We start from the raw sequence: 57,671 nt of genomic DNA, 5'->3' as shown, positions 1-57,671 counted from the left end.
AACTACAAAACTTAGCCGCCTCTCTCCTAGGTGGAAAAACGATCCTATTAATCACTCATGATCCACAAGAAGCATTAAGGCTTGGTCATCAAATTGTTGTGATGAACGGCACGCCTGCAACACTGCACCCTATAACTCCGCCTACCAATGCCGTACCTAGAGACATTGATGCTCAATTTGCCTCTATCCAACAGCAAATTTTAACGCTCTTGGAGGTAGACAATGACACTGCTCAATAAATTAACCGCGTCTTCTCAACATAAATCTGAGAAGACAAACTATGGTTCATCTGTTGTTAAATCACAGTCACTCAGTTCATTTACTCGCATGTTCGTTAGTACCTTAGTGATCTTGGCGATATGGAAAGCCATTGTTGTCTTATTCAATATGCCAAGCTTTATTCTTCCGTCACCGGAAGATGTCGCATCTAAGCTAATCAGTCGACATGACATCTTGCTAAAACACACGTGGGTTACCGCAAAAGAAATCCTGCTAGGTCTGCTACTCGGCCTCAGTATGGGACTGTTCTTTGCGCTGCAAATGCTGTTTTTTAAACCCATCAAACGCTGGCTTTTACCGATACTCATTGCCAGCCAAGCCATCCCAGTTTTTGCTCTCGCGCCGATATTAATGCTATGGCTAGGCTATGGCATCGCATCAAAAGTGGTGATGGCAGCACTCATTATTTTTTTCCCCGTCACCACCTGTTGTTACGACGGACTGCGCTCAACCCCAACTGGGTATCTTGACCTTTCACAAACCATGGGAGCCAGTCGCTGGCAACAACTGTGGCGAGTTCGCTTACCCGCGTCTCTACCGGTATTAGCTTCAGGCATTCGTGTCGCGGTAGTTATCGCGCCGATTGGCGCGGTCGCTGGTGAGTGGGTGGGCTCAAGTGAAGGGTTGGGTTACCTGATGCTACAAACCAATGCTCGAATGCTCATCGATGAAATGTTTGCAGCTCTGTTTATCTTAGCGGCCTTATCTGTGTCTTTGTATTTTATCACTGACACACTACTAAAACGCTTTATCCCTTGGGACAACAAACAATAACCTTGGGACAACAAACAATAATCAAAAGGAAGATTTATGATATCTACGTTTAAAAGAGGTTCAGCAGCCCTATTGGCTATGGCCATAGCTTTACCATCACAAGCCGCTGAAAAAGAACTGACTTTGATGCTCGACTGGTTCGTCAATCCGAACCACGGGCCAATTGTCATCGCCAATGAAAAAGGCTATTTCAAAGAACAAGGGCTGAAGGTCAACATCCAAGAGCCAGCAGACCCTAGCACACCCGCAAAACTTGTTGCTGCCAATAAAGTCGATATTGCCGTCTCTTACCAGACCAGCCTTACCATCGATGTTGCAGCAGGTTTACCATTAATCCGCAGTGCAACACTCATCGCTACCCCGTTAAATACCATGATGGTCATTGATAATGGCAAAATTAACACCCTTGCCGATCTAAAAGGGAAAAAGATCGGTATTGCGATTGCTGGCAATGAAGAAGCCACCATTGGCACTATGTTGCAATCACAAGGTGTTGACTTTAAAGACGTCAAAATCATTAATGTCGGCTGGGCGCTATCATCATCTCTCGCATCTGGACAGGTCGATGCTATCTGGGGTGGACTGCGTAACTTTGAAACCAATCAACTTGAACTTGAAGGATTTAAAGCCAAAGCCTTTTTCCCGGAAGAACATGGTGTACCAACATATGAAGAGTTAGTGTTTGTCGCCAATGCCAACCATTACGATAAAGCGACGCTGGCTAAGTTTAACCGCGCGATAGAGAAAGCCACGACCTACATTGTTAACCATCCACAAGACTCTTGGAATGAGTTTGTCGCCTATGCTCCAGACACGCTAGACAATGAGCTCAATAAACGAGCATGGCGCGATACACTGCCTAGATTTGCGCTGCGTCCATCTGCCATTGACATCAAGAAATACGACGCGTTTTCTGAGTTTATGTATCAACACAAGATTATCTCAACACAACCTAAAGCCGAGACTTTTGTTCCCGTGCTGTAACGAACCTTTTCAGAACGCCTCTAGACGTACGATCTGTCACGCGCGAGGCGTTTAATCGGCAAATATTACCTTCTCAGCTTTCACCTAACGCCTCAATAATTTTAGGAAAAACAATGAATCATCAAGATCTTATTCATGCATGCCAAGAAGAGTGGCAAGCGTATACGCAACATGACTTTGTTCAACAACTCGCTAACGGAACACTTCATCCAACCGCTTACTTACACTACCTAAAGCAAGATTTCTTATTCTTAAAACAGTATGCTCGAGCTTATGCTTTGGCGATTTACAAAGCGAAAACACTGGCGCAAATGCGCGAAGCAGTCCCAAGTGTACTGGCGTTACTCAACAGTGAAATTGCGCATCACGTCACCTATTGCAATCAATGGGGAATCAGCGAGTCTGATATGGAAGCCGAGCAAGAAGACTTTGGTACTGTGGCTTACACGCGCTATGTACTAGATGCTGGTATGACTGGTGAATTAGTGGATCTTTACGCGGCACTCGCGCCTTGCTCCATTGGCTACGCGGTGATCGGTGCTGAACGAATCAAACATGCTGAGACAGTATTAGAAGGCAATGCGTACCGCAGTTGGATCGAAATGTACGCCAGCGAAGAGTTTCAATCAGGGGTAACCACAGCCATTCAACGCTTAGATTCTCTACTCGAAGAAATCGACATCAATAGCCAACGAGCACAAGAATTAATACACGTATTTAAAACAGCTACTCGAATGGAAATTGCCTTTTGGCAGCAAGGGTTAGACGCCGTATAACCCATTAAATTGGCCTCTTATGAGGCCAACCTTTATCTCGCCCATCACAGCAAAATACAAACAAACCACATCATATAACCCACTTGGTGAAATTTTGTGCTAACTGTCACGGGTTAACATAAATTTTACAACTCCTATTAACAACGCGGTCACAATTCGTTAGGATGGCCTCGCTTGCTTTATAAAATTAAACACTCGCACTTAGATTTTCTCATGCTTTTCGTACAAGCAAGGACGATTGAGACAGTCTATTTCATAACAAGAATATTCAGCTCGTAACGCTAATTGCTTTACGTTATCGAATATTCACCCGAGCTTTACAGGGAAGAACTATGCAATCATTTGTTGATCTTTTGAACGGGATTATCTGGAGTCCCGCTCTTATTTATTTATGTCTTGGTGCAGGCCTGTTTTATTCAGTGCTTACCCGTTTCGTACAAATCCGTCATTTCTTTGAGATGTGGCGACTACTGCTGTCAGGAAAAAGTTCTGACAAGGGCATCTCATCATTCCAAGCACTGGCCGTTTCGCTGTCTGGGCGAGTCGGTACTGGTAATATTGCAGGTGTCGCAGCAGCCATCGGTTTTGGTGGACCTGGTGCCGTTTTTTGGATGTGGGTGGTGGCGTTCTTTGGAGCCGCGACGGCTTATATTGAATCGACGCTTGCTCAAATCTATAAAGAGGAAGATGAAGGCCAATTCCGTGGTGGACCAGCCTACTATATTGAAAAAGCAATGGGTCAAAAGTGGTACGCATGGATTTTTGCGATTGCGACTATTTTTGCCTGCGGCGTGTTGCTGCCGGGCGTTCAGTCTAACAGCATTGGTAATGCCGTTGAGACCGCATTTGGCACCGGCCCAATGATTGAAACGGCTATCGGTACCTTTAGCTTCGCCAAAATTTTCACCGGTACGGTTATTTCAATCATCTTAGGTTTCATTATCTTTGGTGGCGTGAAGCGTATAGCTAACTTCACTCAAATTGTTGTGCCGTTTATGGCACTGGCGTACATCATCATTGCCTTCGTCATCATTCTTCTGAACATTGGTGAAGTCCCAGGCATTGTAAGTATGATCATTGGAGATGCCTTCACGCCAATGGCTGGATTTGGTGCTGCCATTGGTTGGGGTGTAAAACGTGGTGTTTACTCTAACGAAGCAGGTCAAGGTACAGGACCGCACGCAGCGGCCGCGGCTAACGTCGATCACCCTGCTCAACAAGGCCTAGTACAAGCGTTCTCAATTTACATTGATACGTTACTCGTCTGTTCTGCGACGGCATTCATGATACTCATTACCGGTGCTTACAATGTGCACGGCGGCGGTGAAGAAGCTTTCCTTGTACAAAACCTAGCAGCAACCGTTGGAGCTAACGGCCCTGCATTTACTCAACTGGCGATTGAAAGCACCATGCCGGGCGTAGGTAAGTTGTTCATTGCATTTGCACTATTCTTCTTCGCCTTTACGACGATTTTGGCGTACTACTACATTGCCGAAACCAACATTGCCTACATTCGCCGTACTTTTAAAGTAAGTGGACTGATGTTTGTGTTAAAAATGGTGATCATGGCCTCGGTGTTCTACGGTACCGTTAAGGCTGCCAACCTTGCTTGGGCCATGGGTGATATTGGTGTTGGTCTTATGGCCTGGCTCAACATTGTCGGCATTGTGATCATTTTCTTTATGGGCAAACCTGCACTTCTAGCACTCAAAGATTATGAATCACAGCAGAAGAAGGGCGTTAAAGATTATACGTTCAACCCTGTAGCATTGGGCATTAAAGGTGCACATTATTGGGAAGGGAAGTATCAACGACGCACTGGTAAAGTCGCGACGTCAGACACTGACGCAGGCGATGAGGTGAACACTCAAACCCAGTCTTGAGTACTTAGCAATAATTTAGCTCTATGCTAAATCAGAGACAAGAAAAAGGGGGGAGCATTCGCTCCCCCCTTTTATCATCCATCGTTCCCGAAATGAATGAATTCGAATTTATGCTGCAATCTCTTGCGTTGGTACTTCTTGCCCAGATGCAGCCGGTTTTTTCTCACCAATTGGCATCACTGTGCGACCATACTCATTGTTAATGACTTGCGCCATAGCAAAGTAAATTGCGCTCGCGCCACAGAAGATTCCTTCAAATCCAGCAATGGTACCGATAAGCTCGCTACCCGTGAAATCACGAGCTGCTAGCAAGAAGAATAGAATGGTTAGAGACCCAAATACCACTTGCTTAGCCACTGGGTAGCACAAAGAACCAATGAACATGAAACCAGTAAAGATACCCCATAGCAATAGGTACCAACCCATAAAGCTCGCAGGGCTTGCTGGTAGGCCCATATACGGCATGACAATTAAACCAACCAGTGTTAACCAAAACAGACCGTAAGAGGTAAAGGCTGTCGTACCGAAAGTATCACCTCGCTTAAAGCACATCATACCCACAAGAACCTGGCTAAGACCGCCATAAAAAATACCCATAGCAAGAATCATTGAATCGATTGGAAAGAATCCAGCATTATGGATATTCAAAAGAATGGTAGTCATACCAAAACCCATTAGACCTAACGGTGCTGGGTTTGCGAGTTTATTCGACATGTCAAAGAGCCCTGTTTCAAATTTAGTGATAAAAGTTATAGGAAAATTTTAATCTATTTCTGTGATAAGCAGCAGATCTCTTATCTGCAATCTTAGATTGATAATTTGTGCTTATTATTTGGCACGTTATCATTTCAGTAAGTATTGTTGAGACTTGAATCGTGTAACGTCGGGTGGATAGTTTGCTTTTGCGCAATATGCCTAGGCTCCAAGATCACCAGACACAAAAAAACCGGCCTAGGCCGGTTTTTTTTAACATTGAATGATTATTCCCATTCAATGGTTGCAGGTGGTTTGCCCGAAATGTCGTAAACAACACGTGAAATGCCATTTACTTCGTTAATAATTCGGTTAGAGACCTTACCTAAGAAGTCGTATGGAAGATGAGCCCAATGCGCTGTCATGAAATCTATGGTTTCAACAGCACGTAAAGACACAACCCAATCGTACTTACGGCCATCGCCCATTACGCCAACAGAGCGTACCGGAAGGAATACAGTAAAGGCTTGAGATACTTTATTATACAGATCGGCAGCGTGCAGCTCTTCGATGAAGATAGCGTCAGCACGACGCAGCAAATCACAGTATTCTTTCTTAATTTCGCCAAGAACGCGAACACCTAGACCTGGACCTGGGAATGGGTGGCGATAAAGCATGTTGTATGGAAGGCCTAATTCAAGGCCGATCTTACGGACTTCATCTTTAAACAACTCACGTAATGGTTCAACCAGACCCATTTCCATGTCGTCTGGCAAACCGCCAACGTTATGGTGAGATTTAATGACGTGTGCTTTACCGGTTTTAGATGCTGCCGATTCGATAACATCAGGATAGATGGTACCTTGCGCCAACCATTTAGCATTCGATAGCTTCTTAGACTCTTCGTCGAAGATGTCAACGAATACGTGACCAATGATCTTACGCTTCGCTTCAGGATCGCTCTCGCCTTCTAAAGCGGCTAAAAAGCGCTGCTCAGCTTCAACATGAATAATGTTTAGTCCGAACTTATCGCCAAACATCTCCATCACTTGCTCAGCTTCGTTTAAACGAAGTAAACCGTTATCTACGAATACACATGTCAGCTTATCGCCAATCGCGCGGTGCGCTAGCATTGCCACTACAGATGAATCCACACCACCAGATAGCCCAAGGATAACTTCGTCATCGCCCACTTGCTCTTTAATTCGAGCAACCGCATCTTCAATGATAGATTCTGAAGTCCACAGTCCTTCACAACCACAAACGTTAAGAACAAAGTTCTCCAACATTTTTAGGCCATTTTTTGTGTGCGTGACTTCAGGGTGAAATTGAACACCGTAGTATTTTTTATCTTCGTTTGCCATTGCCGCGTAAGGGCAAGTCTCTGTTTGCGCGGTTTTCACAAAGTCAGATGGAATTTCAACAACTTTGTCACCGTGACTCATCCAAACATCTTGAGTCGTTTCAAGATCTTTGAACAATGCAGATTCGCCAGTTACTTGTACGGCTGCATAGCCAAATTCACGCTCATCAGAGCCCGCAACTTTACCACCAAGCTGCTCTGCCATGGTTTGCATGCCGTAGCAAATACCAAATACTGGCACACCTGAATCGAACACATATTGAGGCGCACGTGGTGAATTAGCTTCGGTCACACTTTCAGGGCCACCAGAAAGAATAATACCGTCTGGGTTGAATTCGCGGATGTCCGCTTCTTCGACATCCCAGCTCCAAAGTTCACAGTACACACCGATTTCACGAATGCGGCGAGCTACAAGTTGAGTATATTGAGAACCGAAATCTAGGATTAGAATTCGTTGGTCATGAATATTTTTCGTCATTTTAGGCAATCTTATAAGCTAAGTGTTGAAAACGGAGGCGAGTTTACTCGCCTCACATCTATGCTTCAAGGAAAAAAGCAAACGTTTACGTAAGAATTATTCTTACCAACGTTGAATTAACCTAAACGGTAGTTCGGTGCTTCTTTAGTAATCTGAACATCGTGAACATGCGATTCGTTCAAGCCTGCGCCAGAGATACGAACAAACTCCGCTTTAGTACGCATATCTTCAATCGTCGCAGAACCAGTAAGACCCATGCTTGAACGAAGACCACCCATTTGTTGGTGAACGATCTCTTTAAGACGACCTTTATAAGCAATACGACCTTCAATGCCTTCAGGAACGAGTTTGTCAGCGGCATTATCAGTTTGGAAGTAACGGTCAGAAGACCCTTGAGACATGGCGCCCAAAGAACCCATACCACGATAAGCCTTGTAAGAACGACCTTGGTAAAGAATGACCTCACCAGGTGCTTCTTCAGTACCAGCAAACATAGAACCAACCATCACACAAGATGCGCCAGCAACAATCGCTTTACAGATATCGCCAGAGAAACGAATACCGCCATCAGCAATGACTGGAATACCGTGTTCATTAGCCACTGATGCTGCATCAGCAATCGCGGTAACTTGTGGTACACCTACACCAGTAACAATACGAGTCGTACAGATTGAACCAGGGCCGATACCGACTTTAACTGCGCTCACACCTGCATCGATCAATGCTTGTGCACCTGCAGCTGTTGCCACGTTGCCGCCAATGATTTCTAGATCCGGGTAAAGAGCACGAGTGTCACGAATGCGTTGAAGTACACCTTCAGAGTGGCCATGTGAAGAATCAATAAGCAGCACGTCTACACCAGCCTCAACCAAGGCTTTAACACGCTCTTCATTACCAGCACCTGCACCAACGGCTGCGCCTACGCGTAAACGACCTTGTGCATCTTTACATGCGTTAGGCTTACGTTCTGCTTTATGGAAGTCTTTTGCGGTGATCATACCGGTTAGTTGGAACTCGTCGTTAACAACAAGTACTTTTTCAACACGTGCACGATGCATTTCTTCTTGAACGTCTTCACGTGATGCACCTTCTTTAATCGCGGCTAGACGCGATTTAGGTGTCATTACAGCTTCAACTTTCTTACTTAAATCAGTAACAAAACGAACATCACGACCAGTGATGATACCAACAAGTTCGTTGGTTTCTGTTACAACAGGGAAACCTGCAAAACCATGTTTCTCAGTCAGCGCTTTAACATCGGCAATGGTCGCTTCAGGACGAACCGTTACAGGGTTAGTGACGACGCCTGCTTCAAAGATTTTAACGAGACGAACTTGCTCGGCTTGTTGTTCGATAGACATGTTTTTATGAACAAAACCAATACCACCTTCTTGCGCTAGCGCAATCGCTAGGCGAGCTTCAGTCACTGTGTCCATAGACGCAGAGATCATCGGAATATTAAGATTGATATTCTTGGTCAACCGAGTGCGAAGATCGGCTGTATTCGGGAGAACGGTGGAGTGTGCTGGAACGAGTAGTACGTCATCGAACGTCAGCGCTTCTTTGGCAATTCTTAGCATTTGCAATATCTCACAACAGAGGAGTTTAAGGAATTAACCCACCCTTATCGTTTCGCATAATAAGGGGTTTGGGCTAGATATTGCGGTGGGATTATACGCTGCACGTAATCGCTTGGCTACTCATTTTTCTACTTTTTATTTGCATTATATACCTTGATATGTATTATGTTGTCGCTAATTTCCATACTCACGTCTTAGAGATTAGCTGTGTCCCTTTCTCCACGTTCCGTATCGAATTCCCCTGTGAAAAATCAGAACATTTTTACTGTTTCTCGCCTCAATGCAGAAGTTCGCTTATTGCTTGAAAATGAAATGGGGATTGTCTGGTTAGTTGGTGAAATTTCTAACTTTTCTTCTCCCGTTTCTGGCCACTGGTACCTCACTTTAAAAGATGCACGCGCGCAAGTTAAATGTGCCATGTTTAAAGGCAGTAATCGCCATGTCTCCTTTAAACCCATCAATGGTAACCAAGTATTAGTTAAAGCTCGTTTATCGCTATATGAACCACGTGGTGACTATCAGCTGATCATCGAGTCAATGCAGCCAGAAGGAGACGGACGGTTACAGCAAGAGTTTGAAAAGCTAAAAATGTCATTGGCTGCAGAAGGCCTTTTCACGCAGTCGTTGAAGCGCCCACTTCCCACGCACCCCAAACGTGTTGGAGTCATCACCTCTAAGACAGGTGCTGCGCTTTACGATATCTTAGACGTACTAAAACGCCGCGATCCAAGTTTGCCTGTCGTCATTTACCCAACAACGGTTCAAGGTGAACATGCCGCGATTGAAATCGCGCAAGCGATAGGGCGCGCAAATAGTAGAAATGAATGTGACGTGCTGATCGTCGGTCGTGGCGGCGGCTCTTTAGAAGATCTATGGTGCTTTAATCACGAAATCGTCGCTCGAACCATTGCGGCAAGTCAGATCCCGATCATTAGTGCGGTAGGCCATGAAATTGATGTCACCATCGCCGATTATGTCGCTGATGTGCGTGCACCGACTCCAAGCGCTGCAGCAGAGCTAGTCAGCAATGATACATCGCACAAAAAGCAATCGCTAACCACCAAAGTACAGCAACTGCATAATGTGTTTCGAGTGTACCTTGCAGAGCAAAAGCACCAATTACATCAATATATCCAAGCTTTAAATTCGCTGCACCCTAAACATCAGCTGCAACGACAAAATCAGCGACTCGACGAAGCAGAATATCGATTAACTGCCGCTATCCTCAAACGCTTATCACAAGAGGCGATGCGCCTAAAAGCAAAAGAGCATCGCTTGGCACTAAACTCCCCGGTAAAGAAACTCCGTGAACAGCAATTTTTATTGCAACAAAGTGAGCAACGTTTAAAGCAAGCTATGCAGCGTCAGCTCGTTCAACTACGCCATCAGTATACGGTCAGTGTAGAAAAACTCGATACGGTAAGTCCACTCGCGACATTGAGACGCGGCTATTCGATAACCCAAGACTCGACGGGCAACGTGATGACTTCAGCTTCGCAAGTAGAGGTGGGTCAGTCCATTACGACCAAACTCGATAAAGGCACGATTGAAGCAACCGTGACAGCCATCACTACGACTTAGTCGCCTAATGCAAGCCTACAGCTATTAAATCATAGACAGAGCCCAGTCATCATTCGATGACTGGGCTCTGTCTATCTATTGATCGGCTTATCAAAGCTCTTCAGACAATTCAAATTCAATCCGCACTCTTGATTTAGACTTTAACTCATTACAACTATGGCAAAAGTAGCTAGCAGAACCACACGCCTGCAGTTTTTCCAACTGAGCAGAACAATCGGGGCAAAATGCGACTTTTCGAAAATGCTGGCGACATGATGAACAATAATATTGCCCATCCCAAGTCAAAGTCGAATGACAACTTGGACACGGGTTTTCTTGACCTTCCATGTCATCTCCTCAATGAATCATTATGAGTAAAAATAAAAAACGTCGCGAAACCTCTTTCTTTGTTCGCGCAACGCCATCTTAATCGTTTTCATCTTCGCATTTATTGATCTTAATGTCCTATGCAAAGCTTCTCTTTGTCTCACATCATCACCTCTTAGCCACTATGCACCCCCCTCACTGTTTTGACGTCTTTTATCTTCCACACTACGCTAAGTAGGCGTGAAATAGATCGCTTCTCACTTAACACCCTAGCGACGTATTACGCGATCTTATCTTGATCCCACCCAAAAGCTATGTTGATCAGCGATCTGCTATAAAAAGAACATTTATATAACCACACACCGAAAGCATAAGTTACATATCCTGCATTTGGAATTAAGGCAGAACAAACAACCATGATAAAGAAGTTAGGAAACATATATCAGAGTTTAATAAAAAGATCATTTTCCAAATCAGTTGATTACATGGGTATGCATACGTATATACGTTGATTCTATCGTTTCAAGCTTAATCTGCGTTTCCGAAATTGAAGATGTGGATGTCACATGCGTTCCTCCACAAGGCATAATCACAAGCTCGTCCCTCTTATACCACTGCCAATATCGAGAACTGGTCAAATAAGGCCCCTCTAATTGCATCTGAATCGACGATGACTGAGATAACCATTGCTTTAACAGTGTATTAACTGCTACCTCTATCTCGACAATGTCCGAAAGCACATCTGCCGTATTTAAACCACGCTTCTTTAAGGTTTTACCCAAGCGATATAAATCCACGCATCTATCAGGAAAGACCTCACTTCGCTCTTGAGCGTAACTGTTAAAATCATAATGCCCTAAGCCATCTACTCGATCCGCAACTTTTCGCCAATACTTATCGGCTAATACGCTGTTTAGAGCTAAAGAAGCAATATGACCGGCAGTGTGCCCGCGACTCAAACTCGCTTGATAATCGGCATCAACTTCTAGCGTGACCGTTTGACCCTGTGTCAGCGCTAACCTTGAAGTAAGACGATGAACCACAACAAACACCCAACCTTCCGTATCACGCTTTACGGGTATCGCAGCACCGACATAAAGCATACTTGTCGCTAACTCTATTGCGCCGACTAAACAGTCACCCACATCTATACGCTTGCCATCGACGGTTATCCAACCACGATCTGCTGGATGGTCGGGCCATATGTGACTAACAGGATGAAACGGCGTACTTTCAACCACCACATCCGTATACTCTTGACTGTCTACCTGCATTTGAACGACGCTTTCAAGCTTAGTCATTTCATGGCAAAAAAAGGTTTTCGTTGCTGTTATCATATTTTAGCTTCCCTTAAACTAAAAAAACGCCCACTGATAATCAGCGGGCGTCTCTATTGTTTCTTACGCTTTATTTTTTAGTACGACCTTTCATCATGGTCATTAAGCGCTTATGTTTTCGCTCTTGCGACAACGTCATCTTGTTCGACTTACCTTCAAATGGGTTTTCGCTGTTTTGGAACTGAATCCTAATCGGCGTCCCCATAATCTCTAAAGCACGACGATAGTAATTCATCAAGAAGCGCTTGTAAGAGTCTGGTAGTTCCTTAACTTGGTTACCATGAACGATAACGATTGGTGGGTTATAGCCACCAGCATGCGCGTATTTAAGCTTAACACGTCGACCACGAACCATTGGGGGTTGGTGATCATCCGTTGCCATCTTCATAATACGAGTCAGTACAGAAGTACCCACACGTGTTGTCGCTGACTTATACGCCTCTTGTACCGATTCGAATAAGTGACCAACACCAGTACCATGCAATGCTGAAATAAAGTGAATACGAGCAAAATCAACGAAACCTAGACGACGGTCTAGCTCTTTTTTAACATGCTCTTTTACATCGTTATCCAAACCGTCCCATTTGTTAACCGCGATCACAATAGAACGACCCGCATTTAGAGCAAAACCTAATAAACTAAGATCTTGATCTGAGATATTTTCACGCGCATCAATAACCAGTAATACGACGTTGGCATCTTCTACGGCTTTAAGTGTTTTCACCACAGAGAATTTTTCAACGGTCTCATTGATACGACGACGACGACGAACACCTGCAGTATCAATCAATACATATTCACGCTCATCACGTTGCATTGGAATATAGATAGAGTCGCGAGTCGTGCCTGGCATATCGTAAACAACCACACGTTCTTCACCAAGAATACGGTTAGTCAACGTTGATTTACCAACATTAGGACGACCAATGATCGCTAACTTGATTGGCTGATCTTGCAGACGCTGAAACTCTTTCTCCGCTTCTTCTTCCGTATATTCCAGTTGCTCTTCTTCTGCATCTTCAAAATCAGTCAGATCTTCAATCTCACCATTTTCTTTTTCAAGTGCTTCAGCAAAAGGATTTAACGCACGGTCAATCAAAACGGATACACCACGACCGTGAGCCGCCGCGATTTGATACATGTCATCCACGCCAAGTTTCCAGAATTCAGCACTGGCAACATCAGCATCAATACCATCAACCTTGTTAACCACTAAGATTGCTGGTTTTTCAATTTTACGTAAATGCTGAGCGATTGCTTCATCTGATGGTGTTAGACCAGCGCGGCCATCCACCATAAACAGTACTACATCAGCCTCATCGATTGCGGCTAATGACTGCTCTGCCATTTTTGTTTCAACACCTTCTTCAGTGCCATCAATACCACCAGTATCGATCACAATGAATTCATGCTCACCTAGCTTCGCCTGACCGTACTTACGGTCTCGAGTCAGTCCAGGAAAATCTGCAACTAACGCATCACGAGTGCGAGTTAGCCTGTTAAACAGGGTCGACTTACCTACGTTTGGGCGTCCCACTAGGGCAACAACAGGTACCATAATAACCTCTATACTTATCTTGTTATGTGGTTATAGGTAAATACACGCTTTCCTATAACCACATCATTATCCATCAATCCGAGTACGAAAAGATCCTTTTGCTTCGCAGCAATAAAATGGCTCCTAACTGAGATCAGCAAGGAGCCTTATGTGAATTATATCACGATTTTTTATTTGATCGTCAGTTTCTTTATTTCACCGTCACGATTCACGATGATGTAACCACCAGGTACCATGGTTGGGCCCACAGACAAGCCACTTTCATTCGTCATCTGCTGAGAAACAAAATACCCCGTCTCTCTATCCAGCCAATGTAAGTAACCGAGGCTATCTCCAACAACCACAAAACCATCAACAATCACAGGCGCGGTCAACAAACGGTTTTCTAACTGTTTGTTTTCCCATAGTTCAGTACCACTTCGAGCATCGACGGCAACAATGTGATCGTTGTCGGTAATGAGATATAAATTACGACTATCCGTCGCCATATCCGTTGCTGAAGAATAGTTACGCTTCCAAATTGGATTACCTGAACGCAAGTCTATCGCTATCAATTGCCCATTAAAGCCAATTGTATATAACGTACCGCCAAGAATAACTGGCGACGCGTCCACATCGACAAGGCGATCAATTTCAGTCGCCCCTTTCGGTGTGCCCACGGGTTGCTGCCAAATCAACTGACCACGCTCAACAATCGCAGCCGCGAGACGTCCGTTTGCGGTTCCCCAGAACACACCACCAGAAATCGCCGCTGGCGCACTGTCGCCACGTAACGTTAAGTTTGGAACGTCTGTGCTAATAGCCCAACGCTCTTCACCCGAACTTTGCTCAAGAGCAACTAATAAGCCTTGGCTTGTGTGCACCATAATAAGGTTGGCATCGGCAACAGGTTTCGCGAGCACTTCGCCGTTGACCTCTGCACGCCATGCCACTTCACCAGTCTCGACATCCAGAGCGATAACTTCACCGTTTTCGCTACCGATATAAAGCTTTTGATAAGCCGTTGCAATGCCGCCAGACAGTCGAGCCGAGTCATCATCTTCGAGGTCAACTTGCCACAATGTGTTACCACTTTCAGGGTCGTACGCCTTTACAACACCATCTCGACTGGCAACAAACAATTTATCATAAGCATAGGCTGGCGACAGTTTGGAAAAGAATTGCCCTATTCCGCTACCAATACTTGATGACCATTCAGTTGCCGGTGAAAACTCACTATCAACAACTGGCAATGGTGCCATGATGACGGTATCTTCTTCACTGGAACAACCGGCCAGCACGCCCAGCACCGAAATAGAAAGTAGAACCTTCTTAACGAATCTATTCATCGGCTAGCCCTTACTTGGCAAGATCATCCAGCTTAATCTGCAGCGCTTGGCTGGCATCTTGCGCTTGTTGCGCTTCCGTATAAGCAGAGTATGCAGCATCACGCTCACCAGCGTTAATAGCAATATCACCACGAAGTTCAGCCACTCGTCCTGCCCATGCTTCATCGGTGATTTTGTCTAGCTCGGCTCTTGCGCCATCGACATTCTCTTGCTCAGCCATAATTCGTGCAATACGGTAAGTGACTAACGGAGAAACCGCCACATCTTTGGTATTCGCTTGTGCCCACTGAAGTTGCTCTAGCGCTTGATCGAGCTCACCCGCTTCAACTTGAGCTTTTGCCAGTTGCAGTGACGCTAATACTGAGTACTCTGTCGCCTTACTTGTATCAATAAAGCTTTGAACTTCAGCACTGGCTTCAGTACCTTGTGCGGCGATTGCTTCGACTACGCTTGTATACTGTTCAGACGCGGCTTCTTGAGCTTGAATCGCTGAATCTTGGTAAAAGCGCCAACCGAACAAGCCACCCAATCCAACAACAACACCTAATACAACGGCTTTGCCATTTTCTTGCCACCAATCTTTGATCGCTTCTACTTGTTGCTCTTCAGAATCGTAGAGTTCCACTTCCTGTCCTCTTAAAAATAATATCGTCGCTGTCTAATAAAGAGGTCGTTATTGAACCACCTCTAAGTCGTTACCAAGACAGGATTTAAATAATATCTGCTAATTTAGCGGTTAACTCATTTAGCGCAACAGTTTCCTGCGTGCCACCTTGCAAATCTTTGACCACGACCGTGTTCTCAGCGACTTCATTTTCGCCAAGCACAAGCGCGTAGACCGCACCCACTTTATCTGCACGCTTAAATTGCTTCTTAAAGTTACCACCACCAAAGTGATTCATTACTCGAATACCCGGAATCGCTTCACGTAACTGCTCGGCCAATTTAACGCCGGCAATCATGGTTCCTTCACCAGACGTCACCACATACGCATCAACGCTACGACGTACTTCTGTCAGTTCTAATGTTTCCATCATGAGCACAAGACGTTCTAGACCCATAGCAAAGCCCACCGCTGGCATCGCTTTACCACCAAGTTGCTCCACGAGACCATCGTAACGTCCGCCACCACAAACGGTGCCTTGAGCGCCTAAGCTTTCAGTGATCCATTCGAATACGGTACGATTATAGTAATCTAAGCCTCGAACCAAACGTTGGTTAACCGTATACGCAATACCAGCAGCATCTAATAGCTCACATAAGCCAGCAAAGTGCGCTTTAGACTCCTCGTCTAAGTAATCCGCCAGCTCCGGCGCATCAACCAAAATCGCTTGGACATCTTGATTCTTACTATCAAGTACGCGCAGTGGGTTAGTATGCATACGACGCTTGCTGTCTTCATCAAGCACGTCGATATGCTGCTCTAAGTGAGCAATCAACGCGGTACGATAGTTCGCACGCGCTTCAAGTGAACCGATAGAGTTAAGTTCTAAACGAACATGTTCATGGATACCCAGTTCGCGCCATAAACGCGCTGTCATCATGATCAATTCAGCATCGACATCAGGGCCATCAAGACCGAACACTTCGACACCACATTGGTGGAATTGACGGTAACGACCTTTCTGTGGGCGTTCATGACGGAACATTGGTCCCATGTACCACAAACGCTGCTCTTGGTTGTAGAGCAAACCATTTTCAATCCCTGCTCGTACACAGCCAGCGGTTCCTTCAGGGCGCAGTGTCAGGCTATCGCCATTACGGTCCTCAAAGGTGTACATTTCTTTTTCTACCACGTCGGTGACTTCACCAATCGCACGGCGGAATAAGTTTGTCATCTCAACAATCGGCATGCGGACTTCATTGTAGCCGTATGCACTGACAACCTGTTTAACCGTATTCTCTACTTTTTGCCAAAGAGGAGATTGTGTTGGAAGGCAGTCATTCATGCCTCGTATTGCTTGTATAGTTTTTGCCACAGTTAAATACCGTTATCGTTGAGATTATTTATCGTCTATCTGACTAATATTGATTCGATTGTTTTCATCTAAAATTGAGGCTTTCGCGCGAATTTTAGCTTCTAACTTACTAATAAGATCATCGTTGTCTAAGCGCTCTTTTTGACGTTTGCCATCTTCGTAAAAAGCACTTTTTTTGTTACTGCCTGCTAGCCCTAAATGAGACACTTCAGCTTCGCCGGGACCATTCACTACACACCCAATGATAGAAACGTCCATTGGCGTAATGATGTCTTCTAGACGCTGTTCCAGAGTATTCACGGTGCCAATAACATCGAACTCTTGGCGAGAGCAACTTGGGCAGGCTATGAAATTAATACCACGAGAACGAATACGCAGTGATTTAAGAATATCAAAGCCAACTTTAATTTCTTCTACTGGATCGGCAGCTAAAGAGATTCTCAGTGTGTCACCGATACCTTCCGCTAACAGCATACCCAGACCAACAGAAGATTTAACCGCACCCGCTCGTGCGCCACCCGCTTCGGTAATACCCAAGTGCAAAGGCTGATCAATTTTCTTTGCCAACAATCGATAAGAATCAACCGCAAGAAAAACGTCGGAAGCTTTTACGCTGATCTTGAATTGATCGAAGTTAAGGCGATCTAGAATATCGACGTGACGCATCGCAGATTCCACCAACGCGGCAGGTGTCGGTTCGCCATACTTCATTTGAATATCTTTCTCTAACGATCCGCCATTCACACCGATTCGAATAGGAATGTTGTTATCTCGAGCGCAATCGACCACTGAACGAATACGTGCTTCGTTACCAATGTTGCCCGGGTTAATACGCAAGCAATCTACGCCATACTCTGCCACTTTTAGGGCAATTCGATAATCAAAATGAATATCGGCCACTAATGGAATCGACACTTGCTTTTTAATTTCTCGAAAGGCTTCTGCAGCGTCCATTGTTGGTACAGAAACGCGGACAATATCTGCTCCGACATTTTCCAACGCTCGGATCTGAGCAACCGTCGCTTGCACGTCTGTTGTACGCGTGTTTGTCATGGATTGAACGGCGATTGGTGCGCCGTCACCGATAGGTACATCACCCACATAAATACGCGTAGATGGGCGACGTTTAATTGGAGATTCGTGATGCATATTGATTTCTAAGGTAAGGTGAATCGAGCTACTTTGCCTGAAGTATACCCAGAAAGGTCGACAGGTTCACTCGCAAATGTCATAGAAACCTTTTCTGGAGCGCCTAAGATGATTTTAAATGGTGCTTTACCATTCACATCCACCAGCTCTCCCGGCTTCTTGATTCCTGTCGTCACGGTTTTTCCATTGGCATCTTTAACTTGGATCCAACAGTCACCTTCAAACGACATGGTTAAATTGGTTAATCCGTTCTCAGCTGTTTTTTTTTCTGTTACTTGGGGCGCCGTCGACTCTTCTATATCAGAGTCAGTCGCTACCGAGTCATCGACTGCAACCATGTCATTATCGACAGTAGCCGGCTGCGCTTCCGCTTCTGAACTTTCTAGTACAGCAGAAACATCAAGGGTTTTAACTTGCTCGGTTGCCTCAGCAGGCAAGGTATCAAATGTCGTATTTTGTGCAGAATTAGACTCAGAGTCGGTCTCAGCCACTTCTACGGTAGGTTCGCTGGTATCGGCTATTTCAGATAACGTATCTTTTTGTTGATTTTGCAACCACCAAACCGATGAAATTCCGATAATGACAGCAAAAATTCCCCATGTGAGTTTCATGATGCGACTATCGTGTTTTTCTTTGTTTGTTTTCTGCGAGAAGCTTTGCATCTCTTGTTCACTGTGCTGAGCTTCACCATGATGATCAATCGCACCTAGCACTTCTTTTTCTTCTACACCCACGGCTTTGGCGTATGAACGAAGGTACCCTCGGGTAAACGTTGCTACCAGCTCGCCATCAAACTCATTCGATTCTATCTTTTGAATGATAGCAACTCGCAAACGAAGTCGATCAGCAATCTGCTTTTGAGTCAGCCCTAATGCTTCTCGCTTTTGCTTTAAAATGGTTCCAGCTAAGACAACGTCTTTTTCTTCTAGGACACGCTCTGTACTTTGATTGCTATCTGTACTCATTTATTCTGTACTTCTTATGGTTGTTGCTGTGATTCACACACGCTTATTTCATTTTATTTATCGGTGTTTATTAATCATCAACAAGGTAAATCGTATGCACTAACTGTATCTACAGCATAGTCCCTATTAGTCATCGCAACCACGGTATTCACTGCTCACTGGTTGACAATATAATATGCTCTCAGGCCAAAAATTTTTCTCAATCTCTGAGATTTCCAATCTCTAGCGCTTCATGATAATCGATTCTATTCATGAGTTAAAATAACCAATCGTAAATCAATGCAAATACGGGCTATTTTGATTAAAAATTAACAATACTTGCCTTGATCAGGCGACGCTTTGAACTATTTGATTAATAAAAACAATATTTGTTCCCTAATAGCAAAAATATTTGTATAGCTTTGTGGCAGCGATCGGATAATTTCGTCAGATGATTCTCTAGATGCTAAGTACAAAAAAGCCAAGTCGAAACTTGGCTTTAGAATATAGAACATTACAGCGTTTTAACAGGTATCGCTTCTGCGCCTTTTTGAGTCATTTGCTTCGTGCGTTTTGTACGGTCAATCACATCACCCACTAACTGACCACAGGCTGCATCAATATCATCGCCACGTGTTTTTCGAACCGTTACTGTGTAATCATATTGCATCAAGGTTTTCATGAAGCGATCGATTCGGGAATTACTTGGCTTCTTGTAAGGCGACCCCGGATACGGGTTAAATGGAATCAAGTTAATCTTAGCTGGCGTGTCTTTTAATAGCTCGGCTAGCTCACGCGCATGGTCCATATCGTCGTTTACATGATCAAGTAGAACATACTCAACGGTTACACGACCTCGGTTTGCATTTGATGAAGCAATATAACGCTGAACAGAGGCTAGGAAGTCTTGAATATCCCAACGATCATTGATTGGCATGATTTCACTACGTAGCTTATCGTTTGGAGCATGAAGTGAAATAGCTAACGCCACATCAATGTTACCCGTCATTTGATCAAGCCCAGAAACCACACCTGATGTTGATACGGTAATACGGCGCTTTGATAAACCAAATCCCAAATCATCTAGCATTAGTTCTAGGGCGGGTAGCAAGTTTTTCATGTTAAGAAGGGGTTCACCCATTCCCATCATCACAACGTTCGTGATAGGACGACGACCCGTTTCTTTTTGTAAGCCAATTTCTCGCGCGGCACGCCAAACTTGTCCAATAATTTCAGACACTTTTAGATTACGGTTGAAACCTTGCTGAGCAGTCGAGCAAAACTTACACTCAAGTGCACACCCTACTTGGGATGATACACACAATGTGGCACGATCTTCGTCCGGAATATAAACCGTTTCAACATCTTGGTCGCCTACTCGCATCGCCCATTTAATGGTGCCATCCGATGAATGCTGAGCTTCCGAAACAGTAGGGGCTTTGATTTCAGCCACTCTCAACAACTTCTCGCGAAGCTTTTTGTTGATGTTGTTCATTTTCTCAAAGTCATCACAACCAAAATGGTAGATCCACTTCATTACCTGATCAGCACGAAAGGCTTTTTCGCCTAGCTCTTCTTGGAAAAACTTACGCAAGCCCTTGCGATCAAAATCGAGTAGATTGACTTTTTGTACGGTCATGTTGCCTCTTAAATGACGAAGATTCTGTTAAGGGCGCGAATTGTACAGCCTTTAGGCTCCTGCAACAAGCGCAACAAAACCCTAAAATAATAAGGCTTTCATTTATAAGTGAACATTTTTTATACAGCACACCGAACGAGCAATAAAAAAGGAGGCTACCGCCTCCTTTGTATTCTTATCTTCGATTAACGAGGGCAGATCTCTGACTCAGGAAAGAAAAATTCAATTTCGCGTGCTGCTGACTCAGGGCTGTCTGAACCATGAACTGAGTTATAACGCATACTCAGCGCATAATCCGCGCGTATCGTGCCGCAGGCTGCTTCTTCTGGGTTAGTCTTGCCCATCAGTTCACGGTAACGACAGATCGCATCTTCCCCTTCCAGCACTTGAACCATAATAGGTCCTGAGGTCATAAATTCACGTAGCGCTGGGAAAAAAGGTTTACCTTCATGCTCTGCATAAAAGCCTTTCGCTTGCTCATCGGTCAAGCGAACCATTTTCGCCGCAACGATGCGTAGACCTGCTTTCTCAATTCTATGATAGATTTCACCGATAAGGTTGCGCTCAACCGCATCGGGTTTGACGATTGAAAATGTTCTTTCTAGGGTCATCGTTCTTCCTTTCAGTTTTTGTTATCTATTGCTTTTGTATTTGCAATTTCCTGGCTTATGCCATTATTTTTTAGCTTGTTCCACTAATAAACGAGCTAAAGTACGTGTTCCCATCCCGGTTGCACCTGCAGCCCACTTGTCTGAAGCAGACTTACGATAGGTGCCTGCGCAATCAAAATGTACCCAGCCTTTCTTATAATCCTCAACAAAGTAAGACAAGAAAGCGGCAGCCGTACTCGCACCTGGTGAATAATCACCGCTGCTTATGTTAGAAAGATCCGCGAAGTTTGATGGCAGCATATTACGATGGAAATCAGCAAGTGGAAGTGGCCAAAGCCCTTCTTTCTCTTGATTAGCATTCGTCAGCGCTTGATGAGTCAGTTCATCATCAAACGACATAATCGCGTGGTAGTCATTACCAAGCGCATTCTTCGCTGCACCTGTTAATGTTGCGCAGTCGATGATCATTTCTGGATTTTGCTCACTCGCAAAAATCAGACCGTCCGCCAGCACTAAGCGCCCTTCGGCGTCGGTGTTCATGATCTCTACGGTTTTACCATTCTTATAGGTAATAACGTCACCAAGTTTTAATGCTCGGCCTGACACCATGTTTTCAGCGCAGCAAAGAATCAGCTTCACTCGTTTGTTTAACCCACGAAGAATCGCTAGCCCTAAACCACCAGTAATGGTCGCTGCCCCACCCATATCGGCTTTCATCGCCGTCATGAAATTAGACTGCTTTAAACTATAACCACCAGAGTCAAAAGTAATTCCCTTGCCCACTAAACAAGCAAAAACTGGCGCTTCAGGATCACCGGTCGGGTTAAAGTCCAACTGCAACATGGCTGAGGTACGGGCTGAACCGCGCCCCACAGCAAAAATGCCCGTCCAGCCTTCAGTTAACAAGTCCTTGTCTTTAACGATACGATAAGTGACATGCTCTGGTGCTGTGGATTTAATAAATTCCGCCGCCATAGTGGCAAGTTGGCGAGGCGCCACTTCTTCGGCGCTTTTATTAATAATATCGCGGGTCCAGTCAGAAGCTTTAATACGGGCATTCAATTCGTGAGTATCCATTTCGCTTAGATCAGGAAGCTCTACCGATGTTGTTTTCTTAGGATTGCGGTAACCTTGATAAAAAGCCCACGTCGCTTCTAAATCCCAGCTATCACCTTGTAAACTCACACATGTGATGCCTTGCGAGTCCAATTTTCGAGCCGCTCTTTGAATAACATCTAGATCTAGATTTTCGGTGAGATGAATTGTCGTGCCTGACTCTGAATAAGAAAGCGTCGCGCCTTCTCCCCATTGTGCTGGTGCCACTTCTTGGCTCAGAAATACCGACAGTGCATTAGACATGGTTTCTCCTAGTCTGGTCCATTATATGTTTCGTCGTCTTTGTAATTATCAAGATGTTAGCATTATGTAGAGTCAATACCAATGACATGCCTATCTGAATTAATAACAATGTAACAACTGAATACAAAAAAACGGGCCATAGGCCCGTTTTTATCACAATACGTTAGATAATCGACTTACTCGAACTCATCCATCCAGCATAATATGACAGCTTCCAAAATCTTTTCATTAGAACGGTTTGGTTCATCATCAAACTCTTCTAAATCACAGATCCACTGATGTAAATCGGTAAATCGTACCGTTTTAGGATCAGTGTCTGGAAACTTTTCACACAACTCAATGGCGATATCACGTGAATCCGTCCATGTTAAACTCATAAGCTCTCCTTAGCAGACGCTTTAATGATCTTCTGATGCGTGATTAAGGGTATATTTAGGGATCTCTACAACTAAATCTTCATCCATCACTTTGGCCTGGCAGCCTAAACGTGATTCAGGCTCAAGACCCCATGCTTTGTCCAGCATGTCATCTTCTAACTCATCACTTTCGTCTAAAGAATCAAACCCTTCACGTACTACAATGTGACAAGTGGTACACGCACACGACTTTTCGCAAGCGTGCTCAATTCCGATACCATTTTTTAGTGCAACGTCTAATACCGTTTCACCTGGTTTCGCCTCTAAAACCGCACCTTCTGGACAGAGGTCCTCGTGAGGTAATACAACAATTTTTGGCATGACTACTTGGTCCTTACTTTTAAATATTGTCGACTGATTGGCCAGCTAATGCTTCTCGGATGGATTTATCCATACGACGAGATGCAAAGTCTTGGCTCGCTTTATCAGTGTCTTTAATACCTTGTTCAATGGCGTCAGCGTTGTCACCATTGCGCAATTGAATCAGTGCTTCTATCGCGCTGACTAACGACTGTTTGCCAGCATCATCCAATAGTTCATCACCATCGGCTTGCATCGCAGCCACTAGCCCTTCGATAACGCGATCAGCTTCAACACGTTGCTCAGCTAATGCTCGAGCTAACATATCTTCTTTAGCGAATGTCATCGAATCCTTAAGCATATTCGTGACTTCTTCATCACTAAGGCCATAGGATGGCTTAACTTGGATCTCAGATTGAATTCCCGTACTTTTTTCCATTGCGGTAACGGACAGCAGACCGTCGGCGTCAACTTGGTACGTCACTCGAATGTGCGCAGCACCTGCCGTCATCGGAGGTATGCCCTTCAAAGAAAAACGAGCTAAAGAACGACAATCGTCGATTAACTCTCGTTCGCCTTGAACGATATGTACCGACATCGCCGTTTGACCATCTTTAAAAGTGGTGAACTCTTGTGCACGAGCGACCGGAATGGTGGTGTTACGCGGCACAATCTTTTCAACTAAGCCACCCATGGTTTCTATACCAAGAGACAGTGGAATAACGTCGAGAAGCAGCATTTCTGAATCTGGTTTATTGCCCGCTAAAATGTCGGCTTGAATTGCAGCACCGATTGCCACCACTTCATCAGGATTAATCGACGTCAGTGGGGTTTTCCCAAAGAACTCGCCAACCATTTCGCGAACCAGTGGTGTGCGGGTTGAACCACCGACCATCACCGTTTCCAAAACTTGTTCTGCGTCGACTTCTGCATCACGTAACGCACGACGGCATGACAAAAGGGTTTTCTTTAATAAAGGACGAATAATGTCATTGAATGTTGAGCGTGTAAGCTCACCTTGCCAACCAAGCACCGAAACCGACGTGCTTTCAGCATCACTTAAATCAATTTTTGCTTGAGTCGCCGCATCAAGAAGCTCACGCTGTTGCGCCGCGTTTAACTCTGCCAGTCCAATAAGAGATTGGAAATAATCGGCAATAAGGTGATCAAAATCATCACCTCCGAGCGCTGAATCACCACCCGTGGCTAATACCTCAAATACCCCTTTGGATAGGCGTAAAATTGAGATATCAAACGTACCACCACCTAAGTCATAAACGGCAATCACACCTTCTTGACCGCTATCTAACCCATAAGCAATAGCGGCGGCAGTTGGCTCATTGAGTAAGCGAAGCACATGCAAACCAGCGAGATTAGCCGCATCTTTTGTTCCGACACGCTGCGCATCATCAAAATAGGCTGGCACAGTAATAACAACACCGGCTAGCTCACCACCGAGTGAGGCTTGAGCGCGTTCAGCAAGTGTTTTCAGGATATCGGCTGATACTTGAATTGGGTTTTTGTCCCCAGCTGATGTTTGCAGTACTGGCAAGCCATTAGCACTTTCAGATAACAGATAAGGCAATGAAGGATAGCGCGCTTTGACATCCGCTAAAGAACGGCCAAGTAATCTCTTAACCGACACGATAGTATTCTCAGGATCCTTGGATGCATTATTTCTTGCATCGTAACCAACGGTTACCTTATCTTGCGAATAATGGACCGCAGACGGTAAGATTTTTTTACCATGAGAATCCGCGAGCGTAGCCGCTTCGCCACTTCTTACGCTAGCAACCAATGAGTTAGTCGTTCCTAAATCAATTCCTGCTGCCAGTTTGTGTTCGTGTGGTGCAGAACTTTGTCCCGGCTCTGCAATTTGAAGTAATGCCATTCAAATATCCTTGGAGGCTGTCATTAGCCAAGCAGTTTTTCTTCTAACTGTTCGATTTCGTTTTTAAGCTTGGCGATAAATTTGAGTTTTCGTACGCTGTCAGCAGCGCTATCCCAACGAGCCTGTTCCAACTCATGAGTCAAGTCAGTTAAGTGCTCGTTAAACATTTTGCTTACCTGACGCTCAAAGTCAAAAAGTTCTTCTTCTGCATTCGCTGAATTTGCCACGTCTTCGAGTGTTTCGCGAAGTTCCATTTGTTCCATAAGAAACATAGGATCTTGAAGGGTTTTATGCTCGCCACGAATATCAATACCACTTTCGGCAAGTAAGTATTCTGCCCGTGAAATAGGACGTCGCAGCACTTCATACGCATCGTTAATCTGCGCAGCCTTTTGCACCGCCAATAATCGATCTCGCTCAGAAGCTGAGGCAAAATTATCTGGATGAAAACGCTTTTGAAGCTCAAGAAACTGAGAAGAAAGAAGGCTACCGTCCAGAGAAAACTGAACAGGTAGCCCAAAAAGTTCAAAATGATTCATATCGTATGACTCGTATTGTTGGAGCTCAGAAAACTGAGCTCCTTAGCGGTTAAACATTAAAGCTTTCACCACAACCACATTCGCCTTTCGCATTAGGGTTGTTGAACTCAAAACCTTCGTTTAAACCTTCTTTTACGTAATCCAATTCTGTTCCATCTAGATAGACAAGGCTTTTAGCATCAATGATAACTTTCACACCAGCGTGTTCAAACACCTCATCACCATCATCTAGATCATCAACGAACTCAAGTACGTACGCCATTCCTGAACACCCGGTGGTTTTAACACCCAAGCGTAGACCAAGGCCTTTACCACGGTTATCTAGAAATGTTCTTACGCGACTTGCTGCTGCGTCTGTCATGGAGATGGCCATACTACAACCTTATCTTTAATCTATTGAATCAATTTGTTAGGTATTTACCTAGGGTTTAGTCGTGCTTTTTCTTGTAATCAGCAACGGCAGCTTTAATTGCATCTTCAGCAAGGATAGAACAGTGCACCTTAACTGGCGGCAACTCTAACTCATCCGCAATTTCAGAGTTTCTGATAGCTGCTGCTTCGTCCACTGATTTACCCTTTACCCACTCAGTGACAAGTGAACTTGAAGCAATAGCTGAACCACAACCATAGGTTTTAAATTTAGCATCTTCGATAATACCTTCCGGTGTTACCTTGATTTGCAGCTTCATTACATCACCACACGCAGGGGCACCAACCATGCCGCTACCTACGTTTGGATCATTTTTATCAAATGAACCGACGTTACGTGGGTTCTCATAGTGATCAATTACTTTTTCGCTGTAAGCCATAATGTTATCCTCGAATCCTCTATTTCCTTGAGATTAGTGGTGTGCCCACTCGACCGTATCTAGGTCAATCCCTTCGTTATACATATCCCATAGAGGAGACATGTCGCGTAACTTATTAACTGCTGTTTTGATTTGCTCAATAGCATAATCAATTTCTTCTTCCGTAGTAAAACGGCCGAAGGAGAAACGTACTGAGCTATGCGCAAGCTCATCGTTTAAGCCGAGTGCACGCAGCACATAAGAAGGCTCTAGACTCGCTGAAGTACAAGCTGAGCCCGATGAAACGGCTAGATCTTTCAGTGACATCAACAGTGACTCGCCTTCAACAAAAGCAAAGCTAATGTTCAAGTTATGCGGAACACGCATTTCTAAATCACCATTCACTGTCACGGCTTCAAGATCTTTTACGCCAGCATAAAGACGTTCGCTCAGTGCTTTCGCATGTTCGTAATCTTTTTGCATATCTTGTTTCGCAATCGCAAATGCTTCGCCCATGCCCACAATCTGGTGAGTTGCTAGAGTACCAGAGCGGAAACCACGTTCGTGACCACCACCGTGCATTTGCGCCTCTAAGCGAATGCGTGGTTTACGGCTGACATACAAAGCACCAATACCTTTAGGACCATATGCTTTATGTGCAGAGAGCGAGATAAGATCCACTTTCAATTCTTTTACATCAATCGGTAATTTACCGGCAGACTGAGCAGCATCGACGTGAGAGATGATCTTTCTGCTACGACACAATTCGCCGATTGCCGCGATGTCTTGCACGACACCAATTTCATTATTCACATGCATGATAGACACCAATACTGTGTCTTCACGCATAGCCGCTTCAAGCTTAGCTAGATCAATAATGCCATTGCTTTCTGGCTGAAGGTAAGTCACTTCAAATCCTTCGCGCTCTAGTTGGCGACAAGGATCCAAAACCGCTTTATGTTCAGTTTTACACGTAATAACGTGCTTACCTTTCTTGCCATAAAAATGCGCTGCACCTTTAATTGCAAGGTTATCTGATTCTGTTGCGCCCGAAGTGAAAACAATTTCACGAGGGTCTGCATTCAGCAAATCTGCAATTTGCTCACGTGCATTATCTACTGCTTCTTCTGCCTGCCATCCATAACGGTGCGAGCGTGACGCTGGGTTACCAAACGTTCCGTCCATAGTCATGAATTTAACCATCTTATCAGCAACGCGAGGGTCGACTGGACAAGTGGCAGAGTAGTCTAAATATATAGGCAGTTTCATTCTTTACTCCAATGTAAACGCAACACTACTTACGAGCGAACATTAATGCCGATGGGGGCAGCGTTATTATTTTTTCTGGAAAACCCATTATTGACCGTAAGACCGATGTCCTGACGATCAGAAATTTCAAGGACTTCATTATCAACCATCAACTCACCGAGAGTGATGTTGTTAAGGAAATCGCTAATACGAGAGCTTAAATCTCGCCACAATGTGTGAGTGAGACAACGAGTACCGCCTTGGCAATCCCCTTTGCCAGCACATTTAGTTGCATCAACCGATTCATCCACAGCAGCAATAACAGTACCAATGGAAATGTCAGCGCCGTCAGTGCCTAGGCGGTAACCACCACCTGGACCACGTACACTTGAGACTAATCCGGCTTTACGCAGTTTAGAAAACAGCTGTTCTAAGTAAGAAAGGGAGATCCCTTGACGCTCAGAAATATCGGCCAGTGGGACTGGGCTTTGCTGTGAGTGCAGCGCGACATCGAGCATCGCCGTTACTGCGTATCTTCCTTTTGATGTTAATCTCATATCACACGTTTCCACATTGTCTTTGTGGATTCAATTTTTCCATACCTGACTGTTTTAATCAAGTATTTATTTGACTAAATTAGTCAGGTATTCATCCTCACACTAAATGTGGTTATTTTTTATCCGAATACATTTTATCAATAGACGTCAAAATACCACGCAATGTGTTGATTTCTTGAGATTCAGGACGAGCACGACTAAATAGTCGGCGCAGCTTATTCATAACAAGATTCGGCTTATCCTTAGAGATAAACTGGGTATTGGTGATCACATTTTCAAGGTGCTGGTAGAATAATTCCAACTCTTTGTGACGCGGATAATCCGGTTCGTCTTGGGCAGGAAACTGTTGACTCTCACGATCTAGATGAGCAACGCGAACTTCGTAACTTAACGTTTGAACTGCCATCGCCAAGTTGAGTGAACTGTACTCTGGATTAGCTGGAATACAAGTATGGAAATGACATAATTGCAGTTCATCATTAGTAAGACCGGTACGCTCGCGTCCAAAAACTAAGGCAACTGGGTGCTTCTCACCCTCGATAGCAAAGCGTTGCCCACATTCACGTGGTTCAATCATAGGCCAGTCTAATGTACGAGAGCGAGCACTTGAGCCCACAACTAAGCCACAGTTTTCGACCGCTTCTTCTAACGAAGAGACAATTGTTGCACCTAAAGCGATATCACTTGCACCCGCAGCCAACGCGACGGCTTGCGCATCTACTTCGCATTGAGGATCCACTAACACCATTTGGCTTAACCCCATGACTTTCATCGCACGAGCAGCCGAACCTATATTTCCAGAATGAGAAGTTCCGACGAGAATGATCTTAACGTTGTCTAGCATTGTCAATTAGCACCAAGATTACAAAACCGCCGAATAATAGCATAAACCTGACTAAAATAGTCAGGGTCTTTTTATTCCCCCTAATGACAGAACAAAAAATAACCACTTCCCTTTTGCCGAATCTTTGATATACTCGCGGCCGCTTTTTGTTCTTTAACATCCGTTGGGAAAATTCGTATGCATCCAATGCTAAATATCGCTATACGCGCTGCGCGTAAAGCTGGCAACCATATTGCTAAATCACTTGAAAACACTGATAAAATTGAATCAGTACAGAAAGGCACTCAGGAGTTTGTCACTAACGTAGACAACGAAGCTGAAGCAATCATTATCCATACTATTCAAACATCTTACCCTGAGCACAGCATTATTGCTGAGGAAAGCGGTATGATTGAAGGTAAAGATAGTGATGTTCAATGGATCATCGACCCACTGGATGGCACCACTAACCTTATCAATGGTCTACCACACTTCTGTGTTTCTATTGCTGTTCGCATGAAGGGCAGAACAGAAGTTGCGTGTGTTTACGACCCAATGCGTAACGAGCTATTTACTGCACAACGTGGTTCTGGCGCTCAACTTAACAACGCACGTATTCGTGTAACGCCTCTAAAAGACCTTAAAGGTACCATCATCGGTACTGGCTTCCCTTACAAGCAAAAGCAGCATTCTGAAAGCTATTTCAAAATCATGTCTTCAATGTTTGTTGAATGTTCTGATTTCCGTCGTACTGGCTCTCCAGCACTTGACCTTTGCTACCTAGCAGCGGGTCGTGTCGATGGTTACTTCGAACTTGGACTGAAGCCTTGGAACATGGCAGCTGGCGATCTTATTGCTCGTGAAGCTGGCGCGATTGTTACTGATTTTGCTGGCGGCACCGACCACATGAAATCTGGTAACATCGTAGCGTCTAGTGCACGTGGCGTTAAATCAATGCTTAAGCACATTCGTGAAAATTCTAATGAAGGTATGCTTAAGTAATTTATCATTACTTAGCATTCACTACGTTTCTCAAATCCCAGCCTTAAGGCTGGGATTTTTTTTACCTGTTGCTTTTCTTCCTGCTGGCTAGCTTTCATTAATCAATGAATAACAGAAACCTACCCTCAAAAAAAAAGGCCGCTCTGAGAGCGACCCTTTTCATTCAACATCAGAGAACTACGGCATTTCGTCGAACTCTTCGCCTTCTTTTTCTATCTGTGTTGGCATCAAGTGCTCACGCTGAATACCAAGTTTCAGAGCAAGGGCTGAAGCCACATAGATTGAAGAATAAGTACCAACAGTAATACCAAGCAATAGTGCTAATGCAAAGCCATGGATCATCGCTCCGCCTTGCGTAAACAACGCAATGACTACAAATAATGTCGTGCCAGACGTAATTAACGTACGGCTTAGCGTTTGTGTAATCGAGCTATTCATGATTTCTGGCGATTCACCTTTCCGCATCTTACGGAAATTCTCACGGATTCGGTCAAAAACTACGATGGTATCGTTAAGTGAATAACCAACCACGGTGAGCAATGCTGCCACAATGGTCAAATCAACCTCTATCTGTAATAGGGAGAAGATACCTAAGGTAATAATAACATCGTGCGCCAGTGCCATTACTGCACCCGCCGCTAAGCGCCACTCAAAACGTATCGAGACATAAATCAAGATACAGATCAGTGAGACTAAGATGGCCAGGCCACCCGCCTCCGTTAGCTCATCTCCGACATTCGGACCAACAAATTCAATACGGCGCATTTCAACACTTTCGCCCGTACCTTCTTTGATTGCACTCAGGATTTGATTACCTAGCGCTTCGGCTTGAACACCATCACGCGGGCGTAAACGTACCATTACATCACGAGAAGAACCAAAGTTCTGCACAGTTGCGTCGCCAAACCCTTCGGCATCCAATGCGCTACGCACATCTTCAAGGTTCGCAGGTTGCTCAAAACCAACTTCAATCAGCGTACCGCCGGTGAAATCGAGGCCCCAATTTAACCACTTCGTAGACAGAGTAAATAATGCAGCAGCAATCATTACGAGTGAGAACGCAAATGCTACTTTTGACCAACGCATAAAGTCGATCGTTTTGTCCAATTTCATTATCTGAAACATAACTAATTCCTAGATCGACAATTTTTTAACGCGCTTGCCGCCATAAACCAGGTTCACTAAACAGCGAGTACCAATGATTGCGGTAAACATAGAGGTAATAATACCGATTGAAAGTGTCACAGCGAAGCCTTTGATGGCACCCGTACCGACAGCAAACAAAATTATGGCAGTAATTAGCGTCGTAATGTTGGCATCGGCAATCGTACTAAATGCGTTTGCGTAGCCTTGTTGGATCGCTTGTTGAGGATTACGTCCGTCTCTTAACTCTTCCCGTATTCGCTCAAAAATCAGTACGTTTGCATCAACCGCCATACCGACCGTCAGTACAATACCGGCGATACCAGGGAGCGTCATTGTCGCGCCAGGAATCATCGACATCACACCGATAATTAAAACGATGTTTGCCATCAAGGCACAGTTAGCAAAAAGACCAAAACCACGGTAGTAGATAAGCGTAAACAGCATCACAGCAATCATACCGGTAATACACGCCATGATACCCATATCGATATTCTGTTGACCCATTGATGGACCAATAGTTCTTTCTTCAACAATCGAGATAGGCGCTATCAAGGCACCAGCACGAAGCAATAATGCTAAGTTATGCGCTTCCGCTGCTGAGTCGATACCGGTAATACGGAAGTTACGACCTAGCGCTGACTGAATCGTTGCTTGGTTGATAACTTCTTCATGCTTATCAAGAATGACTTTGCCTTCAGGCGTGCGTTTACCACTATCTTTGTACTCTGCAAATACCGTCGCCATTAGCTTGCCGATATTTTGACGAGAGAACGCCGCCATTTTGTTACCACCCTCACTATCCAGTGAGATATTAACTTGTGGGCGACCATATTCATCCGCGCTTGAGCTCGCATCAGTAATGCTTGCTCCACCGAGGATAATACGTTTTTTCAGAACCGCAGGACGACCATCACGATCAAACTTGATTTCGCTGCCAGCAGGGGCGCGGCCACTCGCCGCCGCGGCTAAATCGGCACTGCTATCAACTTCTCGGAATTCAAGCGTTGCCGTTGCACCAAGGATTTCTTTAGCTCTTGCCGTATCTTGAACACCAGGAAGCTCAACCACTATGCGACTCGCGCCTTGACGCTGTACTAATGGTTCAGCAACACCAAGCTCATTAACACGGTTACGTAGAATGGTAATGTTCTGCTCGACAGCATAATTACGAATTTCTTGTAGGCGGGTTTCTTTAAAGCGAGCCACAATAGCGAAGCGGCCATTGGTGTTGGAATCAAAAAAATCCATGTCAGGATGCTTTGACTCTAACGATGCTAATGCTTGCGCAAGCTGCGCTTCATCTCGAAGTAAAACCTCGACTGCATCCTTTCCAGAAGGGCGAATCGAGCGATAGCGAATACGGTCTTCGCGCAACTCACTTCGAAAGGCTTCTTCTTGTTGACCAACCAGCTTTTCCATGGCTGCATCCATGTCGACTTCCATCAAGAAGTGGACACCACCACGCAGATCGAGACCTAGTTTCATTGGCGCAGCACCAATCGCTTCAAGCCAATGAGGCGTTGCAGCTGCAAGGTTAAGGGCAACTATAGAATCTTGACCTAGAGCTTCACTGATTACGTCTCGCGCACCGATCTGAACATCAGTATTGTTGAAACGAACCAAGATTGAACCATTTTCTAGGGCAATGGATTTATAAGAGAGCTGCTCTTCACCTAGAGCTTGAGTGACAGTATCCAGCGTCGACATATCAACAGAGGCGCCACGCGCCCCTGTAATTTGAATAGCCGGATCTTCACCGTATAAGTTGGGAAGCGCATATAATGCTGCGATAGCAATGGTGAAAATCACCATTAAGTACTTCCACAGAGGATAACGGTTTAGCACAGCGAGGATCCTTTAGCTGTTTTTATAGAGACTTCAGCGTACCTTTTGGTAGCACTGCAGTGATGAAATCTTTCTTGATAACCACTTCGTTGTTATCGTTTAGCGCGATAGCAATGTAGTCGTTGTCTTCAGCAATCTTGGTAATTTTACCAATTAGACCACCGTTCGTTAGCACTTCGTCGCCTTTGCCCATAGATGACATTAGGTTTTTGTGCTCTTTGGTACGCTTTGCTTGTGGGCGGTAGATCATGAAGTAAAAGATCACTGCAAACATGCCAAGCATAATCAACATTTCAAAACCACCGCCTTGTGGAGCGGCTTCAGCAGCGTAAGCTGAACTAATCAAACTCATTGGAAAACATCCTCGTTAAATGTAAATACATATCCAAAATTGGGCTATCCCCTTATCTTTTCAAGAAGCAAACCGTAACTCAATGTTTCTTCGCCTATTCAGAGCACAAAAAGTGTGACCCAGCGCTAGAATTTGTTACCAGTTGCAAGGATAGCCTTAAAATTAACCAATTATTTCATATCAATTGGTATTACTTCGCGATCGCGACGTGCGTAAAACTCTTGAACAAATTCATCAAAACGGTCTTCGTCAATCGACTTACGGATACTTTCCATCAGGCGTTGATAGTAACGAAGGTTGTGAATCGTGTTCAGACGTGCACCCAAAATTTCGTTGCAGCGATCAAGATGATGCAAGTACGCTTTTGAGTAATTCTTACAAGTGTAACAATCACATTCAGGATCCAGTGGCGTAGTATCCGTTTTATGCTTCGCATTACGAATCTTGATAACGCCGCCAGTGACAAACAAGTGACCATTACGTGCATTACGCGTTGGCATAACGCAGTCGAACATATCGATACCGCGACGAACGCCCTCAACGAGATCTTCCGGTTTACCTACACCCATTAAGTAGCGAGGTTTATCTTCTGGAAGTTTTGGTGTTGTGTGCTCAAGAACACGATGCATGTCTTCTTTAGGTTCACCTACTGCTAGACCACCAACCGCATATCCGTCGAAGCCAATATTCGTTAAACCTTCAACAGAAACATCACGTAAATCTTCGTAAACACCCCCTTGAACGATACCAAACAACGAGTTCGTGTTTTCTAGCTTGTCGAAGTGATCACGAGAGCGCTGTGCCCAACGCAGTGACATTTCCATAGATTTCTTCGCTTCATCATGCGTCGCAGGATATGGCGTACACTCATCAAAGATCATCACCACATCAGAGCCAAGATCTTTTTGAATCTCCATTGACTTTTCAGCGTCCATGAAGACTTTGTCACCATTTACCGGGCTACGGAAATGGACACCTTCTTCAGTAATCTTACGCGTTGCACCTAAGCTAAATACTTGGAAACCGCCTGAATCTGTCAAGATTGGGCCGTGCCAGTTCATAAAGTCATGCAAGTCACCGTGCAGCTTCATGATTTCTTGACCAGGACGAAGCCAAAGGTGGAAAGTATTACCAAGCAAAATTTCTGCTCCAGTATCTTTCACTTCTTCCGGCGTCATGCCTTTCACTGTACCGTAAGTACCCACAGGCATAAATGCAGGTGTCTGCACTGTCCCACGTTCAAACGTTAATTGACCACGACGAGCGTGACCATTTTTCTTTTTAAGTTCGTATTGTAATTTCACGAAGCCTCCAATTCGCCAGAGACACAGTCTGACTCAATATCAAAACGCACTAACAAGCGTAGCTTGTCGCACTCGATTGCACCGACATTTCTGCCAACTGCATGATGGTAATCCTTACCTAAACTCTCACTGGCTCCTTGAGTGAAAATAAACTTGTTTTGCCGCTCGTTAATTTACTTTTTTAGTGATGAACATCGCATCACCATAACTAAAGAAACGGTATTGGTTATCCACGGCGTGCTGATATGCCGCCATCACATTGTCATAACCAGCAAATGCACTCACTAGCATGATCAAGGTCGATTCTGGCAAGTGAAAATTGGTGACTAGGCAGTCAACAACTTGATACTCATAGCCTGGGAAGATGAAAATTTCAGTATCACAAAAAAATGGCGCGAGTTCTGTCCCTTTCGCTTTCGCATCTTGGGCTGCACTTTCTAAAGAGCGCACCGATGTTGTGCCAACGGCAATCACTCTGCCACCCTTTGCTTTGGTTTCAGCAATCGCTTTAACCACTTCATCGCTCACTTCAACATATTCGGAATGCATGTGGTGATCGTGAATATTATCGACGCGAACGGGTTGAAAGGTACCCGCACCCACATGCAAAGTCACGTAAGCGAAGTTCACCCCTTTCGCTTTTATGTCGGCCAAGACTTTATCATCAAAATGAAGCCCAGCGGTTGGGGCTGCTACAGCCCCTGGTTTCTCATTGTAAACCGTTTGGTAACGCTCTTTATCAGCATCTTCATCAGGGCGATCAATATAAGGAGGTAATGGCATGTGACCGATGTCGTTTAACACTTCCAACACCGTTTTGTCCGATTGAACTTCAATTTCAAACAATGCGTCGTGTCTTGCTACCATGATAGCTTGATAATCATCGTTTTCACCAAGAAGCAGTTCTGTGCCTACTTTTGGTGATTTAGAACAACGAACATGAGCTAATAGACGCTTGTCATCAAGCATGCGCTCAACCAATACTTCCAATTTTCCGCCAGACGCTTTACGTCCAAACATTCTCGCGGGGATAACTCGAGTGTTGTTAAACACCAGTAGATCACCGGGTTGAACAAGGCTGGCAATATCAGTAAAGGTTTTATCCGCTACTTCACCGGTATTACCAGTGAGCTGTAATAATCGGCTCGCACTACGTTCAGCTGTGGGATAACGAGCGATGAGCTCATCAGGTAGCTCGAAGTGAAAATCTGAAACTTGCATAACACCCATCTTTGTTGATCTATGACATAAAGAACGAAAAATTTCGCAGCGGCTAAGTATAGGCTTACGGCATGGAATAGCAAGTTGAACAAGGGTGATCATGCTGGATTTTCGAGCAAAATATTAGTGCGTGACTGCGACTTCATTTTTGCTATCTAATTTTAATGATTCGCATCAAATAACGACCAAGTTCTCAGCTTTAATGCGTCGAAAATTCTATAGTTAAGGTAGACATTCACACTGAGTTGGAGGCCCTATATGATTAAGGTCGAAGATATGATGACCCGCAACCCTCACACCCTATTGCGGTCTCACTCTCTCGCCGATGCTAAGCACATGATGGAAGCGCTTGATATCAGGCATATCCCTATCGTTGATGCCCACAAACAACTGTTAGGCATTATTTCCCAACGCGACTTGTTCGCCGTACAAGAATCCATCTTACAACGCATTCCAAGCGACCAATCTTATACATCATCAACACCTATTAGCGACTTTATGCATGTCAATATCATGACGATTGAACCCAGAGCGGGGCTTCGTGAAAGTGCCGTGTATATGCAAAAACATAAAGTAGGCTGTTTGCCCGTGGTCAAAAAAGGAGAATTAGTGGGCATCATCACAGACAGTGACTTTGTCGCTATTGCGATTAATTTACTCGAATTGCAAGACGAAGTAGAACCAGAAGAGACAGAAGTTGAAGTGATTCAGCAAACTACCGAGCCTTCATAGTTTAACAACGTCATCTAAAACACAACAAGATGGTTGGTATATTTCTTATATACCAACCCACAATAACGATGCCTACTCGATTCTACGGCTGAGCCTCCCGAGTACTACAGCAACCCTGAAACCACATCTGCTAAGTGCATAAAAGACTCTCGCCTTGACGAACTAGGGCGCCAGACCAAGCCGATTTCTCTATGTGCTTGCTGACCTGGCGGCTCGATAACTATCAAATTCTGGTTATCTAATAACCCATGCTCAATCGCCATTTGGGGAATAAATGTGGTCCCCAAACCGTTTGCCACCATCTGTACAAGAGTGTGCAAACTCGTTGCACTAAACGGGTTGATTTTTTCTTTTTTGGTCAACTTACAAGCTGACACAGCATGCTCGGTTAAACAGTGTTCATTTTCTAGTAAGAATACCGATTCATCCGGTAGATCATCATACTTAATTGGCACTCGAATGCGATCGGCTTGAGTTCGGCTTATGACCATTTTGAACGGATCTTGCCCAACAATACAGCTCTCCATATTCCCGATTTCCATTGGTAAAGCGAGAATCAGCACATCTAACTCACCGTGTTTCAAGGCGGCTAATAAGTTGGAGGTCGTATCTTCTCTCAGTAGTAAGTTAAGCTGCGGGTAGCGAGCGTTAACCTCTTGCACTAAATCACACAATAGAAACGGCGCAATCGTTGGAATGCAACCAAGTTTGATCTGTCCTTGCATGGCGTCACCTTGGCAATAATTACCTAATTCCATTAGGTCTTGCCCTTTCGCAAGCAACTCCCTACCTTGCTTTACCACCATTTCACCCGCTTGGGTGAATACTAATGGGCTTTTCTTATCTTTTTTCTCATACAGCGGGCAACCAATGAGCTCTTCAAGGTTTTGGATACCTTTGCTCAAGGTCGATTGGCTAACAAAGCAACGCTCTGCCGCTTCACTAAAATGTCGAGTTTCATTCAGGGTTACGAGGTAGTGAATTTGTTTTAAACTGGGCCATTTGTTCATAATTATTGCCTGCTTTTAACACACTATCAAAAAAGGAATGAGTCAGATTAGCTCATCGCTTTTTTCGATTAAATCAATCTATTAATTTCGCTTTTTTCAATACTACAATGTGTACTATAGTTTGTCTCGTACAAACACGGACCAAACCGAACACGGTTTGAATTAACCTATTTTAGGAGCAAAAAAATGGTACTAGTTGGTCGTCAAGCCCCAGACTTTACTGCAGCAGCTGTTCTTGGTAACGGCGAAATCGTTGATAACTTCAACTTCGCTGAATTCACTAAAGGTAAAAAAGCAGTTGTTTTCTTCTACCCACTAGATTTCACGTTCGTTTGCCCATCTGAGCTTATCGCATTTGATAACCGTCTAGCTGATTTCCAAGCTAAAGGCGCAGAAGTTATCGGTATTTCTATCGATTCTCAGTTCTCTCACAACGCATGGCGTAACACTGCTATCGAAGATGGCGGTATCGGTCAAGTTAAGTACCCTCTAGTTGCTGATGTTAAACACGAAATCTGCAAAGCATACGACGTAGAGCACCCAGAAGCTGGCGTTGCATTCCGTGGTTCTTTCCTAATCGATGCTGACGGTCTTGTTCGTCACCAAGTAGTGAACGATCTTCCACTTGGTCGTAACATTGATGAAATGCTACGCATGGTAGACGCACTCAACTTCCACGAGAAGAATGGTGAAGTTTGTCCTGCACAATGGGAAGAAGGCAAAGCAGGTATGGACGCATCTCCAAAAGGTGTTGCAGCATTCCTATCTGAGCACGCAGAAGACCTATCTAAATAATTGAAACCTTCCGCCCCATGCTCACGGGGTTGATGGTTGGAAATAATAAAGCGGAAACCGCAGCCAATCATTGAAGAGAATTTCAGTTAGCCGAATCCAAGCCCGAGTTTTGCTCGGGCTTTTCTCATTTGTTGCCCTGTGATACCCATCTCCTGCTAGTATCTCCATCCCGAGAAGGCTATATTAATCGTCTCTTGAATTCGCGGGCTTTCCTATGACCAGTCAACTAATAACCTACCAACTTGAAGTTTGTATCGATAATATTGAGTCACTATTATACGCCGTCGAAGGCGGTGCTACTCGTATAGAGCTTTGCTCCTCTTTGGCTTTAGGTGGTCTAACTCCCAGCGCGGGATTTATGATGCAAGCCGCTAAACATAGTCAAGTTCCTGTTTATGCTATGGTTCGCCCGCGACAAGGTGACTTTCTCTATAGCGCGCCCGAAGTAGAAATAATGGCCCAAGATATCACCATTGCCGCCAATATGGGGATGGATGGCGTGGTATTGGGCCTCTTGACACAAGATGGCCGCCTAGATATCGACAACTTAACGACTTTGATTTCACAGGCGCAGCAGCTTGGCTTAGGCGTCACTTTCCATCGTGCTTTTGATCAGTGCAGCAATACGGTAGAGGCGCTTGAGCAACTTATCAATCTTGGTTGTGAAAGAGTGCTCACCTCAGGCTTAGCAAACTCCGCATTTGCCGGTATTGAATGTTTGGAAAAATTACACCAGCAAGCGAAAGGGCGCATCAGCATCATGGCAGGGGCGGGAATATCGCCAGACAACGTCGCGCACATCATCGCTAAAACAGGCATCACTGAACTTCATTTATCTGGAAAAACTACTCGACAAAGTGCGATGTCGTTCCGCGCTCCACAAGCAAAAATGGGCGCAGAAGATACTGACGACTACGTCGTGCCTGTTACGGATCAGAACACTATTAACCATACCGCCATGAAGATTCGAGCCGCCATTAACAAACCCTAGGGGCATGTTATAGCTCTGAGAATAGCCAGTGCCTGATTGTGAGGCGACTGTATTATAGTGACTATCTTTAACGAGATTTTTTCACTCTATATTCAATAACGACATACCAATGAGTCAGAGAGCACATTACGATGCTAAACAATAATTTCTATAACATTGACCTAAACTTACTTCGTACATTTATTGTTCTCATGCAAGAAAAAAACATGCGTAAAGCCTCTGAACGGTTATTTGTTTCGCAACCCGCGATAAGTCAAACCGTGCAGAAGCTCAGAGACCACTTTGATGACGAGCTATTTGTAAAGGTAAGAAACGGTATAGCACCAACACCCTTTGCTATAAACTTGGAACGTGTCATCAGCCCCCACCTCAATAATCTAGAGCTAGCATTGGGGAAGCTCAATGAGTTTTCACCTGAAGAGTTATCAGGAACCATGAAGATAGCCCTCTCCCCTCATATCCTTTCTACTATTACTGGAACATTGTTTACAGCACTACGTCACGATGCACCCAATCTCGATATTGAGTTGGTTAATTGGGGAATCAGCACCAGTGACGATGTCTTAAAGGGGGATGTATTTTATGGTGTTCATTACGATTTAGATGGCATTTCGAAAGAAATAGCGCGAAACCGATTAACAGAAATTGAAGGCCGAGCCATTGTTAGGCAAGAGCACCCCGTAACTGAAAGCACTACAACACCACAGTCTTTTGATGGCGTTGAGATTGCCTCTCAGTTACTACCCGGTTTTAACGATAACGTCTGCCTTGCCGCCAATATTCTCAATTCACTGGGTTGTAAGACTCGCGTAGGGTTTCGTTCTGAAGTCTTGCTTGCCCTCATTGATGTCGTGCGTAACACCGATCTCGTCCTACCTCATTCCAACCTATTTCCAATCAAGAATTTTCCAGAACTACGCTCCATTGCCATTCAGATTAATAACACCATCCCACGCTACAGTCTTTATAGTTACACCCACACTAAAGACAGAAACTCACCTACTAGAAAATGGTTAGACTCAGTGCTGATTGACGCGATTGAGCGGCAGATACTAATAAATACTGACTAACCCTCCTCAATACCCCCGGGAGTCGTTCCCTTCGGTGCTTTCCTACATCCTTCTTATGACAGTCATAAGCAATACTAGTTAGTCTCTAATTATTCATAGATTTACACTAAGCCGCATCTTCTATTTAAGTCAACGGAACGACGAGAAGTTAACTCCTATTTACTTATATGGTTAAGATTACGATGAATAAAGCTCTATTAGTTACTAGTTTACTCGCAGTTCCTTTCCTGACCAATGCTCATACGATTCAAGTGTCCCCAGAGCTAAAAATTGGCGCATACCGCGGCGTGGGCCTTCAAGTTGGTTTGCCAAATACATTGGGATTTGATGCGGTCTTCTTTGACTATGGGCAAACTCGCTACGCCAGTAATATCTATGATGAAAAACTACATAGTTACCGAATCGGACTACAACAAATGTTTGGTCAAGCCGCGGTTCATGGTTTTCAGGTCAGTATTGGTGGTGTGCAGTACGATGGAAGCAAAAGAGAAGAGAGCCGCAGTGCAACTGGTGTTAGCATTGGTGCCAATTACGTTTACCAAATTACGGATAATTTAGGGGTAAGAACAGGACTGGATATCAATGTATTCGATAACCAACAAACCTATATCCCAGCCGACATTCTATCAAACTGGAATTTAGGCTTCATCCTGCGTTTCTAGCGTTGCGACTATCGCCACCTCTAGCTCATAATATGGGCTAGAGGCTAAAAACTATCCGTTAAATTATAACCATCATGAGTTAAGTAAGTCGTCAATGCTCTGCTCACCAAGGTGGCGAACGTCCTTGCCTTTCACAAAGTAAATAATGTACTCACAAATATTCTGACAACGGTCACCGACTCTCTCAATTGCTCTCGCTGACCACATCACTTGTAATACGCTTGGAATATTCTTCGGGTTTTCCATCATGTACGTCATTAACTGACGAATCACAGCTTCATATTCAGCATCGAGTTTATCATCCAGTTTATACGCTTCAGCTGCAGCATCGACATCCATACGCGCAAACGCATCAAGTACTTGGTGCAACATACTGATCGCTTGACGGCACAATGGCTCTAGGGAAACATGAAAGCTCTGCTCATTGGTGGAAGGCGTTTCAATCGCCACTCTGGCAATACGTGCAGCAACATCTCCAATTCGCTCTAAATCAGTAATCGTTTTGATTATAGCCATCACTAGACGCAGATCTTTTGCTGTCGGTTGACGTTTAGCGATGATACGGGTGCATGCTTCATCAATCGATACTTCCATGGCATTCACTTTATGATCGTCATGAACCACTTTTTTAGCCAAGTCAATATCGTCCGTATGCAGCGCCTGCAATGCGAACGAGAGTTGTTGCTCCACCAGCCCTCCCATTGTGAGAACGTGAGTACGGATGGATTCAAGCTCCGCATTAAACTGACCTGAAATATGACGACCAAAGTGCATGTGTGTAGTGTTCCCTTATCCGTAACGACCAGTGATATAGTCTTCTGTTTGTTTTTGCAACGGTGATGTAAAAATGGAATCGGTATCCGAGTACTCTACCAGCTTTCCTAAATGAATAAACGCGGTATGATCACTAACCCTCGCCGCTTGTTGCATATTATGAGTCACCATCACGACCGTATACTTTCTTTTTAAATCGTTGATCAGCTCTTCAATAGTCAGGGTTGAAATCGGGTCAAGCGCAGAAGTCGGTTCATCAAGCAATAATACTTCTGGCTCAATTGCGATGGCACGAGCAATGACTAACCGCTGCTGCTGCCCTCCAGATAAACCGAACGCATTTTCATGCAGGCGATCTTTCACCTCATCCCATAGCGCAGCTGCCCTTAACGAACGCTCAACAGCATCGTCTAAGTTACGACTGTTTCGCACTCCCTGCAAACGTAAACCATAGACAACATTTTCATAAATCGATTTAGGAAAAGGGTTAGGGCGTTGAAATACCATCCCTACTCGCCTTCTCAGTGTTGCAACATCGACTTTAGGGTGATAAATATTGTTGCCGTGCAGTCGCACATCTCCCTGTACGGTGCAGCCTTCAACCAAATCATTCATGCGATTCATACAGCGCAGTAGCGTCGACTTTCCACACCCAGATGGGCCGATAAACGCTGTCACTTGTCCTTTAGGGATTCGCATCGATACATCATGCAATGCCTGTGTACTGCGGTAGAACAAGTTTAGATTCTCTATTTCAAGAGCCGTTTGATCATCGGTGAGATCATTGACGTCAAGTGGTGTGGGATAACCTAAAGTTTGGTTGATAGAAAACATCGTTAATCTTGCCCTAGCGTTCGGTATTTTTCTCTTAAATTATTACGAATAGCAATTGCCGTTAAATTCAACCCAACAACCACTGTCACCAATAAAAAAGAGGTGGCGTAAACCAGCGGACGTGCCGCCTCAATATTGGAAGTTTGAAAACCAATATCATAAATATGAAAGCCCAAATGCATGAACTTTCGTTCTAAGTGCAAAAATGGGAATTGAGCATCAACGGGTAAACTCGACGCCAATTTCACTACCCCAACTAACATTAAAGGGGCAACTTCACCTGCTGCCCGAGCAACAGCGAGTATCAATCCTGTAATAATAGCAGGACTAGCCATAGGCAACACAATTCGCCAAATCGTCTCAAACTGCGTCGCTCCCAATGCTAGCGAGCCGTGCCTTGCTGAGATTGGGATCCGGTTTAACCCTTCTTCCGTAGTTACAATAACCACAGGTAGTGTGAGTATCGCGAGAGTCAATGCCGACCATAGCAGGCCCGGTGTACCAAATGTTGGTGCCGGCAGACGCTCTGCGTAAAACAGCGAGTCGATTGACCCTCCAATCGTATAAACGAAAAAGCCAAGGCCAAAAACCCCATATACAATAGAAGGTACACCAGCGAGATTAATGACGCCTACGCGAATCAATCGAGTTAGCCAATTATTTTCGGCATATTCATGCAAATACAGCGCAACGATAACGCCAAGTGGCATCACCAATACAGACATTATCAAGACCAATAAAACCGTACCAAAAATAGCGGGAAATACGCCGCCTTCAGAGTTAGATTCTCGTGGCTCGTCCGATAAAAATTTCCAAACTTGTCCACCCCAGTGAACCAATTTTTCAGACAATGACATCTGATTGGGATACCAAAAATCGACAATACGACTTAGCGGGATTTCGACGCTCTCCCCTTTCATATCCGTCACAACTAAAACTTGGCTATTTAAGGATTTTCTTAATGCGTCTAGTTCCAATTCATGCTGCGCAAGTTGCTGTTGAATTATCACTTTTTGCTGTTCATATTTCGTAGAAGCGTCTTCGGTTAATGCACCATTTAACGCATCTCTACGCTGTTTTAACCGCATGGACTCCAGTTGATGACCTAAACCTCGAATCTTGCGCTCTATGATCGTATCAATATCTTGTCGAGTCTGCTGAGCGTCTATCAAAGCTTGCTCAAGTCGCGGCGAAATATCTGACACGACGACACCATCAACAGTATTAAACGCGGTAATTTCACCAAAAAAATTGCCGCCTCTTGAACGCTCAATAACAACAAGTTCTGCTGGGGTCTGTTGTTGATAGAGTTCGGGCTGAAGCACCGATAAAAAATCCATTCCATAGAGATCTCGGTTGGCTATTTTTATACTCAAACGCTTCACTTTACCGGATTCGACTATCGATGCTGGCAAAATGTCACTAGCGTTCGGTATGGCATGCGTCGAGACCCATGTTTCCGAATACACTTGCCCGATTAAGCGCTCGCCATTGATATCTTGCCATTGATATAAAGGGGCTGGCCAAAAATACGCTAACCCTTTCCAGCCTATCAGTAATAATAGGCCCAATACCGAGATCAAACTGATACTCACCGCACCGCCAGTAAGCCAGACCCACGGGGCCCCAGACTTAAACCACTTAAACATAGAGTGCTTCCTTACTCTGCTTACAGTGCACTGTATTTATCTCTCAATCGTTGTCGCACCCATTCGGCCATAGAGTTCACCACAAATGTAAAGCTAAACAAAATCAGCGCGATTAAAAACAGTAACCTATAGTGAGTGCTGCCTACATCAGACTCGGGTAACTCTACCGCCATCGTGGCAGAGAGAGTTCTCATTCCTTCAAAAATATTCCAGTCCAAAATAGGAGTATTCCCCGTTGCCATCAGAACAATCATGGTCTCTCCTACCGCTCGCCCTAATCCCATCATCACGGCGGAAAATATCCCAGGGCTCGCGGTCAACAGCACTACATATAATAAGGTTTGCCACTGCGTTGCCCCTAATGCTAGAGAACCATCACATAAGTGCTTTGGCACGGAAAAAATAGCGTCCTCGGCGATGGTAAAGATCGTCGGTATTACGGCAAAGCCCATTGCAAATCCAACAACTAAGGCATTGCGCTGGTCATAATCGATACCATGCTGAGCTAAGTAGACTCTGACATCCCCACCAAACAACCATACCTCCATGTCATAGGAATAGGTCATCATTAGATAAATGGCGGCTATGATGACAGGAATTAGGGTAAAAGGGTGTAAGCCACTCGGTAACTTTGTCGTTAGCTTTCTTGGGATTAAATACCAGACAACGCCAGTCGCCAAGGATAACAATGGTAAAGAGATAAGCAGCATCATGACAGCTGGCAAATGACTTTCAACGATGGGGGCAAACCACAATCCAGCAAGGAAACCAATAATGACGGTTGGAAGCGCCTCCATCAGCTCAATGGTTGGTTTGACGACTTTACGCATACTTGACGACATGAAGTAAGCGGTATAAATCGCACCGAATATTGCAATAGGCACGGCAAATAGCATGGCAAACCCGGCGGCTTTAAGCGTACCGAACGCAATAGGAACCAAGCTGAATTTTGCTTCAAAGTCATCATTGGCAGCAGTGGTCTGCCACACAAATTCTGGCTCAGGGTAACTTTCATACCATACTTTGCCCCACAGAGCGCTCCACGAAATTTCTGGATGATTGTTCTCTATTTTTACGACATGTAGCGCATCATCAATCAATAACGCGGCATAGCGATTATTACTTGATAATGTAATGCTGTGTATATCGCCACTAGGGAGCGGTATGCTTGAAAGGGCTTTTTCACTCGTTGTGTAGTGTCCTTCCAATTCACCATTAGCCAGTTGAACATAGAAACCTTTACTCAAGGTTTCCGGAAGTACTCGTTCGATAGGCGCTGAAATATCAAACGAGCGAATGGGTGTCAACGTTCGCTCTCTATCGGCCAACACATCAAACCACTGCCAGATCTGTTGGTTTTGATACTGAATCAGCAAAGAATACGCGCCAGAAAGCAGTTCCATACTCATCACTGGTGATTGGGAAACGACGGACAAATCCACCACTTCTCTCACTACTAATTCTCTATCCTGCAACACTAATACATACAACTCATTCGCTGCTCGCGCATACACAACTTCGGCACTAGGCGTTAATAGGACTTGCTCAATCTCAGGAAGAGCAAAGGACGTTGTGATGATGCTATTTTGTATTTCAGCTTGATTATCAAATCGATTTAAAGACGTCGCAACCGCTGTCTGTTCCGTTGCAGTAGCGCCAATCGCCAATGCATCTTTTATAAGGTGAACTCGCCCTAACCGATCAAGAGTAACAAAAGAGATCATGTTGTTATTCAGCGCCGCTGACACTAATTCTATCGGTTGTTGATCTGTGGTCGCTGTGATCCACGCCTTCTCATTTTGCTTATGTGGCGCTAGCGTATCGTTATTTCCATCTTGAATAATAGAAGGTTCAAAAGCGGTCAGTTCATTGCTATTACGAGTCAAAGTTAACAGTTTAGATGAGACGGTGACGGTATGATTATCATCGGCATATCGCTCTGTCGTGCTCTTTCCTGTTGCCAAAGACTGCTGGGTAACCAACCCGTCTTGGGTATAGAAACGCACATTCTCAGCATTATCATCAACAACCGACGCTATAATAGGGGGATTGAGAGTCATTGGTACAGGCTGTGACCACGTACTGGTCGCCCCGGAAAAAATAGGGAGTGTGACAAAAGCTAAGTAAACAAAAATAAAGATCAATCCGGCAAGTACACTAAGACCGCCAAACGAGACGATCCCACGCGCAAGCCGATCTTGAATCTGACGTTTACGATCTTTGGTATGCAATGAAAAGCTGGCGTTTGCCATAATTTACATTCTATCTCTTGATGATGTTTGAGGCTCTAAGGGGAGTCCGTCCCACGTTAGATTATGGGATAAAATACAAGCTTGCACGAAATGCCTCAACATAATATGTCGTTTACGTGACAATTATATTACACAGCTTCTAAGGTACTGAAAATCATAAACTGTCATCGGTTTTCTTAGAACTTCCATAAAAATGTCACATATGCCAACTAAGGTGCACGGTTTATATTTTATTATCCCGCCCTATCAAGGGCACTAACAATGGTTGATCCTATGAGTGCAGATAAATTCTATGTTGAAAAGGAACTGAGCTGGTTATCATTTAACGAGCGAGTCCTACAAGAGGCGGCTGATAAAACCGTCCCACTGATAGAACGGATCCGCTTTCTAGGTATTTTCTCCAATAATCTTGACGAGTTCTATAAAGTTCGATTCTCAGATGTCAAACGTCGCATTTTGATCAATCAAGAAAGTGGCAATAATGATAAGTCCAAACGCCTTCTCTCTAAGATGCAGAGTAAGGCACGTAAGCTAAATCTTAAATTTGATGAGCTCTACAATGAACTTATTTTAGAAATGGCACGTCGGCGTATTTTCCTCGTCAACGAAACTCAACTGACTGAAATTCAAATAAAGTGGATTCAAAAGTACTTCCAGAAAAAAGTACTCTCTCACCTCACACCATTGTTGCTTAAAGATGACATTGACGTTTTACAGTTTTTGAAGGATGAGTACGCCTATATTGGGGTGGATATAAAAAAAGGGGAGAGATCGCAATATGCCTTACTCGAGATCCCGACCGATCATCTCCCTCGTTTTGTAATGGTGCCCGAGCAAAAAGGCGAACGCCGAAAGACCATTATTTTACTCGACAATATCATCCGTTATTGTCTGGATGACATCTTCCGCGGCTTTTTTGATTTTGACGAACTAAATGGTTATTCGATCAAAATGACGCGCGACGCCGAATATGATCTAAGCCACGAAATAGAACACAGCCTACTCGAACAGATGTCTGAAGGTGTGAATCAACGCCTAAGCGCAATGCCTGTCCGCTTTGTCTATGAAAAAGGCATGCCCGACACAATGCTAACCTATCTTTGTGAAAAGCTTGGCATTTCTAATTACGACAGTTTAATTGGAGGCAGCCGTTATCATAATTTTAAAGACTTCATTAGCTTCCCTAATGTGGGGCGTGACTACCTAGAAAATAAGCCATTACCTCCGTTGCGATGTGCCGATTTCGATGGTTATGACAATCAATTTGACGCCATCCGCGCACAAGATATCTTACTTCACTTTCCGTACCACTCATTTGGACATGTCACTGAACTGGTTCGTCAGGCTTCTTTTGACCCGAAAGTACGAAGCATCAAAATTAACATTTACCGCGTCGCTAAAGATTCGCGCTTAATGAACTCTCTCATTGATGCGATCCACAATGGCAAGAACGTCACTGTGGTGGTAGAGCTGCAAGCCCGCTTTGATGAAGAAGCGAATATTGAATGGTCAAAAGTTCTCACCGATAACGGCGTCCAAGTAATCTTCGGTGCTCCGGGGCTAAAAATACACTCAAAGTTACTGCTCATTAGCCGTCTAGAAGAAGGCAAGATGGTACGTTATGCCCATATTGGCACCGGTAATTTCCATGAAAAGAACGCGCGTTTCTACACCGATTTCTCGCTACTGACCGCCGACCAAGGCATTGTTGATGAAGTCAGAAATGTCTTCGGTTATATTGAAAACCCTTATCGTCCGGTCAAATTTGAACAACTCATTGTTTCTCCGCGCAACTCTCGCAACAAACTCTACCAACTCATCGACAATGAAATAGCTAATGCACAGGCAGGACAAAAAGCGCGCTTAACACTAAAGCTTAACAACTTGGCTGATAAAGGGCTGATCAACAAACTCTATTTGGCAAGCCAAGCAGGCGTAAAAATCAATATGATAGTTCGGGGAATGTGTTCCTTAGTTCCTGGACTAGAAGGGATAAGTGACAATATCACCATAATTAGTATCGTTGATCGTTTCCTTGAGCACCCGCGAGTACTTATCGCTCATAATAATGGCGATACGAAAGTATTTATTTCATCCGCCGATTGGATGACCAGAAATATTGACCATCGTATTGAGGTCGCTACTCCGGTAAAGGATGAGCGTCTAAAACAACGCATTATCGACATTATCAATATCCACTTCACCGACACCGTCAAAGCTCGCCGTATCGACAAAGAGATGAGTAACAGTTATGTTTCACGTGGCAACAAAAAGAAAGTACGTTCGCAAATTGCTATTTACGACTATCTTAAACACGTAGAGAAACAAACAAAAAAAACCAATAAGCAACGGTTAGAAGATGAGTTTGAACAGCATAGACACCAATAAGCAAGTCGCTGCCATCGATTTAGGGTCCAATAGCTTCCACATGGTGGTTGCAAAAGTTGTCGACCAAGATTTACAGATTGTCAGCCGGCATAAACAACGGGTTCGCCTCGCGTTGGGGCTAGATCCTGAAAATAATCTCGACAATGACGCGATTGAGCGAGGACTAGAGTGCCTCGCTATGTTTGCAGAAAGACTTCATGGCTTCGATATTGCTAACGTCCGTATTGCAGCCACACACACCTTACGCATCGCTAACAACAGTGCCGCTTTTCTTCAGCGAGCTAAAGAGGTACTCCCTTTCTCGATTGAAATTATCCCAGGCGAAGAAGAGGCTCGACTTATTTATACTGGTGTTGCGCACACCCAGACTGAGTCTAGTTCAAAGCTCGTTGTTGATATAGGCGGCGGGAGCACTGAACTCATTGTTGGCGAAACCTTTCAACCCACTTTGCTTAATAGCACGCAAATGGGGTGCGTCAGTTACACTAAAAAGTACTTTAACAACGGTAAACTCTCTTCTAAAAATTTCTCGAAAGCCATTTTATCTGCTCAGCAGCGTCTAGAAGCTCTAGCTCCGCGCTATAGAAAGTTAGGTTGGGAAATAGCTTTCGGCTCATCTGGCACTATTAAGGCAATTAAGGAGGTGTTAGTTGGCATGGGTTACGATGATGGAGTCATCACCCTTAAGCGCCTACACAAGTTGATTGATAAGCTCTGTGATTACGATTCTATAGCTGAGGTATCGCTTTCCGGTCTTACCCCTGAAAGACAACCCGTTTTTGCCGCTGGCGTCGCAATCTTAACCGCCATTTTTGACAGTCTATCCTTAGATGAAATGCATTTTTCAACGGGCGCTCTACGGGAAGGGCTACTCTATGAAATGGATGACCAACTGCAACGCGCAGACATACGTATGCGTACAGCAGAAAACCTCGCCAAGAAGCATTTTGTCGATATGGTACATGCTAATAACGTCCGAATCCAAGCTCGAGATTTTTTGTATCAACTTCACGATACTTTCAACTTGAAAAAGAAAAGTAAACTTTACAGCCTAATCGAATGGGGGGCTTTGCTTCATGAAGTAGGACTTAGTATTAGTTATCAAGGCTTCCATCGTCACTCTAATTATGTACTTAGATACACTGCGATGCCTGGCTTTAACAGTGAAGAGCAACTCGTGCTCGCAACATTAGCTCGCTTCCAACGAAAACAGCTAAAACTACAAGAGTTACCTGAGTTCTCCTTGTATAAGAAAAAGCACTTAGAAGTACTTATCCGCGTACTAAGGCTCTCCATTATCCTTAATGGTCAAAGAAGTGACGAGCCTAAACCAACGATGCGGTTAATTGTCCAAGACAATGGAAACTGGGTACTGTCGAGCACAGAGGAAGACTGGCTAATAAACAACAAACTACTTCATGCTGACCTGCAGAGCGAACAAACCTATTGGCAAATGGTTGGTTGGACACTCACTTTATCGTAACGCTAACATTTTTGATGATGCTCTCATTCCGAGTAGGGAGCGTAAGGCTTAGAAGGACTGGCAGCATTACTTAACCAGTACGTGACCGGCGTTCATCCGCTGTTGTTAAGCGCTATAGCTCTGGATCGAGTTTTAACCCCACTTTCGCCAGCTCATGTTCAACAAACTGCCTAGTTAGAGGCACATAACCATCTTTTTCTACAATACGCTGCCCCTCATGAGAATATATATAACGAATATACGCTTCTTCTATTGGCTCCAGAGGTTTATTAGGGTTTTTATTTACATAAATGTATAAATAACGTGACAGCGGATAATCCCCAGACAAGACATGCTCTTGCAAAGGGAGAACATACCTATTCCCATGACTCGCAATGGGGACAAGCCTCACTCCAGAAACTTGATAACCAATACCAGAATAACCGATAGTATTCACCGATGAAGCGACCGATTGCGCGACCGAAGCTGAGCCTGGTTGTTCATTGACATTTCGCTTGAAGTCACCGCCACACAATGCGTTCTCTTTAAAGAAACCGTAAGTTCCTGACACCGAGTTACGACCAAACATCTGAATTGCTCGTTGATTCCAACTACTCTCAACGCCTAATTCTGACCATGTCTGCACACTGGCTAATCCTCCACATCGTAATGTGGCTGAAAAAATGCTATCAAGCTGCTCAAAGTTGAGACCTTTAATAGGGTTGTCCTTATGAACAAAAATCCCTATCGCATCAATTGCAACGCTAAGTGCCGTTGGCTTATAGCCATATTCTCTCTCAAAAGCACTGACCTCCTGTAACCTCATTGCTCGGCTCATAGGACCAAACTGCGCAGTTCCTTCAGCAAGAGCTGGAGGAGCAGTCGATGAACCCGATGCTTGGATTTGAGCATTTACATTGGGATAGATCGTCTTAAACTCTTCTAACCATAGGGTTGTCATTCCAGATAAGGTATCGGAGCCCACCGAAGACAAGTTTCCCGATACACCTGGTATTTTTTGATAGTGCGGCAGCTCAGCAGCTGCCGCACCAAGTGAAGTCAGCACCAAGCTAACCCACAGGGTGATACGTGGAGTGTTAAACATTAACTGACAACCAATCGTTCGGGCAGAATAAAGGAGAATTTACTCCCCACATTCACTTCAGAATGGATTTCCAAATGAGAGTCATGGTGCGACAAGGCATGTTTTACGATCGCCAAGCCTAATCCACTACCACCAGTATCCCGTGAACGAGCCTTATCCACTCGGTAAAAGCGCTCGGTCAGTCGATGCAAATGCTGGGCTTCTATACCATCCCCAGTATCCTCAACATCTAAACAGGCACCTTGTGAAGACTGATACCAACGGACGGTTACGCCTGCACCTGGCGGTGTATATTTAACCGCATTGTAGACAAGATTAGAAATAGCACTACGCAACTGATCCTCGTCGCCAAACACCCGCAAGCGATTATCAATATCAAACTTAATAACGTGACCGTCATCGCCACTCAAACTGACCGCTTCTTTCTCAAGGATATCTAGCATCGCAGGTACATTAACCACTTCATCTAATTCATGCATCGGAGCCGCTTCGATCTTAGAAAGGGTGAGTAGCTGATTAACTAAGCTGTTCATACGATTCAGTTGTTCTGTCATCACTCCATGTGCTTTTGTCCACATCGGCCCAACGATCATGTCAGGGTCTTCTGTCATCTCAAGGTAACCTTGCAATACCGTCATCGGAGTACGCAGTTCATGAGACACATTCGCAAAAAAGTTGCGACGCATGCCTTCGAGCTGCTTCAACTGACTGACATCACGCACAACCATAAGATGCTCACCTTCGGTATAAGGTACGATACGCAATTCCAGCATCCGCTCCACATTCAAAGGTGAAGGCATTTCTAAGGGTTCAGAAAAGTCGTTTTTATTAAGGTACTTTATAAAATCTGGTGTGCGAATTAGATTTGAAATGGGCTGACCTGAATCGCCAGGCCATCGAAAACCAAGTAAGTGTTGCGCTAATTTGTTACACCAAACTATGTTACCTTCGCTGCGGAAAACCACAACAGCATCCGGTAAGGATTCCGCCCCGTTTTTAAATCGGCGAATCAGGTTTGTCAGCTCTTTGCGCTTTCGTCTTTGTCGCTGTTGCAAACGGTAAATACCATTAAATAACAGCTCCCAATTCCCTGTTCCCGATGGTGGTGTTAGGCGCTTTTCATCCCAAAGCCATGCCGATAAGCGCAGCTGATTATGCAGATGCCAAACTAACTGCATCACCGTCGCGGCAAGCAGTAACCAAGGCATATAACCAAATACCCACCCAACCACAATCCAAGGGGTGTAAAAAAAAGCCAGCTCCCAAGCTAGCTTTTTCCATGTTAAACGTTCAACCATCTACCTCTCCGGTTCAATACTAGCCTTTGGTTGAAAATCGATAGCCAGCACCTCGTACTGTTTGAATCAGCTTATCATGTCCGGCCGACTCTAATGCTTTACGCAAACGACGAATATGTACGTCTACTGTGCGGTCTTCCACGTAAACGTTCGTACCCCACACGTTATTAAGTAGCTGCTCACGACTATAGACACGTTCTTGATGGGTCATAAAGAAGTGCAGCATCTTAAACTCAGTCGGTCCCATATCTAATGGTTGGTCGTTGGCCGTTACTCGATGGGAAACCGGATCCAATTTCAAACCTTGAACATCAATCACGTCTTCCAACGCCGTAGGGGTAACTCGACGGATGACCGCTTTTAAACGTGCAACCAATTCTTTAGGAGAAAACGGCTTCGTAATGTAGTCATCCGCACCAACTTCAAGACCACGGACTTTGTCTTCTTCCTCGCCACGAGCAGTCAGCATCACAACAGGAATATTGCGAGTTAACTCTTCTCGCTTCATATGCTTGATAAAATTAATGCCAGAACCACCTGGTAACATCCAATCTAGAAGCACTAAGTCGGGGAATGGTTCAGCCAATTTGTTGACTGCTGTATCGTAATCTTCAGCTTCTACGGCTTGATAGCCTTTTTGCTCCAATACAAAGCACAACATCTCACGAATTGGTGCTTCATCCTCAACAACCAGGATCCTTCTAGACATAACGGCGTAACCTTATGGAATCTAATCAACTGCATGCATTATCAGTAATTATTATGACACTTTTGTGACCATTGAAAACAATTTTTCATATAAGTTTCGCACAAATCCCATTGTCAGAATCAATATTTAGGCTAAGACATTCGGGTCAAAATTGCCTATGATGTGCAGCGTTCAATTATTAATGTGAGAGTAATATGTGGTTTAAAAACTGTTTGGTCTATCGTTTCAACAAGGAACTTGAATTTAACGCTGATAAGCTAGAACAGCAGCTTGAAGAGTTTCGTTTCACGCCCTGTGGCAGTCAGGACAAACAAAAGTTTGGCTGGGTTACAGCACTAGGCAAACATGGCGACATGATGACTCATGTATCTGAAGACCGTATTTTGCTTTGCGCTAAGAAAGAAGAAAAAATGTTACCGGCATCAGTGATCAAGGAATCATTGAGTAACAAGGTAGACATGCTCGAAACACAAGAGGGTCGTCCACTTAAGAAAAAAGAAAAAGACGACCTGAAAGAAGACATTATTATTGATTTACTGCCGCGTGCATTTAGCCGAAGCAACCTCACCTATATGGTTATCATGCCAAAAGATGGCTTCATTATTGTTGACTCAAGTAGCTTTAAAAAAGCAGAAGATGTGATAGCGCTACTTCGAAAAACGATGGGCAGCCTTCCTGTTGTGCCAGCCTTCCCAGAACAGCCAATAGAAAATACGCTGACGGAATGGGTAAAAACCGCAAGTACACCTGCAGGTTTTAATATGCTAGACGAAGCAGAACTTAAATCGGTACTCGAAGACGGCGGTATCATCCGATGCAAAAAGCAAGAGCTATCTAGTGATGAAATTCTTGGGCATATAGAAGCAAACAAATTTGTCACCAAGCTCGCGCTTAACTGGCAAGAACGCATTGAATTTATTTTTGCTGACGATGGCAGCATTAAGCGCTTGAAGTTTAGTGACGAACTCAAAGACCAAAACGAAGATATCCCTAGAGAAGATGCTGCTGCACGAATCGACGCTGACTTTTCTCTATTATGTGGTGAATTAAGTACGTTTTTACCCGACTTGTATAAAGCATTTGGCGGCTTACCACAGCAATAATCCTTTCTAATCAATGCCCGGCTAGTCCGGGCATATTTCTGCACTTGGAATACCCACACTTTTAGCGTAGAATTTGCGCCCCTTAGTACCATCAGGTGGTACTTCCCTGACTTATAATCAGAATAGAGATTTTAGCAATGTTTACTCCAGAACTCTTATCCCCTGCCGGTAGCCTCAAGAATATGCGTTATGCATTCGCCTATGGGGCCGATGCCGTTTATGCAGGTCAACCTCGATATAGTCTTCGTGTTCGTAACAACGAGTTTAACCATGAAAACCTTCAAATAGGTATTAACGAAGCCCATGAACTTGGTAAACAATTCTATGTGGTATGTAATATTCAACCACATAACTCTAAGCTAAAAACCTTTATTCGCGATTTAAAACCTGTTGTTGAAATGGGCCCAGATGCACTTATCATGTCAGATCCAGGTCTTATCATGATGGTACGTGAAGCATTCCCCGATATGGCGATTCATTTATCCGTGCAAGCAAATGCCGTAAACTGGGCAACCGTAAAATTTTGGGCTGCAAACGGCGTCGAACGCGTTATCGTCTCTCGTGAATTATCGCTTGAGGAAATTGAAGAGATTCGTGAACATTGTCCTGAAACAGAGCTCGAAGTCTTTGTTCACGGTGCACTTTGTATGGCGTACTCTGGTCGTTGTCTATTATCTGGCTATATCAACAAGCGCGATCCCAATCAAGGGACTTGCACCAATGCTTGCCGTTGGGAATACAATGTTGAAAAAGGTAAAGAAAACGACGCTGGTCAAATTGTCGAAGAATTCGATCCCAACAGCGCAAGTGCTATCGAAGTTCAAGATGAGCGTCCTGATAATACTCTAGGCTTAGGAAAACCCACTGACGAAGTGGTACTTCTTTCTGAAAGTCACCGCCCTGATGAGAAAATGGCAGCCTTCGAAGACGAGCATGGTACTTATATCATGAACTCAAAAGATCTTCGTGCTATTCAACATGTCGAGCGACTGACCAAAATGGGTGTTCACTCTCTAAAAATTGAAGGCCGCACAAAATCATTCTACTATTGCGCAAGAACCGCTCAGGTTTATCGTAAAGCGATTGATGATGCTGTTGCTGGTAAACCATTTGATGAGACATTAATGGGCACTCTAGAGAGTCTGGCACATCGTGGTTATACCGAAGGCTTCTTACGTCGCCACACTCACGATAGCTATCAAAATTACGACTACGGTTACTCAGTTTCTGATGCTCAGCAGTTTGTTGGAGAGTTTACAGGCAAACGTCGTGGCGTTTTGGCGGAAGTTGAAGTTAAGAACAAGTTTCTCGTCGGTGACAGTTTAGAAATTATGACTCCTCAGGGTAACGTAATTTTTAAACTAGAGATCATGGAAAACCGTAAGTCAGAAGTTATCGACGATGCAAAGGGTAATGGTCACTTTGTCTTCATTCCAGTTCCAGAGGATATGGAACTAGATTTCGCATTGCTTATGCGCAATCTAAATGCTGGCCAGGATACTCGTAACCCTACAGGCAAATAATATGGCTCTGTTAATTACAGGAAAATGCATAAACTGCGACATGTGTGACCCAGAGTGTCCGAATGAAGCAATAGCGATGGGTGCGGAGATTTATGAAATCGACCCAGCCCTATGTACTGAATGTAAAGGCCATTACGATAAACCGACATGCCAATCGGTTTGTCCTATAACGAACTGTATCATCACAGATCCAAATAACCTGGAAACAGAAGATGAGCTTTTAGAAAAGTTCGTCATCATTCAAGGTATGGCCTAAAGAAAAAGCCTCCAGCTCGGAGGCTTTTTTTATCCTGATTTTTCAATAGGAAACACATTACAGTACAGCTCTTTTTCGTATTGTATTTCCAATTTTTTACGCCAATTTTCGGCAGAATTAATGGGGATTAAATAAAACTTTTCCCTACTAGTATCGGTAACAAAAGCGATACCATGCTGCATCAGTTCGTAGTGAATATCATTGATAAACCCCAATGTGAAACCTTGACGACCAGAAAGCTGGTTTATGTCCTCTCTCGTCAAGATCACTCCCTCTTTTTCTGAAGAAAACCTCTCCCTCAGCCAACGGGAAAATTGCCGTGCTGAAATCATAGTCATAACGGTATTCCTTACCTAAACTCTAAAAGTCTCGCAACCAAAGGAAAACAGCAAAGTAGCTCAAGCCGAGACAGAAAGGCTAATGACAGATAACTAATCCACTGAATTACTGATAAATATAGTCAAGTAAAAGTCACTTCTCCAGTCCCAAAAATGAGAGACCTAGCATTCCTTTATTTGTGACAAGTATCTATAACGATAAACTAGGAGGGAGTTAGCCAAGGTCAAGTTCACATTTGCAATTAACGAATTGCGCCAAGAAATATAACGATATATCAATAGGTTACTGAGCATAATGAGGTTATTGGACAGAGTGAATCGAAAAAGAAGAATATCGAACAAAAAGCCTTCAAAAAAGGAGGGATGAGATCTTTTATTACGCTACTTTAAAAGTATAAATGAAAAAGGCCCTGACCTAAGTCAGAGCCTTGAAGATGGCAGGGGTGGAGAGATTCGAACTCCCAACACGCGGATTTGGAATCCGCTGCTCTGCCAATTGGAGCTACACCCCTGTAGTTGTTTTAAAGACTTAACTTTGTCTAAATAAATGGCGGAGTGGACGGGACTCGAACCCGCGACCCCCGGCGTGACAGGCCGGTATTCTAACCAACTGAACTACCACTCCGCAGTGTCTATTCAGCATAATGCTATTTCTTGTTCTCATCTTTCATTAAAAAGATAACAACG

General features: G+C 44.3%; 53 protein-coding genes, 2 tRNA genes and 1 pseudogene (1 of these 56 running past the window's edge). 17 read left to right on the top strand and 39 right to left on the bottom strand.

Annotated features, from left to right (window positions below; all coding sequences use genetic code 11):
- The 5 genes and pseudogenes from M9196_RS14765 to M9196_RS14745 all read left to right on the top strand — a co-directional run.
- Positions 1-239, top strand: partial view of an ABC transporter ATP-binding protein gene (locus tag M9196_RS14765; protein WP_250618297.1) — the end only. The gene continues 529 nt to the left of window position 1, outside the view; only the last 239 of its 768 coding nucleotides appear in the window; its start codon lies off the left edge, out of view; it ends in the stop codon at positions 237-239.
- Between the two features lie 97 nt (positions 240-336).
- Positions 337-1,053: pseudogene (locus M9196_RS14760) on the top strand (ABC transporter permease); the annotation flags it as partial.
- 36 nt (positions 1,054-1,089) lie between these two features.
- Positions 1,090-2,037, top strand: a complete 948-nt coding sequence (locus M9196_RS14755) for an ABC transporter substrate-binding protein (protein WP_250618295.1) — start codon at positions 1,090-1,092, stop codon at positions 2,035-2,037.
- Positions 2,038-2,150: 113 nt separating this feature from the next.
- The gene (gene tenA, locus M9196_RS14750; RefSeq protein WP_250618294.1) at positions 2,151-2,813 is read left to right on the top strand and encodes a thiaminase II; all 663 of its coding nucleotides are present in this window, start codon (positions 2,151-2,153) and stop codon (positions 2,811-2,813) included.
- A gap of 332 nt (positions 2,814-3,145) precedes the next feature.
- Positions 3,146-4,696, top strand: coding sequence for an alanine/glycine:cation symporter family protein (locus M9196_RS14745; protein ID WP_250618293.1), 1,551 nt, complete (start codon positions 3,146-3,148; stop codon positions 4,694-4,696).
- Positions 4,697-4,804: 108 nt separating this feature from the next.
- Here the strand turns inward: M9196_RS14745 and M9196_RS14740 are convergent, their stop codons facing one another.
- From M9196_RS14740 to guaB, 3 genes are all read right to left on the bottom strand, one after another.
- Entirely contained in the window at positions 4,805-5,440 is a 636-nt protein-coding gene (locus M9196_RS14740) for an acetate uptake transporter (protein ID WP_406707690.1), read from the bottom strand.
- A gap of 236 nt (positions 5,441-5,676) precedes the next feature.
- The gene (gene guaA, locus M9196_RS14735; RefSeq protein ID WP_250618291.1) at positions 5,677-7,230 is read right to left on the bottom strand and encodes a glutamine-hydrolyzing GMP synthase; all 1,554 of its coding nucleotides are present in this window, start codon (positions 7,228-7,230) and stop codon (positions 5,677-5,679) included.
- A 116-nt stretch (positions 7,231-7,346) separates the two neighbouring features.
- On the bottom strand, positions 7,347-8,810 hold the full coding sequence (guaB, locus tag M9196_RS14730) for an IMP dehydrogenase (protein WP_250618290.1): 1,464 nt from the start codon (positions 8,808-8,810) through the stop codon (positions 7,347-7,349).
- A gap of 243 nt (positions 8,811-9,053) precedes the next feature.
- On the opposite strand from guaB, the gene xseA reads away from it, so the two are divergent.
- Complete coding sequence (gene xseA, locus M9196_RS14725) at positions 9,054-10,391, top strand: exodeoxyribonuclease VII large subunit (protein ID WP_250618289.1); 1,338 nt, start codon at positions 9,054-9,056, stop codon at positions 10,389-10,391.
- Positions 10,392-10,481: 90 nt separating this feature from the next.
- Here xseA and M9196_RS14720 read toward each other — a convergent pair whose 3' ends face one another.
- The 20 genes from M9196_RS14720 to trmJ all read right to left on the bottom strand — a co-directional run bounded on the left by M9196_RS14720 (position 10,482) and on the right by trmJ (position 29,184).
- Positions 10,482-10,718: a zinc ribbon domain-containing protein gene (locus M9196_RS14720; protein WP_250618288.1), complete on the bottom strand. Its 237-nt coding sequence runs from the start codon at positions 10,716-10,718 to the stop codon at positions 10,482-10,484.
- A 452-nt stretch (positions 10,719-11,170) separates the two neighbouring features.
- Entirely contained in the window at positions 11,171-12,034 is an 864-nt protein-coding gene (locus M9196_RS14715) for an alanyl-tRNA editing protein (protein WP_250618287.1), read from the bottom strand.
- Between the two features lie 70 nt (positions 12,035-12,104).
- Positions 12,105-13,592 carry a ribosome biogenesis GTPase Der gene (gene der, locus M9196_RS14710; protein WP_250618286.1) on the bottom strand — a complete coding sequence of 496 codons (1,488 nt, stop codon included), beginning with the start codon at positions 13,590-13,592 and terminating at the stop codon, positions 12,105-12,107.
- Between the two features lie 170 nt (positions 13,593-13,762).
- On the bottom strand, positions 13,763-14,920 hold the full coding sequence (gene bamB, locus M9196_RS14705; protein WP_250618285.1) for an outer membrane protein assembly factor BamB: 1,158 nt from the start codon (positions 14,918-14,920) through the stop codon (positions 13,763-13,765).
- A 10-nt stretch (positions 14,921-14,930) separates the two neighbouring features.
- A complete protein-coding gene (locus M9196_RS14700) occupies positions 14,931-15,545 on the bottom strand; it encodes a YfgM family protein (protein ID WP_250618284.1) in 615 nt (204 codons plus the stop codon).
- A gap of 85 nt (positions 15,546-15,630) precedes the next feature.
- Positions 15,631-16,899, bottom strand: a complete 1,269-nt coding sequence (gene hisS / locus M9196_RS14695) for a histidine--tRNA ligase (RefSeq protein ID WP_250618283.1) — start codon at positions 16,897-16,899, stop codon at positions 15,631-15,633.
- A gap of 24 nt (positions 16,900-16,923) precedes the next feature.
- Entirely contained in the window at positions 16,924-18,048 is a 1,125-nt protein-coding gene (gene ispG, locus M9196_RS14690; RefSeq protein ID WP_250618282.1) for a flavodoxin-dependent (E)-4-hydroxy-3-methylbut-2-enyl-diphosphate synthase, read from the bottom strand.
- Positions 18,049-18,056: 8 nt separating this feature from the next.
- Positions 18,057-19,013, bottom strand: coding sequence for a cytoskeleton protein RodZ (gene rodZ, locus M9196_RS14685; RefSeq protein WP_250618281.1), 957 nt, complete (start codon positions 19,011-19,013; stop codon positions 18,057-18,059).
- A gap of 493 nt (positions 19,014-19,506) precedes the next feature.
- Entirely contained in the window at positions 19,507-20,631 is a 1,125-nt protein-coding gene (locus M9196_RS14680; RefSeq protein ID WP_250618280.1) for a bifunctional tRNA (adenosine(37)-C2)-methyltransferase TrmG/ribosomal RNA large subunit methyltransferase RlmN, read from the bottom strand.
- Between the two features lie 185 nt (positions 20,632-20,816).
- A complete protein-coding gene (ndk, locus tag M9196_RS14675; RefSeq protein WP_250618279.1) occupies positions 20,817-21,242 on the bottom strand; it encodes a nucleoside-diphosphate kinase in 426 nt (141 codons plus the stop codon).
- Positions 21,243-21,305: 63 nt separating this feature from the next.
- Positions 21,306-22,601 (bottom strand): aminopeptidase PepB, encoded by a 1,296-nt coding sequence (pepB, locus tag M9196_RS14670; RefSeq protein WP_250618278.1) that lies wholly within the window; start codon positions 22,599-22,601, stop codon positions 21,306-21,308.
- Positions 22,602-22,777: 176 nt separating this feature from the next.
- Positions 22,778-22,978, bottom strand: coding sequence for a Fe-S cluster assembly protein IscX (gene iscX, locus M9196_RS14665; RefSeq protein WP_250618277.1), 201 nt, complete (start codon positions 22,976-22,978; stop codon positions 22,778-22,780).
- Between the two features lie 21 nt (positions 22,979-22,999).
- Positions 23,000-23,338, bottom strand: a complete 339-nt coding sequence (gene fdx / locus M9196_RS14660) for an ISC system 2Fe-2S type ferredoxin (RefSeq protein WP_250618276.1) — start codon at positions 23,336-23,338, stop codon at positions 23,000-23,002.
- A gap of 19 nt (positions 23,339-23,357) precedes the next feature.
- Complete coding sequence (hscA, locus tag M9196_RS14655; RefSeq protein WP_250618275.1) at positions 23,358-25,208, bottom strand: Fe-S protein assembly chaperone HscA; 1,851 nt, start codon at positions 25,206-25,208, stop codon at positions 23,358-23,360.
- 23 nt (positions 25,209-25,231) lie between these two features.
- Positions 25,232-25,747 (bottom strand): co-chaperone HscB, encoded by a 516-nt coding sequence (hscB, locus tag M9196_RS14650; RefSeq protein WP_250618274.1) that lies wholly within the window; start codon positions 25,745-25,747, stop codon positions 25,232-25,234.
- 49 nt (positions 25,748-25,796) lie between these two features.
- On the bottom strand, positions 25,797-26,120 hold the full coding sequence (gene iscA / locus M9196_RS14645) for an iron-sulfur cluster assembly protein IscA (protein ID WP_250618273.1): 324 nt from the start codon (positions 26,118-26,120) through the stop codon (positions 25,797-25,799).
- Between the two features lie 55 nt (positions 26,121-26,175).
- A complete protein-coding gene (gene iscU, locus M9196_RS14640; RefSeq protein ID WP_250618272.1) occupies positions 26,176-26,556 on the bottom strand; it encodes a Fe-S cluster assembly scaffold IscU in 381 nt (126 codons plus the stop codon).
- Positions 26,557-26,589: 33 nt separating this feature from the next.
- The gene (locus tag M9196_RS14635) at positions 26,590-27,804 is read right to left on the bottom strand and encodes an IscS subfamily cysteine desulfurase (RefSeq protein WP_250618271.1); all 1,215 of its coding nucleotides are present in this window, start codon (positions 27,802-27,804) and stop codon (positions 26,590-26,592) included.
- Positions 27,805-27,833: 29 nt separating this feature from the next.
- Positions 27,834-28,340: a Fe-S cluster assembly transcriptional regulator IscR gene (gene iscR / locus M9196_RS14630; RefSeq protein WP_250618270.1), complete on the bottom strand. Its 507-nt coding sequence runs from the start codon at positions 28,338-28,340 to the stop codon at positions 27,834-27,836.
- Between the two features lie 112 nt (positions 28,341-28,452).
- Positions 28,453-29,184 carry a tRNA (cytosine(32)/uridine(32)-2'-O)-methyltransferase TrmJ gene (gene trmJ, locus M9196_RS14625; protein ID WP_250618269.1) on the bottom strand — a complete coding sequence of 244 codons (732 nt, stop codon included), beginning with the start codon at positions 29,182-29,184 and terminating at the stop codon, positions 28,453-28,455.
- Between the two features lie 177 nt (positions 29,185-29,361).
- On the opposite strand from trmJ, the gene suhB reads away from it, so the two are divergent.
- A complete protein-coding gene (gene suhB / locus M9196_RS14620) occupies positions 29,362-30,165 on the top strand; it encodes an inositol-1-monophosphatase (protein ID WP_250618268.1) in 804 nt (267 codons plus the stop codon).
- Between the two features lie 177 nt (positions 30,166-30,342).
- On the opposite strand, the gene secF is transcribed toward suhB, so the two are convergent.
- The 5 genes from secF to queA form a co-directional block, all read right to left on the bottom strand.
- A complete protein-coding gene (gene secF, locus M9196_RS14615; RefSeq protein WP_250618267.1) occupies positions 30,343-31,290 on the bottom strand; it encodes a protein translocase subunit SecF in 948 nt (315 codons plus the stop codon).
- A gap of 9 nt (positions 31,291-31,299) precedes the next feature.
- On the bottom strand, positions 31,300-33,156 hold the full coding sequence (gene secD, locus M9196_RS14610; protein WP_319946354.1) for a protein translocase subunit SecD: 1,857 nt from the start codon (positions 33,154-33,156) through the stop codon (positions 31,300-31,302).
- A 22-nt stretch (positions 33,157-33,178) separates the two neighbouring features.
- A complete protein-coding gene (gene yajC / locus M9196_RS14605) occupies positions 33,179-33,508 on the bottom strand; it encodes a preprotein translocase subunit YajC (protein WP_102471057.1) in 330 nt (109 codons plus the stop codon).
- Between the two features lie 170 nt (positions 33,509-33,678).
- Positions 33,679-34,812, bottom strand: coding sequence for a tRNA guanosine(34) transglycosylase Tgt (tgt, locus tag M9196_RS14600; RefSeq protein ID WP_250618266.1), 1,134 nt, complete (start codon positions 34,810-34,812; stop codon positions 33,679-33,681).
- 168 nt (positions 34,813-34,980) lie between these two features.
- Complete coding sequence (gene queA / locus M9196_RS14595) at positions 34,981-36,033, bottom strand: tRNA preQ1(34) S-adenosylmethionine ribosyltransferase-isomerase QueA (protein ID WP_250618265.1); 1,053 nt, start codon at positions 36,031-36,033, stop codon at positions 34,981-34,983.
- Positions 36,034-36,291: 258 nt separating this feature from the next.
- On the opposite strand from queA, the gene M9196_RS14590 reads away from it, so the two are divergent.
- On the top strand, positions 36,292-36,765 hold the full coding sequence (locus M9196_RS14590; protein WP_250618264.1) for a CBS domain-containing protein: 474 nt from the start codon (positions 36,292-36,294) through the stop codon (positions 36,763-36,765).
- A 104-nt stretch (positions 36,766-36,869) separates the two neighbouring features.
- On the opposite strand, the gene M9196_RS14585 is transcribed toward M9196_RS14590, so the two are convergent.
- Positions 36,870-37,775 carry a hydrogen peroxide-inducible genes activator gene (locus M9196_RS14585; protein WP_102471061.1) on the bottom strand — a complete coding sequence of 302 codons (906 nt, stop codon included), beginning with the start codon at positions 37,773-37,775 and terminating at the stop codon, positions 36,870-36,872.
- A 186-nt stretch (positions 37,776-37,961) separates the two neighbouring features.
- Between M9196_RS14585 and M9196_RS14580 the strand changes: the two genes are divergently transcribed.
- From M9196_RS14580 to M9196_RS14565, 4 genes are all read left to right on the top strand, one after another.
- Entirely contained in the window at positions 37,962-38,570 is a 609-nt protein-coding gene (locus tag M9196_RS14580; protein WP_250618263.1) for a peroxiredoxin C, read from the top strand.
- A gap of 229 nt (positions 38,571-38,799) precedes the next feature.
- Positions 38,800-39,561: a copper homeostasis protein CutC gene (locus tag M9196_RS14575; RefSeq protein ID WP_250618385.1), complete on the top strand. Its 762-nt coding sequence runs from the start codon at positions 38,800-38,802 to the stop codon at positions 39,559-39,561.
- A gap of 131 nt (positions 39,562-39,692) precedes the next feature.
- Complete coding sequence (locus M9196_RS14570) at positions 39,693-40,631, top strand: LysR family transcriptional regulator (RefSeq protein ID WP_250618262.1); 939 nt, start codon at positions 39,693-39,695, stop codon at positions 40,629-40,631.
- A gap of 182 nt (positions 40,632-40,813) precedes the next feature.
- Complete coding sequence (locus M9196_RS14565) at positions 40,814-41,293, top strand: hypothetical protein (RefSeq protein ID WP_250618261.1); 480 nt, start codon at positions 40,814-40,816, stop codon at positions 41,291-41,293.
- A gap of 72 nt (positions 41,294-41,365) precedes the next feature.
- On the opposite strand, the gene phoU is transcribed toward M9196_RS14565, so the two are convergent.
- The 4 genes from phoU to M9196_RS14545 are packed head-to-tail and all read right to left on the bottom strand — an operon-like array spanning position 41,366 to position 46,802.
- On the bottom strand, positions 41,366-42,067 hold the full coding sequence (phoU, locus tag M9196_RS14560; protein WP_250618260.1) for a phosphate signaling complex protein PhoU: 702 nt from the start codon (positions 42,065-42,067) through the stop codon (positions 41,366-41,368).
- A gap of 15 nt (positions 42,068-42,082) precedes the next feature.
- Positions 42,083-42,901 carry a phosphate ABC transporter ATP-binding protein PstB gene (gene pstB / locus M9196_RS14555; protein WP_250618259.1) on the bottom strand — a complete coding sequence of 273 codons (819 nt, stop codon included), beginning with the start codon at positions 42,899-42,901 and terminating at the stop codon, positions 42,083-42,085.
- 2 nt (positions 42,902-42,903) lie between these two features.
- A complete protein-coding gene (gene pstA, locus M9196_RS14550) occupies positions 42,904-44,550 on the bottom strand; it encodes a phosphate ABC transporter permease PstA (RefSeq protein ID WP_250618258.1) in 1,647 nt (548 codons plus the stop codon).
- 20 nt (positions 44,551-44,570) lie between these two features.
- Positions 44,571-46,802, bottom strand: a complete 2,232-nt coding sequence (locus M9196_RS14545; RefSeq protein ID WP_250618257.1) for an ABC transporter permease subunit — start codon at positions 46,800-46,802, stop codon at positions 44,571-44,573.
- A 273-nt stretch (positions 46,803-47,075) separates the two neighbouring features.
- On the opposite strand from M9196_RS14545, the gene ppk1 reads away from it, so the two are divergent.
- Positions 47,076-49,190, top strand: a complete 2,115-nt coding sequence (gene ppk1, locus M9196_RS14540) for a polyphosphate kinase 1 (RefSeq protein WP_250618256.1) — start codon at positions 47,076-47,078, stop codon at positions 49,188-49,190.
- The gene (gene ppx, locus M9196_RS14535; protein WP_250618255.1) at positions 49,162-50,673 is read left to right on the top strand and encodes an exopolyphosphatase; all 1,512 of its coding nucleotides are present in this window, start codon (positions 49,162-49,164) and stop codon (positions 50,671-50,673) included. Before ppk1 ends, ppx begins: the two co-directional genes overlap by 29 nt.
- 112 nt (positions 50,674-50,785) lie before the next feature.
- Here the strand turns inward: ppx and M9196_RS14530 are convergent, their stop codons facing one another.
- From M9196_RS14530 to phoB, 3 genes are read right to left on the bottom strand one after another with little or no spacing between them, the layout of a single operon-like run.
- The gene (locus tag M9196_RS14530) at positions 50,786-51,757 is read right to left on the bottom strand and encodes a PstS family phosphate ABC transporter substrate-binding protein (protein ID WP_250618254.1); all 972 of its coding nucleotides are present in this window, start codon (positions 51,755-51,757) and stop codon (positions 50,786-50,788) included.
- Positions 51,757-53,055, bottom strand: a complete 1,299-nt coding sequence (gene phoR, locus M9196_RS14525; RefSeq protein WP_250618253.1) for a phosphate regulon sensor histidine kinase PhoR — start codon at positions 53,053-53,055, stop codon at positions 51,757-51,759. Before phoR ends, M9196_RS14530 begins: the two co-directional genes overlap by 1 nt.
- A gap of 19 nt (positions 53,056-53,074) precedes the next feature.
- The gene (phoB, locus tag M9196_RS14520) at positions 53,075-53,764 is read right to left on the bottom strand and encodes a phosphate regulon transcriptional regulator PhoB (protein WP_042500693.1); all 690 of its coding nucleotides are present in this window, start codon (positions 53,762-53,764) and stop codon (positions 53,075-53,077) included.
- Between the two features lie 194 nt (positions 53,765-53,958).
- Here phoB and rdgC point away from each other — a divergent pair, with 194 nt between their 5' ends.
- The 3 genes from rdgC to M9196_RS14505 all read left to right on the top strand — a co-directional run bounded on the left by rdgC (position 53,959) and on the right by M9196_RS14505 (position 56,646).
- Positions 53,959-54,867 carry a recombination-associated protein RdgC gene (gene rdgC / locus M9196_RS14515; RefSeq protein ID WP_250618252.1) on the top strand — a complete coding sequence of 303 codons (909 nt, stop codon included), beginning with the start codon at positions 53,959-53,961 and terminating at the stop codon, positions 54,865-54,867.
- 137 nt (positions 54,868-55,004) lie between these two features.
- Positions 55,005-56,390, top strand: a complete 1,386-nt coding sequence (trhP, locus tag M9196_RS14510; RefSeq protein ID WP_250618251.1) for a prephenate-dependent tRNA uridine(34) hydroxylase TrhP — start codon at positions 55,005-55,007, stop codon at positions 56,388-56,390.
- A 1-nt stretch (position 56,391) separates the two neighbouring features.
- Positions 56,392-56,646, top strand: coding sequence for a YfhL family 4Fe-4S dicluster ferredoxin (locus M9196_RS14505; RefSeq protein ID WP_250618250.1), 255 nt, complete (start codon positions 56,392-56,394; stop codon positions 56,644-56,646).
- A gap of 29 nt (positions 56,647-56,675) precedes the next feature.
- Here the strand turns inward: M9196_RS14505 and M9196_RS14500 are convergent, their stop codons facing one another.
- The 3 genes from M9196_RS14500 to M9196_RS14490 form a co-directional block, all read right to left on the bottom strand.
- Entirely contained in the window at positions 56,676-56,984 is a 309-nt protein-coding gene (locus tag M9196_RS14500; RefSeq protein WP_250618249.1) for a hypothetical protein, read from the bottom strand.
- 435 nt (positions 56,985-57,419) lie between these two features.
- Positions 57,420-57,496, bottom strand: a tRNA-Trp gene (locus M9196_RS14495).
- Between the two features lie 36 nt (positions 57,497-57,532).
- Positions 57,533-57,609, bottom strand: a tRNA-Asp gene (locus M9196_RS14490).
- Positions 57,610-57,671: the final 62 nt, after the last annotated feature.

Origin of the sequence: Vibrio methylphosphonaticus (genome assembly GCF_023634655.1) — a bacterium.
Classification (GTDB): Bacteria; Pseudomonadota; Gammaproteobacteria; order Enterobacterales; family Vibrionaceae; genus Vibrio; species Vibrio methylphosphonaticus.
The sequence above is the reverse complement of the archived record's forward strand: the minus strand, read 5'-3'. Positions and strand labels throughout refer to the sequence as shown.

What these genes read in the sequence shown, in the direction of transcription:
- M9196_RS14755 (WP_250618295.1), top strand. Translation starts at nt 1,090, where the DNA reads ATGATATCTACGTTTAAAAGAGGTTCAGCAGCCCTATTGGCTATGGCC.
- tenA (WP_250618294.1), top strand. Translation starts at nt 2,151, where the DNA reads ATGAATCATCAAGATCTTATTCATGCATGCCAAGAAGAGTGGCAAGCG.
- M9196_RS14745 (WP_250618293.1), top strand. Translation starts at nt 3,146, where the DNA reads ATGCAATCATTTGTTGATCTTTTGAACGGGATTATCTGGAGTCCCGCT.
- guaA (WP_250618291.1), bottom strand. Translation starts at nt 7,230, where the DNA reads ATGACGAAAAATATTCATGACCAACGAATTCTAATCCTAGATTTCGGT.
- guaB (WP_250618290.1), bottom strand. Translation starts at nt 8,810, where the DNA reads ATGCTAAGAATTGCCAAAGAAGCGCTGACGTTCGATGACGTACTACTC.
- M9196_RS14720 (WP_250618288.1), bottom strand. Translation starts at nt 10,718, where the DNA reads ATGGAAGGTCAAGAAAACCCGTGTCCAAGTTGTCATTCGACTTTGACT.
- M9196_RS14715 (WP_250618287.1), bottom strand. Translation starts at nt 12,034, where the DNA reads ATGATAACAGCAACGAAAACCTTTTTTTGCCATGAAATGACTAAGCTT.
- der (WP_250618286.1), bottom strand. Translation starts at nt 13,592, where the DNA reads ATGGTACCTGTTGTTGCCCTAGTGGGACGCCCAAACGTAGGTAAGTCG.
- bamB (WP_250618285.1), bottom strand. Translation starts at nt 14,920, where the DNA reads ATGAATAGATTCGTTAAGAAGGTTCTACTTTCTATTTCGGTGCTGGGC.
- ispG (WP_250618282.1), bottom strand. Translation starts at nt 18,048, where the DNA reads ATGCATCACGAATCTCCAATTAAACGTCGCCCATCTACGCGTATTTAT.
- rodZ (WP_250618281.1), bottom strand. Translation starts at nt 19,013, where the DNA reads ATGAGTACAGATAGCAATCAAAGTACAGAGCGTGTCCTAGAAGAAAAA.
- M9196_RS14680 (WP_250618280.1), bottom strand. Translation starts at nt 20,631, where the DNA reads ATGACCGTACAAAAAGTCAATCTACTCGATTTTGATCGCAAGGGCTTG.
- ndk (WP_250618279.1), bottom strand. Translation starts at nt 21,242, where the DNA reads ATGACCCTAGAAAGAACATTTTCAATCGTCAAACCCGATGCGGTTGAG.
- pepB (WP_250618278.1), bottom strand. Translation starts at nt 22,601, where the DNA reads ATGTCTAATGCACTGTCGGTATTTCTGAGCCAAGAAGTGGCACCAGCA.
- iscX (WP_250618277.1), bottom strand. Translation starts at nt 22,978, where the DNA reads ATGAGTTTAACATGGACGGATTCACGTGATATCGCCATTGAGTTGTGT.
- fdx (WP_250618276.1), bottom strand. Translation starts at nt 23,338, where the DNA reads ATGCCAAAAATTGTTGTATTACCTCACGAGGACCTCTGTCCAGAAGGT.
- hscA (WP_250618275.1), bottom strand. Translation starts at nt 25,208, where the DNA reads ATGGCATTACTTCAAATTGCAGAGCCGGGACAAAGTTCTGCACCACAC.
- hscB (WP_250618274.1), bottom strand. Translation starts at nt 25,747, where the DNA reads ATGAATCATTTTGAACTTTTTGGGCTACCTGTTCAGTTTTCTCTGGAC.
- iscA (WP_250618273.1), bottom strand. Translation starts at nt 26,120, where the DNA reads ATGGCCATCTCCATGACAGACGCAGCAGCAAGTCGCGTAAGAACATTT.
- iscU (WP_250618272.1), bottom strand. Translation starts at nt 26,556, where the DNA reads ATGGCTTACAGCGAAAAAGTAATTGATCACTATGAGAACCCACGTAAC.
- M9196_RS14635 (WP_250618271.1), bottom strand. Translation starts at nt 27,804, where the DNA reads ATGAAACTGCCTATATATTTAGACTACTCTGCCACTTGTCCAGTCGAC.
- iscR (WP_250618270.1), bottom strand. Translation starts at nt 28,340, where the DNA reads ATGAGATTAACATCAAAAGGAAGATACGCAGTAACGGCGATGCTCGAT.
- trmJ (WP_250618269.1), bottom strand. Translation starts at nt 29,184, where the DNA reads ATGCTAGACAACGTTAAGATCATTCTCGTCGGAACTTCTCATTCTGGA.
- suhB (WP_250618268.1), top strand. Translation starts at nt 29,362, where the DNA reads ATGCATCCAATGCTAAATATCGCTATACGCGCTGCGCGTAAAGCTGGC.
- secF (WP_250618267.1), bottom strand. Translation starts at nt 31,290, where the DNA reads ATGTTTCAGATAATGAAATTGGACAAAACGATCGACTTTATGCGTTGG.
- yajC (WP_102471057.1), bottom strand. Translation starts at nt 33,508, where the DNA reads ATGAGTTTGATTAGTTCAGCTTACGCTGCTGAAGCCGCTCCACAAGGC.
- queA (WP_250618265.1), bottom strand. Translation starts at nt 36,033, where the DNA reads ATGCAAGTTTCAGATTTTCACTTCGAGCTACCTGATGAGCTCATCGCT.
- M9196_RS14590 (WP_250618264.1), top strand. Translation starts at nt 36,292, where the DNA reads ATGATTAAGGTCGAAGATATGATGACCCGCAACCCTCACACCCTATTG.
- M9196_RS14585 (WP_102471061.1), bottom strand. Translation starts at nt 37,775, where the DNA reads ATGAACAAATGGCCCAGTTTAAAACAAATTCACTACCTCGTAACCCTG.
- M9196_RS14580 (WP_250618263.1), top strand. Translation starts at nt 37,962, where the DNA reads ATGGTACTAGTTGGTCGTCAAGCCCCAGACTTTACTGCAGCAGCTGTT.
- M9196_RS14570 (WP_250618262.1), top strand. Translation starts at nt 39,693, where the DNA reads ATGCTAAACAATAATTTCTATAACATTGACCTAAACTTACTTCGTACA.
- M9196_RS14565 (WP_250618261.1), top strand. Translation starts at nt 40,814, where the DNA reads ATGAATAAAGCTCTATTAGTTACTAGTTTACTCGCAGTTCCTTTCCTG.
- phoU (WP_250618260.1), bottom strand. Translation starts at nt 42,067, where the DNA reads ATGCACTTTGGTCGTCATATTTCAGGTCAGTTTAATGCGGAGCTTGAA.
- pstB (WP_250618259.1), bottom strand. Translation starts at nt 42,901, where the DNA reads ATGTTTTCTATCAACCAAACTTTAGGTTATCCCACACCACTTGACGTC.
- pstA (WP_250618258.1), bottom strand. Translation starts at nt 44,550, where the DNA reads ATGTTTAAGTGGTTTAAGTCTGGGGCCCCGTGGGTCTGGCTTACTGGC.
- M9196_RS14545 (WP_250618257.1), bottom strand. Translation starts at nt 46,802, where the DNA reads ATGGCAAACGCCAGCTTTTCATTGCATACCAAAGATCGTAAACGTCAG.
- ppk1 (WP_250618256.1), top strand. Translation starts at nt 47,076, where the DNA reads ATGAGTGCAGATAAATTCTATGTTGAAAAGGAACTGAGCTGGTTATCA.
- ppx (WP_250618255.1), top strand. Translation starts at nt 49,162, where the DNA reads ATGAGTTTGAACAGCATAGACACCAATAAGCAAGTCGCTGCCATCGAT.
- M9196_RS14530 (WP_250618254.1), bottom strand. Translation starts at nt 51,757, where the DNA reads ATGTTTAACACTCCACGTATCACCCTGTGGGTTAGCTTGGTGCTGACT.
- phoR (WP_250618253.1), bottom strand. Translation starts at nt 53,055, where the DNA reads ATGGTTGAACGTTTAACATGGAAAAAGCTAGCTTGGGAGCTGGCTTTT.
- phoB (WP_042500693.1), bottom strand. Translation starts at nt 53,764, where the DNA reads ATGTCTAGAAGGATCCTGGTTGTTGAGGATGAAGCACCAATTCGTGAG.
- rdgC (WP_250618252.1), top strand. Translation starts at nt 53,959, where the DNA reads ATGTGGTTTAAAAACTGTTTGGTCTATCGTTTCAACAAGGAACTTGAA.
- trhP (WP_250618251.1), top strand. Translation starts at nt 55,005, where the DNA reads ATGTTTACTCCAGAACTCTTATCCCCTGCCGGTAGCCTCAAGAATATG.
- M9196_RS14505 (WP_250618250.1), top strand. Translation starts at nt 56,392, where the DNA reads ATGGCTCTGTTAATTACAGGAAAATGCATAAACTGCGACATGTGTGAC.
- M9196_RS14500 (WP_250618249.1), bottom strand. Translation starts at nt 56,984, where the DNA reads ATGACTATGATTTCAGCACGGCAATTTTCCCGTTGGCTGAGGGAGAGG.